The sequence below is a fragment of the Streptomyces sp. NPDC001663 genome (genome assembly GCF_042893105.1).
In the GTDB taxonomy this organism is placed as follows: Bacteria; Actinomycetota; Actinomycetes; order Streptomycetales; family Streptomycetaceae; genus Streptomyces.
The window spans coordinates 1-56922 of sequence record NZ_JBIAUR010000027.1 but is presented as its reverse complement, the minus strand read 5'-3'; the positions used below and the strand labels follow the sequence as shown (position 1 = coordinate 56922).

The 56922-nt window shown below is 69.8% G+C and carries 51 protein-coding genes and 2 pseudogenes (1 of these 53 only partly in view); 20 read left to right on the top strand and 33 right to left on the bottom strand.

The window, feature by feature from the left end:
- Positions 1–217: the final stretch of a SpoIIE family protein phosphatase gene (locus ACFY1L_RS51535; RefSeq protein ID WP_388842277.1), read on the top strand. The gene continues 1646 nt to the left of window position 1, outside the view; the window shows 217 of its 1863 coding nt (coding positions 1647–1863); the start codon falls outside the window, past its left edge; it ends in the stop codon at positions 215–217.
- Positions 218–296: 79 nt separating this feature from the next.
- On the opposite strand, the gene ACFY1L_RS51530 is transcribed toward ACFY1L_RS51535, so the two are convergent.
- The gene (locus ACFY1L_RS51530; protein ID WP_388842275.1) at positions 297–998 is read right to left on the bottom strand and encodes a hypothetical protein; all 702 of its coding nucleotides are present in this window, start codon (positions 996–998) and stop codon (positions 297–299) included.
- A 37-nt stretch (positions 999–1035) separates the two neighbouring features.
- Between ACFY1L_RS51530 and ACFY1L_RS51525 the strand changes: the two genes are divergently transcribed.
- Together ACFY1L_RS51525 and ACFY1L_RS51520 are read left to right on the top strand one after the other, a co-directional pair.
- Complete coding sequence (locus ACFY1L_RS51525; protein ID WP_388842273.1) at positions 1036–1554, top strand: CGNR zinc finger domain-containing protein; 519 nt, start codon at positions 1036–1038, stop codon at positions 1552–1554.
- 283 nt (positions 1555–1837) lie between these two features.
- A complete protein-coding gene (locus tag ACFY1L_RS51520) occupies positions 1838–2122 on the top strand; it encodes a hypothetical protein (RefSeq protein WP_388842271.1) in 285 nt (94 codons plus the stop codon).
- Positions 2123–2470: 348 nt separating this feature from the next.
- On the opposite strand, the gene ACFY1L_RS51515 is transcribed toward ACFY1L_RS51520, so the two are convergent.
- On the bottom strand, positions 2471–3547 hold the full coding sequence (locus tag ACFY1L_RS51515) for a PP2C family protein-serine/threonine phosphatase (protein WP_388842270.1): 1077 nt from the start codon (positions 3545–3547) through the stop codon (positions 2471–2473).
- Positions 3548–3889: 342 nt separating this feature from the next.
- Here ACFY1L_RS51515 and ACFY1L_RS51510 point away from each other — a divergent pair, with 342 nt between their 5' ends.
- Complete coding sequence (locus ACFY1L_RS51510; protein WP_388842268.1) at positions 3890–4651, top strand: polysaccharide deacetylase family protein; 762 nt, start codon at positions 3890–3892, stop codon at positions 4649–4651.
- Positions 4652–4910: 259 nt separating this feature from the next.
- On the opposite strand, the gene ACFY1L_RS51505 is transcribed toward ACFY1L_RS51510, so the two are convergent.
- Positions 4911–6560 carry a sigma-70 family RNA polymerase sigma factor gene (locus ACFY1L_RS51505; protein WP_388842266.1) on the bottom strand — a complete coding sequence of 550 codons (1650 nt, stop codon included), beginning with the start codon at positions 6558–6560 and terminating at the stop codon, positions 4911–4913.
- Between the two features lie 163 nt (positions 6561–6723).
- Entirely contained in the window at positions 6724–7581 is an 858-nt protein-coding gene (locus tag ACFY1L_RS51500) for a helix-turn-helix domain-containing protein (RefSeq protein WP_388842264.1), read from the bottom strand.
- A gap of 101 nt (positions 7582–7682) precedes the next feature.
- Here ACFY1L_RS51500 and ACFY1L_RS51495 point away from each other — a divergent pair, with 101 nt between their 5' ends.
- Positions 7683–8261 carry a YceI family protein gene (locus tag ACFY1L_RS51495; protein WP_388842262.1) on the top strand — a complete coding sequence of 193 codons (579 nt, stop codon included), beginning with the start codon at positions 7683–7685 and terminating at the stop codon, positions 8259–8261.
- A 57-nt stretch (positions 8262–8318) separates the two neighbouring features.
- Here the strand turns inward: ACFY1L_RS51495 and ACFY1L_RS51490 are convergent, their stop codons facing one another.
- Positions 8319–9806 (bottom strand): long-chain fatty acid--CoA ligase, encoded by a 1488-nt coding sequence (locus tag ACFY1L_RS51490; protein ID WP_388842260.1) that lies wholly within the window; start codon positions 9804–9806, stop codon positions 8319–8321.
- A 164-nt stretch (positions 9807–9970) separates the two neighbouring features.
- On the opposite strand from ACFY1L_RS51490, the gene ACFY1L_RS51485 reads away from it, so the two are divergent.
- The 4 genes from ACFY1L_RS51485 to ACFY1L_RS51470 all read left to right on the top strand — a co-directional run bounded on the left by ACFY1L_RS51485 (position 9971) and on the right by ACFY1L_RS51470 (position 15971).
- Positions 9971–11140 carry a PucR family transcriptional regulator gene (locus ACFY1L_RS51485; RefSeq protein WP_388842402.1) on the top strand — a complete coding sequence of 390 codons (1170 nt, stop codon included), beginning with the start codon at positions 9971–9973 and terminating at the stop codon, positions 11138–11140.
- Between the two features lie 438 nt (positions 11141–11578).
- On the top strand, positions 11579–12949 hold the full coding sequence (locus tag ACFY1L_RS51480; protein ID WP_388842258.1) for a lectin: 1371 nt from the start codon (positions 11579–11581) through the stop codon (positions 12947–12949).
- Positions 12950–12999: 50 nt separating this feature from the next.
- Positions 13000–15180, top strand: coding sequence for an RICIN domain-containing protein (locus ACFY1L_RS51475; RefSeq protein WP_388842256.1), 2181 nt, complete (start codon positions 13000–13002; stop codon positions 15178–15180).
- Positions 15181–15266: 86 nt separating this feature from the next.
- Entirely contained in the window at positions 15267–15971 is a 705-nt protein-coding gene (locus ACFY1L_RS51470) for an NPP1 family protein (RefSeq protein ID WP_388842400.1), read from the top strand.
- 202 nt (positions 15972–16173) lie between these two features.
- On the opposite strand, the gene ACFY1L_RS51465 is transcribed toward ACFY1L_RS51470, so the two are convergent.
- Both ACFY1L_RS51465 and ACFY1L_RS51460 read right to left on the bottom strand, forming a co-directional pair.
- Positions 16174–16941 carry an SDR family NAD(P)-dependent oxidoreductase gene (locus ACFY1L_RS51465; RefSeq protein WP_388842254.1) on the bottom strand — a complete coding sequence of 256 codons (768 nt, stop codon included), beginning with the start codon at positions 16939–16941 and terminating at the stop codon, positions 16174–16176.
- A 195-nt stretch (positions 16942–17136) separates the two neighbouring features.
- A complete protein-coding gene (locus ACFY1L_RS51460; protein WP_388842252.1) occupies positions 17137–18309 on the bottom strand; it encodes an epoxide hydrolase family protein in 1173 nt (390 codons plus the stop codon).
- A 103-nt stretch (positions 18310–18412) separates the two neighbouring features.
- Here ACFY1L_RS51460 and ACFY1L_RS51455 point away from each other — a divergent pair, with 103 nt between their 5' ends.
- Positions 18413–18988 carry a CGNR zinc finger domain-containing protein gene (locus ACFY1L_RS51455; RefSeq protein ID WP_388842250.1) on the top strand — a complete coding sequence of 192 codons (576 nt, stop codon included), beginning with the start codon at positions 18413–18415 and terminating at the stop codon, positions 18986–18988.
- 104 nt (positions 18989–19092) lie between these two features.
- On the opposite strand, the pseudogene ACFY1L_RS51450 reads toward ACFY1L_RS51455, so the two are convergent.
- The 3 genes and pseudogenes from ACFY1L_RS51450 to ACFY1L_RS51440 form a co-directional block, all read right to left on the bottom strand.
- Positions 19093–19278 (bottom strand): annotated as a pseudogene (locus ACFY1L_RS51450) (hypothetical protein); the annotation flags it as partial.
- Positions 19279–19709: 431 nt separating this feature from the next.
- A complete protein-coding gene (locus ACFY1L_RS51445; RefSeq protein WP_388842248.1) occupies positions 19710–21239 on the bottom strand; it encodes a GMC family oxidoreductase in 1530 nt (509 codons plus the stop codon).
- A 243-nt stretch (positions 21240–21482) separates the two neighbouring features.
- Complete coding sequence (locus tag ACFY1L_RS51440) at positions 21483–22745, bottom strand: MFS transporter (protein ID WP_388842246.1); 1263 nt, start codon at positions 22743–22745, stop codon at positions 21483–21485.
- A 127-nt stretch (positions 22746–22872) separates the two neighbouring features.
- Here ACFY1L_RS51440 and ACFY1L_RS51435 point away from each other — a divergent pair, with 127 nt between their 5' ends.
- The gene (locus ACFY1L_RS51435; protein ID WP_388842244.1) at positions 22873–23478 is read left to right on the top strand and encodes a CGNR zinc finger domain-containing protein; all 606 of its coding nucleotides are present in this window, start codon (positions 22873–22875) and stop codon (positions 23476–23478) included.
- A 7-nt stretch (positions 23479–23485) separates the two neighbouring features.
- On the opposite strand, the gene ACFY1L_RS51430 is transcribed toward ACFY1L_RS51435, so the two are convergent.
- The 6 genes from ACFY1L_RS51430 to ACFY1L_RS51405 form a co-directional block, all read right to left on the bottom strand.
- Entirely contained in the window at positions 23486–24475 is a 990-nt protein-coding gene (locus ACFY1L_RS51430) for a Gfo/Idh/MocA family protein (protein ID WP_388842242.1), read from the bottom strand.
- Positions 24465–24977, bottom strand: coding sequence for a flavin reductase family protein (locus ACFY1L_RS51425; RefSeq protein ID WP_388842240.1), 513 nt, complete (start codon positions 24975–24977; stop codon positions 24465–24467). The genes ACFY1L_RS51430 and ACFY1L_RS51425 overlap by 11 nt, the downstream gene beginning before the upstream one ends.
- Before the next feature lie 45 nt (positions 24978–25022).
- Complete coding sequence (locus tag ACFY1L_RS51420) at positions 25023–25931, bottom strand: UTP--glucose-1-phosphate uridylyltransferase (RefSeq protein ID WP_388842238.1); 909 nt, start codon at positions 25929–25931, stop codon at positions 25023–25025.
- Positions 25932–25982: 51 nt separating this feature from the next.
- Positions 25983–27332 carry a trehalose-6-phosphate synthase gene (locus ACFY1L_RS51415; protein ID WP_388842398.1) on the bottom strand — a complete coding sequence of 450 codons (1350 nt, stop codon included), beginning with the start codon at positions 27330–27332 and terminating at the stop codon, positions 25983–25985.
- A gap of 414 nt (positions 27333–27746) precedes the next feature.
- The gene (locus tag ACFY1L_RS51410; protein WP_388842236.1) at positions 27747–28472 is read right to left on the bottom strand and encodes a hypothetical protein; all 726 of its coding nucleotides are present in this window, start codon (positions 28470–28472) and stop codon (positions 27747–27749) included.
- An 828-nt stretch (positions 28473–29300) separates the two neighbouring features.
- Positions 29301–30071 carry an SDR family NAD(P)-dependent oxidoreductase gene (locus ACFY1L_RS51405; protein WP_388842235.1) on the bottom strand — a complete coding sequence of 257 codons (771 nt, stop codon included), beginning with the start codon at positions 30069–30071 and terminating at the stop codon, positions 29301–29303.
- A 448-nt stretch (positions 30072–30519) separates the two neighbouring features.
- Between ACFY1L_RS51405 and ACFY1L_RS51400 the strand changes: the two genes are divergently transcribed.
- The 5 genes from ACFY1L_RS51400 to ACFY1L_RS51380 all read left to right on the top strand — a co-directional run bounded on the left by ACFY1L_RS51400 (position 30520) and on the right by ACFY1L_RS51380 (position 35556).
- Entirely contained in the window at positions 30520–31281 is a 762-nt protein-coding gene (locus tag ACFY1L_RS51400) for a DeoR/GlpR family DNA-binding transcription regulator (RefSeq protein ID WP_388842233.1), read from the top strand.
- Between the two features lie 82 nt (positions 31282–31363).
- On the top strand, positions 31364–32722 hold the full coding sequence (locus ACFY1L_RS51395) for an ABC transporter substrate-binding protein (protein WP_388842229.1): 1359 nt from the start codon (positions 31364–31366) through the stop codon (positions 32720–32722).
- Positions 32723–32801: 79 nt separating this feature from the next.
- A complete protein-coding gene (locus ACFY1L_RS51390) occupies positions 32802–33761 on the top strand; it encodes a carbohydrate ABC transporter permease (RefSeq protein WP_388842227.1) in 960 nt (319 codons plus the stop codon).
- Positions 33758–34570 (top strand): carbohydrate ABC transporter permease, encoded by an 813-nt coding sequence (locus ACFY1L_RS51385; protein ID WP_388842225.1) that lies wholly within the window; start codon positions 33758–33760, stop codon positions 34568–34570. Before ACFY1L_RS51390 ends, ACFY1L_RS51385 begins: the two co-directional genes overlap by 4 nt.
- Complete coding sequence (locus ACFY1L_RS51380) at positions 34567–35556, top strand: zinc-dependent alcohol dehydrogenase family protein (RefSeq protein WP_388842223.1); 990 nt, start codon at positions 34567–34569, stop codon at positions 35554–35556. Before ACFY1L_RS51385 ends, ACFY1L_RS51380 begins: the two co-directional genes overlap by 4 nt.
- Before the next feature lie 52 nt (positions 35557–35608).
- Here the strand turns inward: ACFY1L_RS51380 and ACFY1L_RS51375 are convergent, their stop codons facing one another.
- The 7 genes and pseudogenes from ACFY1L_RS51375 to treS all read right to left on the bottom strand — a co-directional run bounded on the left by ACFY1L_RS51375 (position 35609) and on the right by treS (position 43096).
- Complete coding sequence (locus ACFY1L_RS51375; protein ID WP_388842221.1) at positions 35609–36526, bottom strand: NADP-dependent oxidoreductase; 918 nt, start codon at positions 36524–36526, stop codon at positions 35609–35611.
- A gap of 162 nt (positions 36527–36688) precedes the next feature.
- Positions 36689–36896 (bottom strand): annotated as a pseudogene (locus ACFY1L_RS51370) (LacI family transcriptional regulator); the annotation flags it as partial.
- A 32-nt stretch (positions 36897–36928) separates the two neighbouring features.
- Positions 36929–37333 (bottom strand): nuclear transport factor 2 family protein, encoded by a 405-nt coding sequence (locus tag ACFY1L_RS51365; protein WP_388842219.1) that lies wholly within the window; start codon positions 37331–37333, stop codon positions 36929–36931.
- Positions 37334–37387: 54 nt separating this feature from the next.
- On the bottom strand, positions 37388–37888 hold the full coding sequence (locus tag ACFY1L_RS51360; RefSeq protein ID WP_388842217.1) for a hypothetical protein: 501 nt from the start codon (positions 37886–37888) through the stop codon (positions 37388–37390).
- A gap of 126 nt (positions 37889–38014) precedes the next feature.
- A complete protein-coding gene (locus ACFY1L_RS51355; RefSeq protein WP_388842215.1) occupies positions 38015–38620 on the bottom strand; it encodes a TetR/AcrR family transcriptional regulator in 606 nt (201 codons plus the stop codon).
- Positions 38621–38647: 27 nt separating this feature from the next.
- Entirely contained in the window at positions 38648–40708 is a 2061-nt protein-coding gene (locus ACFY1L_RS51350; protein ID WP_388842213.1) for a discoidin domain-containing protein, read from the bottom strand.
- Between the two features lie 171 nt (positions 40709–40879).
- The gene (gene treS, locus ACFY1L_RS51345) at positions 40880–43096 is read right to left on the bottom strand and encodes a maltose alpha-D-glucosyltransferase (RefSeq protein WP_388842211.1); all 2217 of its coding nucleotides are present in this window, start codon (positions 43094–43096) and stop codon (positions 40880–40882) included.
- A 170-nt stretch (positions 43097–43266) separates the two neighbouring features.
- Between treS and ACFY1L_RS51340 the strand changes: the two genes are divergently transcribed.
- The 4 genes from ACFY1L_RS51340 to ACFY1L_RS51325 all read left to right on the top strand — a co-directional run bounded on the left by ACFY1L_RS51340 (position 43267) and on the right by ACFY1L_RS51325 (position 47686).
- On the top strand, positions 43267–43890 hold the full coding sequence (locus ACFY1L_RS51340) for a TetR/AcrR family transcriptional regulator (protein ID WP_388842209.1): 624 nt from the start codon (positions 43267–43269) through the stop codon (positions 43888–43890).
- Complete coding sequence (locus tag ACFY1L_RS51335) at positions 43887–45503, top strand: CocE/NonD family hydrolase (protein WP_388842207.1); 1617 nt, start codon at positions 43887–43889, stop codon at positions 45501–45503. The genes ACFY1L_RS51340 and ACFY1L_RS51335 overlap by 4 nt, the downstream gene beginning before the upstream one ends.
- Positions 45504–45548: 45 nt before the next feature.
- Positions 45549–46718 carry an acyl-CoA dehydrogenase family protein gene (locus ACFY1L_RS51330; RefSeq protein ID WP_388842205.1) on the top strand — a complete coding sequence of 390 codons (1170 nt, stop codon included), beginning with the start codon at positions 45549–45551 and terminating at the stop codon, positions 46716–46718.
- A gap of 248 nt (positions 46719–46966) precedes the next feature.
- Positions 46967–47686: a dienelactone hydrolase family protein gene (locus ACFY1L_RS51325; protein WP_388842203.1), complete on the top strand. Its 720-nt coding sequence runs from the start codon at positions 46967–46969 to the stop codon at positions 47684–47686.
- A 147-nt stretch (positions 47687–47833) separates the two neighbouring features.
- Here the strand turns inward: ACFY1L_RS51325 and msrA are convergent, their stop codons facing one another.
- The 10 genes from msrA to ACFY1L_RS51275 form a co-directional block, all read right to left on the bottom strand.
- Positions 47834–48346, bottom strand: coding sequence for a peptide-methionine (S)-S-oxide reductase MsrA (gene msrA / locus ACFY1L_RS51320; RefSeq protein WP_388842201.1), 513 nt, complete (start codon positions 48344–48346; stop codon positions 47834–47836).
- A 206-nt stretch (positions 48347–48552) separates the two neighbouring features.
- Positions 48553–49626 (bottom strand): hydrogenase expression/formation protein HypE, encoded by a 1074-nt coding sequence (gene hypE / locus ACFY1L_RS51315; RefSeq protein WP_388842199.1) that lies wholly within the window; start codon positions 49624–49626, stop codon positions 48553–48555.
- Complete coding sequence (gene hypD, locus ACFY1L_RS51310) at positions 49619–50746, bottom strand: hydrogenase formation protein HypD (protein ID WP_388842197.1); 1128 nt, start codon at positions 50744–50746, stop codon at positions 49619–49621. The genes hypE and hypD overlap by 8 nt, the downstream gene beginning before the upstream one ends.
- Positions 50746–51048 (bottom strand): HypC/HybG/HupF family hydrogenase formation chaperone, encoded by a 303-nt coding sequence (locus tag ACFY1L_RS51305; protein ID WP_388842195.1) that lies wholly within the window; start codon positions 51046–51048, stop codon positions 50746–50748. The genes hypD and ACFY1L_RS51305 overlap by 1 nt, the downstream gene beginning before the upstream one ends.
- 30 nt (positions 51049–51078) lie before the next feature.
- Positions 51079–53451 (bottom strand): carbamoyltransferase HypF, encoded by a 2373-nt coding sequence (gene hypF, locus ACFY1L_RS51300; RefSeq protein ID WP_388842193.1) that lies wholly within the window; start codon positions 53449–53451, stop codon positions 51079–51081.
- Positions 53448–54191, bottom strand: coding sequence for a hydrogenase nickel incorporation protein HypB (gene hypB, locus ACFY1L_RS51295; protein WP_388842191.1), 744 nt, complete (start codon positions 54189–54191; stop codon positions 53448–53450). The genes hypF and hypB overlap by 4 nt, the downstream gene beginning before the upstream one ends.
- Positions 54192–54194: 3 nt before the next feature.
- Positions 54195–54593, bottom strand: a complete 399-nt coding sequence (locus ACFY1L_RS51290) for a hydrogenase maturation nickel metallochaperone HypA (protein ID WP_388842189.1) — start codon at positions 54591–54593, stop codon at positions 54195–54197.
- Between the two features lie 142 nt (positions 54594–54735).
- Positions 54736–54840, bottom strand: coding sequence for a DUF6893 family small protein (locus ACFY1L_RS51285; protein ID WP_388842187.1), 105 nt, complete (start codon positions 54838–54840; stop codon positions 54736–54738).
- Between the two features lie 11 nt (positions 54841–54851).
- On the bottom strand, positions 54852–55376 hold the full coding sequence (locus ACFY1L_RS51280) for a hydrogenase maturation protease (RefSeq protein ID WP_388842185.1): 525 nt from the start codon (positions 55374–55376) through the stop codon (positions 54852–54854).
- Positions 55373–56791: a hypothetical protein gene (locus ACFY1L_RS51275; protein ID WP_388842183.1), complete on the bottom strand. Its 1419-nt coding sequence runs from the start codon at positions 56789–56791 to the stop codon at positions 55373–55375. The genes ACFY1L_RS51280 and ACFY1L_RS51275 overlap by 4 nt, the downstream gene beginning before the upstream one ends.
- Between the last annotated feature and the right edge of the window lie 131 nt (positions 56792–56922).

Sequence of the window (56922 nt, the reverse complement as noted above, 5' to 3'; positions counted from 1 at the left end):
CACCCTGCGCCTGCTCCGCACGGACGTACTGCGCTGCGAGGTCGGCGACGACTCGCCGCTGGTCCCGAGAATGCGTCACGCCCAACTGAGTGACGAGGGCGGCCGAGGCCTGTTCCTCGTCGACCAGCTGTCACAGCGCTGGGGCGCGACGAGGGTGAGCACGGGCAAGGTGGTGTGGTTCGAGCAGCCGCTGCCGGGCGACCAGCCCTCCGGCTGAAGGAACCAGGGCAGGGCACCAGCCTCTCTGACGTTCCGTCAAGTCGCCATCGGTGTCCGCCACTTCCTCACCGACGTCGTCAGAGGGCGCGTAGCAGCCAGGTCAGTTGAAGCTCACGGGCGGTCAGACCGGCTGCCTCACGGAGTTGGTCGGCTTCGGGGCCAGGGCGCAGTTCGCCGGCGAGAGTGAGGGCCGCGGCTGCCGTCTGCGGACGGGCGCCGAGGGATGCCCGCAGGTGGTAGGAGCGGCGCAGTTGGGCGATGCCCCGTTGCCGGTCCAGCTCCAGGAGGTGCGCGCCGATGTGGCGTACGGCGTATGACTCCAGCAGTACGTCACCTTGCTGCACGGCCTGCTCCAGGGCCTGCTCGTACGCCGGTTGCGCCGTGCCGGGATCACGGTCGATGTTGTCGGCGAGCACGCCCAGCCAGAAGGTGGCCCAGCCGGCGAGCCGTGCGTCAGTCGCGGCGGCTGTGAAGTCCTCGCGGGCGCGGGGCAGGTCTTCGGTGAGTGGGTCCAGGCCGAACAGCAGCCGTGTGTAACGGACTTGTGCATCGAGGTATCCGGCGAGCACCGGGTCGGACGGCACCAGCGCGCCGACCGCCTCCTCGGCCGCCGCGGCGCCGTCCAGCCGCCACCAGTAGCGGTCGACGAGGATCTCGGCCCGCTGGGCGAGCGCGTCCGCCGGCAGCAGGGCGAGCGCCTCGTCCCACCGGCCCGTGCGGTGCAGCATGCGCGCGACGGCGAGTCGGCCGTCCATCGTGTAGGTGGCATCAGCAGTCATACCGCCTACACTTCAGGCGGGAGAGGTAGGTGGTCAAGTGAATTACGGCGACTACATCGGGAATCTGGTCAAGCTCGCGGTCGAGAGCGCCAACGGTGACGAACCGAGCGAGCTGCGCCGGGAGATGTTCCGCCAGCACCGGATCGCCGAACCCGATGCCGAGCGACTCGCCACGCTCCTGCCCGGACTGCGGGACGCGGTGCAAGCCGCCGCCCAGGGCGGGCCGATCGACCCGATCAACGCGCTGCTGGAACAACACCCACCGCTGATCCGCGTCGACGACCACGACGGCGAGGGCACTCCGCATCTGCACTTCGCCCCCAACGGCGAGGACGCCGTGACCTGGCTCGGACGCAGCTGCGGCGCCGCCCTTGCGCACGTCGTGTGCGGCGACCCGGCCGTGACGATCGGCCGTTGCCACGCCGCCGCCTGCGGGCGCTTCTACGTCGACGACTCCCGCAACCGCACCCGCCGCTTCTGCTCCAACACCTGCGCCAGCCGGACGACCGTCGCCGCGTACCGCTCCCGCCGCAAGGCCGCGGGCGAAAGCGCATAAGCCTTGCGCCAGTTGCGTGCGGCGATCAGGCCAACACCCGTTCCGACGTCTGGACTTCGGTGGCCACGGCACGAGCCGTACCCACCCGCCGTTCGTCACATGATCAGCCCGGCAGGCCCGGCGATACAGCGGCGCGCGCCTCTGGGCGCTCCCGGTTCTAGATCACGAACCATGGCGCGTCGCCGTACAGTCCAGGACATTTCGCACTAATCTCCCGTGGCAGTAAGGAGTCGATCGATCACGGATCGCATCCACTTCACCTCTTCACTCCACCGGAGATGACATGCACAAGCTTCGCAAGGCTGCCGTCCTGGTCGCCGCCCTCGGGAGCGTCGGGTTCCTGACGGTCGGCGCCGCCCACGCCGACGGGCGTCAGGGCGGTGGGGGCGTCGACGTCCTGCAGAGCACCACCTGCCGGTCGCACGACCTCAACCTCGACGTCCTCGGCTCGGTCGGGCTGATCAACGGCCTGCTGGGCAACGGCCTCAACGGCGAGGGCAACTCGGGCGCGCAGGAGACCTCCCTCGGCTCGGACATGGGCTGCAACAACGGAGCGTTCAACAAGTAGGCCGAACGCCCCTCGGCGCCCCGGCCACAGGTCGGGGCGCCGAGGTGTTTCGTCTCGCCACCAACGCCCCGCTGGTACGGGCCGGCAGTTCCGCCAAGTCGGCGGCCCCGGTTGCCCCTTCGGCAGGCCGTCCTCGCTGTAGTCCGACTCGTCGGGGCGGTCACCCTGCGCCTCCTGTCGATTGGACGGCTTGCGAAGGAAGTACCGGATCAGCGCCCGTGGTTGCCTTGGAGACCACTCCGGCACCGCACCTGAAGCGGCTGACGCAGGAACGGGACCGGCTCACCGAGCACATCGCCGGTGTCGTCCGAACACCGCGGTCGAGTGACCGGCGCCGCGCCACCCTCGTCAGGACTTTCGTTCCGCGTGGCTGTGGTAGCGCAGCAGGAGCATCGCCGCATCGTCGTGGGGCGGCCCGCCGACGTGCCGTACGAGGTCCTCGCGCAGTGCCTCCAACGCACCGTGCGCGTCCGGGTCCTGGAGCAGATGCGCCCGGTCGGCCAGCGGGTAGAACGTGCCGTGTGCGTCGCGGGCCTCGGTCACGCCGTCGGTGTACAGCAGCAGTTGCTCGCCGGGCACGAAGTCCGCACGGTACGGCTTCGGGCTCTCACCGCGATGCGCGCCCAGGCCGAGCGGGAGCGCGAAGGAAGCCGGCTGGGGGAACTCGGCGTCGCCGCCGCGCCGGACGAGCATCGGGGCCGGATGGCCGTAGCTCAGGAGGACGGCCTCGTAGTCCGAGGCGATCTCGACCAGGATCGCGGTGACGAACTTCTCGTCGTCCAACTCGCGGGACACGCTGCGCTCCAGGCGCTCACCGAGATCGACCAGGTCCGGTTCCTCGTGCGCGGCCTCCCGGAACGCGCCGAGCACCACGGCGGCCGTCTCCACCGCGGCCAGTCCCTTGCCCTGCACATCGCCGACGATGATCCGCACGCCGTACGGCGAGGCGACCACCTCGTACAGGTCGCCGCCGATGCGTGCCTCCGCGACGGCCGAGGTGTACGACACCGCCGCCTGCAGCGGGCCCGCGGTGAGCGGCACCGGCCTCAGCAGCACCCGCTGCGCTACCTCCGCGATCGACCGCACACTCGCCAGCTCCGCCTCCCGGCGCGATCGCATCACGGCCGCGGCGATGCCCACGCCCGTGACGCCCACCACGGAGACCATCGCCGTGAAGCCCCGGCGCTCTTGGAACAGCCCGTCGTACAGGCCGAGCGCAACGCACAGCAGGAGCGCAGCGGCGCCGATCGCAGCGGTACGGCGCCAGCCGCCGACCAGTCCGGCGAAGGCCGGCCCGAGCGAGATCAACGGCAGGAATCCCAGGCCGGCTCCGACGACCACGTCCCCGACCGTCACCGTCGCCATCACCACCACCGGCATGCAGGACAGCACGGTGATGCTGGACGGCAGCTTCCTCACGGCCATGGCGTCCTCCCGCAGTGCAGCGACGCTCGAGAGGCACCATTCTCGATTCTCAGGCGCCCCTCTTCCGCCCCAGCCTAGGAAGTTGCCGCTGCAACGAGACGGCTTCCGCACGAGCCCTTTGTCCAATCCAGGCCAGGAACTGACCTTTTGTGGCCCTCATGGTGGCCGAATCGTGCACCCGTGCGAGGCCCGCCGCAGCCCCGAGCACCTCGCGCGGATGCTCATGCGTCTCCAAACCCCCGCGGAATTGTCCGTGATCGGTAACAGGCGGATCCCCCGACGCCCTTTCGCCGTCCTGAGAGGTGCACGGAAACCATCAGAATGACAAGGAACAGGGCAGACATGGCGCGGCATGGCGGGCGGGGATGGTACGGCCGGGTATTCGCGGCGGCGGTCGGGGTGACGGCGTTGGCAGCCGGTACTTCCGTGTGGACCGCGCAGGCCGGTGCCGTCGGCGGGCAGCACTCGGGTGCCGCGGCGCGTCCTGCCGCCCCGAAGCCGGTGTCGGCGAGCATCGTCCACGCCTCGGACAAGGGCGCCCGGGGTGTCAACATCACCATCGACGACGGCCCGGACCCAACCTGGACGCCGCAGGTACTGCAGCTGCTGAAGGAGAACGGCGTCAAGGCCACCTTCTGCATGGTGGGCACGCAGGCCCAGGCCCACCCGGACCTGGTCAAGGCGGTGGTGGCGGCCGGGCACCGGCTGTGCGACCACACGGTGTCCCACGACACCACCATGGACAAGAAGCCCAACTCCTACCAGTCGCAGGAGATCCTGAACGCCGAAGCCATGATCACGAAGGCCTCGGGGGGCGTCCGGCCGATGTACTACCGGGCCCCCGGCGGTGCCTTCACCCCCTACAGCCGGCACCTCGCCGCCTCCCACGGGATGCGTCCGCTGGGCTGGAACGTCGACTCCAAGGACTTCGAGCGCCCCGGCACCGAGGCCATCATCACCACCGTCAAGAACGAGCTGTCCAACGGCCCGACGATCCTCTTCCACGACGCCGGCGGAGACCGCTCCGAGACGGTGGCCGCCCTGCGCGAGATTCTGCCGTGGCTGAAGCAGCAGGGGTATTCGTTCGGCTTCCCGGTGCGGTGAGCGGCTGTTCCGAAGTGGCCGGGCTCTGGGGCGCGTTGAGGTGTCTTGCGGCGTGCGGGTAACTCATCGACCTGATGCGCCCGGGCGCGGGCCTGGCTGCCGAGCAGCGCATGCACGGCCACAGGCGTTCGGTACAGCACACACGTCGTGGCCCGCGGCGATCCCAACCTTGTGGCGTGCCTGATGGCGGAGCATCCCTACAGCCGCGGCCAGGCCCTGGACGCCGTGCGCTGCCTCGTAGCGGAGGTCGGGAACTCGGTCACTGCTTGGCGCCGAAGTCCTGTGTCCACCACGGGCCGCCCGAGCCCTTGTGGATGCCCACGCCGATGTCCTTGAAGGCGCAGTTGAGGATGTTGGCGCGGTGGCCGGGGCTGTTCATCCAGGAGTCCATCACCGCCTCCGGGGTCTGCTGCCCCTGGGCGATGTTCTCGCCGTACGTGGACCACTTGTAGCCCGCGGCGGTGATGCGCTGTCCGGGGTCGGCGCCGTCCGGGTTGACGTGGTCGAAGAAGTTGCGGGCGGCCATGTCGTCGGAGTGGGCCTGCGCTGCCTTTTCCAGTTGCGCGTCCTCGGTGAGCGGATCGCAACCGGCGCTCGCCCGCTCCTTGTTCACCAGCGCGACGACCTGCGCGACGGTGCCCGTCGGCGCCGACTGCGGCCTCGGGGTGATCGCCGAACTCGGAGTGGGCTGCGCGGACATCTGGATGGTCGGCGCGCTCTTCGTCTTGTCGGGTTGTGCGGTCTTGGAAGCGCTCGGCTTCTTCGACTTCGCGGGGGACGGCGAGGGCGATGCGGAAGCCGACGGTGAGTTGGTCTCTGCGGCGCTGGATTCCGAGAGATCCGCGACAGGGGCGCCGGCGGTCCGCTCGGCGGTCGCTCCCTCCACCCCGCCGCCCGTCCCTGGGTCCGTACCGAAGTACCAGAAGCCGCCACCGGCCACGCACGCCGCCACTACGGCCCCGCCGACGGCCCGGCGCCGTATGCGCCGGCGTCGACGGGCCTCGCTGCGGGAGGTCGCCCGACCGCGCGCGGCACGGTGCCCGGCCCGCGCGCCCGGTCCACCGCGGCCACCGGTGGCGCCGAGCCGGGACGTCGCCCCGGTCGCGGCCATCCCGCCGGTGGCGGAGAAGACTCTCTCGAGCAGCGCGGGCGCCGCCGCGATCAGCGCCAGGCCGGCCAGCAGTCCCTCCGCGGGCATCAGTCCGCTCCACAGGCCGGAGCAGCGCACGCAGCCACGGGCGTGCCGGGCTATTCGCTTGCGCCACAGCGCGGCGGGCCGGCCGTCCCAGACGCCCAGCATCCCCCGCAGTTCCTCGCACGGCGGCTGCGCGTCGAGCGCCCGCACCACGACGCGGGCCGCCTCCAACTGCGCCTTCATCCGCTGCACCCGGACCGCCGTGTGCTGGGTCGACAGCTCCAGGGCCGCGGCGACCTCCGTGCGCGTCAGCTCGCCTGCGCACTCGAGCCACCACAGCGACAGCAGTCCTCGATCGTCCGGCTCCAGCCAGCGTGTGGCGCGCGCGGTTTCCAGGCGCTGGCCCGACAACTGGAGCTGCACCAGGGTCAGGTCCACGAAGTCGGCGCCGGGGTCCGCGAGTTCCTCGGCCTCCTCCATGGCGCCCGGTGCCGACTGCCGCTCCTGCCAGTGCTTGCGGACCTCGTTCATCGCGATCGCCACGAGCCAGGAACGGAAACTCTCGGGCTCACGCAGGTTTCCCAGCGCGTCGAGGGCACGGAGCATGGTGTCCTGCACCACGTCGTCGACGTCGACCGAGCCGTTCAGGGCCCGCCCCACGACGTTGTAGACCAGCGGGAGGTACGCGCTGACCAGAGCGTCCTGGGCCTCGGGGTCGCCCCCTCGGGCGGCGGTCACCAGTGCCGCCGACTCCACCGTGCGCTGTCTGCTCATCAAAGCTTCCCTGTCCTCGACGCCGAACGATCCTGCCCGATGCATGGGAGATCGTTCCGGTAGTCTCGGATAACAGTTCTTCGGACAGGTGCTCCACGAGACGTTCACCACACGCATACGTGGTGAACCCGGCATGTCCTTCTGACCTGCGTGTCCGCGAAGGTCAGCCGCTCACCGCCCGCAGTGCTCCCGGCCTGCGGCCGTTGAGACGGTCGAGCGCGGTGGCCGTGGCCTCGTCGGCTGGGATGTGCACCACCAGGCGCCGGCCCTCGTCCGGGAAGGCGAGCGTCTCGTACGACAGGCGGAGGCGGCCCGCCTCGGGGTGGTCGACGAGGTCGGTCCCGGTCCGGCTGGGCGTGACCGGCACGGCGGCGAGCCGGTCGCTGAACGGCGCCCCGACCGCCGCCGTCAACTCCTCGGCCAGGGCGATCACATGAGGCTCGTGCAGCGAGGTCTCGTGGCGCAGATGGGCCACCTGCTCGTCGGCCAGCCTGTCCCATCCGGGGAAGACCGCGCGGGCCCGGGCGTCGGTGAACAGGTACCGCACCAGGTTGGGCGGGTCGCCGTCGAGCAGGCCGAGCGGGCCGGCGTACCGCTCGTAGCCCTGTGTGCAGGCCACGATGTCGCCCGTCCAGTTGAGCAGGACGGCAGGCGTGGGCTCCAGGCGGTCGAGGAGCGCCCGCAGGGTGGGGCGCACCGTACGCACCGGCGGTGCGACGACCGTCTGGCACAGCTCCTTGTCCGCACCGTGTTCCTTGACCAGCCGGTGCAGGAGGAGACGGTCCGGCGTTGACAGGTGGAGGGCGTCGCCGATCGCGGCGAGGACCTTGGGCGAGGGGTTGCGGTCGCGGCCCTGTTCGAGTCGGGTGAGGTACTCGACGCTGATGCCGGCGAGGGTCGCCAGCTCCGCCCGGCGCAGTCCCGGTGTCCGGCGGCGAAGGCCCGTGGGCAGGCCCACCTCGGCGGGGGTGACGGCTTCGCGGCGGGTGCGCAGGAAGGTACCCAACTCGTTGTGGTTCACCTTTCGAACCGTACAACGCGTCCCGTCGCGGAGGATGGCCCTGCCACTACCACCATTCGCCCGGCCTCCCTCTCTCGCCTCGGAGCTCGCACGATGAAGCCATGAGCAATGACAATTCCCCGAACACCGCCGTCACCTCCGTCGCCGCACTGCCCCTCTCCCCCGGCGACTGGGAACTCGACCCCCTGCACTCGGCGGTCAACTTCACCATCCGCCATCTCGGGATCGCCAAGGTGCGCGGCCGGTTCACCGAGTTCAAGACCGGGCTGTACGTCGGTGAGACCCTCGACGGCGTACAGGTAACCGCCGAGATCGCTCTCGCCTCCATCGACACCGGGAACTCCGACCGCGACGCGCACACCCGCTCGGCCGAGCTGCTCGACGTGGAGAAGCGGCCGACGATGACGTTCCGCTCGACGCAGGTGTCCGGTCAGGGCGAGGACTGGACGATGGCCGGGGACCTGACCATCGGGGACGTGACCCGCCCGGTCACGTTCGCCGTCGAGTTCGGCGGGGTGGTGGACCACCCGCTGGACCACAGGAAGCACGCCGGGTTCGAGGCGACGGGCGAGATCCGGCGCAGCGAGTTCGGGCTGGACTTCGGGGCCGGGCTCCTCGGCGATGTCGTCAAGATCCATCTGGACATGCAGTTCGTGGGGCCGGAGGGCGAGGGCGACTGATCGAGTGAGGAGGGGCGCCCCCGCGGAAGTTCTCTGCGGGGCGCCGCATTTCTCTTGTCACCCCGTCGGCGCGCTGATCTCCCTCTTGAGGATCTTGCCGCTGGGGCCGGTCGGCAGGGTGTCCACGAGCCACACCTCGCGCGGGTACTTGTACGCCGCCACCCGCTCCTTGACGAACTGCCGGAGCTCGTCGGGTGTGGTCTGCGCCTTCGGGCGCAGTACCACCGCGGCCGCGATCTCCTCGCCCAGGTGTGCGTCGGCCACGCCCACCACCGCGGCCAGCGCGACGGCCGGGTGCTCGTGGAGCACCTCCTCGATCTCGCGCGGGTAGACGTTGTAGCCGCCGCGGATGATCATGTCCTTCTTGCGGTCGACGATGTACAGGTAGCCGTCCTCGTCCTGGCGCGCGAGGTCGCCGCTGCGCAGCCAGCCGTCCGGGATGGCGGCCGCCGTCTCCTCCGGGCGGTTCCAGTACCCCTTCATCACGTTGGGCCCTCGGACGGCCAGTTCGCCGATCTCGCCGGGAGTCACGTCCTGGCCCTTGTCGTCGAGGAGCCGCACCTCCACGTCCTTGATCGGGGTGCCGATGGATCCGGCCTTGCGCGGCCGGTCGGGGTGGTTGAAGGTGACCACCGGACTCGTCTCGGACATGCCGAAGCCCTCCAGCACCACGCAGCCGAAGCGCCGCTCGAAGCCGTGCAGGATCTCCACCGGCAGCGAGGCTCCGCCGGAGACGCACATCCGCAGCGTGGACACGTCGGCCTCCGACGGATGCTGGAGCAGCGCCGCGTACATGGTCGGCACGCCCTCGAAGACCGTCGCCCGGTCGCGGGCGATGGCGTCCAGCACGGTCTGCGGGTCGAAGCGGGGGATCAGGATGAGCGAGGCACCGGCGCGGACGGTCACGCTCATCGTGCAGATCTGGCCGAAGATGTGGAACAGCGGCAGACAGCCCACGACCACGTCCTCCGCCGTCATCCGCTGCACATGGACCGCGTTGACCTCGGTGTTGTGCCGCAACCCGGTGTGCGTGAGCGTGGCGCCCTTGGGGCGGCCGGTGGTACCGGAGGTGTACAGCAGCACGGCCACGTCCTCGCCGCCCGGCTCGCTCACCTCCGCCAGCGGCTCGTGACCGGCCAGCAGGCTCGCGAAGGCGGCGGGCTCGACGGCCCTGTGCCGCACTCCGGCGGCGGCCGCGCCCTGCGCGCCCTCCCCCGGCGCCTGGTACCACTCGAAGAGCATGTGCGCGCCCGAGTCACGCAGGTGGTACTCGGTCTCCCGGGTCTTCAGCAGCGGGTTCATCGGTACGACGACCGCTCCGGCGCGCAGCACGCCGTAGTACAGGACGACGAACTCGGGAACGTTCGGCAGCATCAGAGCGACCCGGTCTCCCGGTCGTACGCCTTCGGCCCTCAGCAGTGCGGCGGCGCGGGCGCTGCGTTCATCGAGCTCCGCGTAACTGGTGACCTGGCCGCCCAGTCGCAGCGCGGGGCGTTCCGGCTGCCGCCGTGCCGTCTCCACCAGGAACTCCGCCAGATTGGCCATGACCGCCTCCACGAAAGTCGCCGTCGAAATCCGCTGTTCACGTTGACGACATCGTGCAGATGTCCGCGGCGACGGCCTATGTGCGGTGTGACACCGTCCACCCTCCCGGATTGTTCCCGGGAACAAAACAGGGGCGTTACGCTGCGGGAATGAACCTCTCGGGAGTGGTCTCGGCGCTTCATGCGAGGCTGCCGGAACTGGGCGAGCGGATGGCGCAGCGCATCCGCTCGGACGTCGACGCCTACAAGGACGAGGCGCTGATCCCCTTCGACTCGCTGCGCCGCTCGTGCACCGCCAACGCGGACCTGCTCCTGGAGCAGCTCGGCCGCGCGGGCGCGCAGGACCCGAGCCCGGCCCGGGAGACCGGCCGCCTCCGCGCCGAGCAGGGCGTGCCGCTGGCGGACACCCTGCACGCGTACCGGATCGGCTTCGAGCTCCTGTGGACGGACATCCTCGCCGAGGCACGCACCCATCCCGAGGTCACCGACGCCCAACTGGTGTCCCAGTCCGCGGAGATCTGGGCCCTGTTCGGCCGCTACGCGGAGGCGGTGGCGGCGGCCTACCGGGAGACGACCGCCGAGCTGACCTCGCGGCGTCAGGCACGCCGCTCGGCACTGGTGGAGGCGCTGTTCACCGGCGTCATCGCCGACCGCACGCTGTGGGAGGCCGCCCGCGAGCTGGGTCTGCCCGACCGCGGGCCCTACGTGGTCGCCGTGGCGGCGGCCGAAGCTCCCGGCGAGGAGCCACTGGCAGGGACGGAAACGGCGCTGCGTCAGGCCCAGGTCCACTTCGCCTGGCGGCTGCTGCCCGACCAGCAGATCGGTCTGGCCGCACTGCCCACGGCGACGGCGGAGAGTACCTGCCTGCGCATCCTGCGCCGCGCCGGCGCCCGCGTGGGCGTCAGCCCGTGCTTTCACTCGCTGCGCGACACCCCCCGGGCGCTGCGCTTCGCCCGTCTGGCTCTGGCCGGCCTCCGGGGCACCGGCCCCGGCGTCGCACGGTTCGACGACAACCCGCTGGCCATGGTCGTCGCCGCCGCTCCGGCCGAGGCGGCGCACCTCGTGGAGGTGGCCCTCCAGCCCCTGCTCGACCTCCCGGCCGCGGAGCGTTCCCGTCTCCTGGAGACCCTGGAGCACTGGTACGCCGCCGCCGGCTCCGCCGCGGACGCTGCGCAGAGCCTCTTCGTGCACCCCAACACCGTCCGCTACCGGCTGCGCCGGGTCGAGGAGCTGGCGGGCCGTTCCCTGTCCGATCCGCGAGCGGTGGCGGACATCGGCGCGGCGCTGCTGGCAGTCCGCCGGGCGGGCGCATCACTCGGTGACGTGGGTCAGTAACTCGGCTGGGAACGTCTGCTCGCGTCCGCACCCCGGTCGACCGGCTGCCGCGCGCCGTCACGGCAGCGCCATCGAAGAGGCGTCCGACGCCTGCCGGGCGTGGATCCGAGCCCTGTTCACCGACCTCGCTCGGAACGCCGGCGCCCCGGACCCCGAAGCACTCGCCGCACAGCTCCACCAGGGCAACCTCCTGCGGCCCAAGTACGCGCCCGCGCAGGCCCCTTGGCGCTGCACCTCGATCTCCAGATCAACAACACCCGGCCAAGGCAACGCAGGGTGTCCGCTCAACTCCCTTTCCTCAACTCTTACTTCACACCTTGACGTAAGTGGTCCGTACCTTTAGTTTCACCGGGCGACCCCACCCCCATGCATGCACTGGTCCGTTCGCGAGTTGAACGCGGCCCGGGTGCATTACCCCCCACGAAAGGCCGCCCCGCCATGGCCAGACCGAGACCTCTCCCTGCATCCGCCGTCCTGGCGGTCACCGCCCTCACCCTGTCGACCGGCCTGCTCACGGCCTCCCCCGCGCAGGCCGCCACCGGGACCATCACCGGCCTCGCCGGCAAGTGTCTCGACGTCGCCGGAGCCAACTCGGCCGACGGCACGGCCGTACAGCTCTACGACTGCAACGGCACCGCAGCCCAGCAGTGGACCGTCGGCAGCGACGGCACCATCCGCGCCCTCGGCAAGTGCCTTGACGTGACCGGCAATTCAACCGCCGACGGCGCCAAGGTCCAGTTGTGGAGCTGTAGCGGCGGTGCGAACCAGAAGTGGACGGTCACCGCCGCCCACGACATCGTCAACCCGCAGGCCAACAAGTGCCTGGACGTCACCGACAACTCCTCGGCCAACGGCGCCCGCGCGCAGATCTGGAGCTGCACCGGCGCGGCCAACCAGAAGTGGACCGCACCCGCGGCCGGCGACGGCACCACCCCGTCCGCGCCGATGGCCGTGGCGCCGTATCTCTACAACGGCTGGGGCAGCCCGCCCAGCCCGACCACGATCACCAACGCGACCGGCGTCAAGTGGTTCACCCTCGCCTTCGTCCTCAGCAACGGCTACTGCAATCCGCAGTGGGACGGCAGCCGGGCCCTTACCGGGGGTGTCGACCAGCAGACCGTCAACACCGTACGCACCAACGGCGGTGACATCATCCCGTCCTTCGGCGGCTACAGCGGCAACAAGCTGGAGAGCTCCTGCTCCAGCGCGGGCGAGCTGGCGGCGGCGTACCAGAAGGTGATCAACGCCTACGGGCTCAAGGCAATCGACATCGACCTCGAGGCCGACGCCTACAGCAACCCGACCGTGCAGCAGCGGACGGTGGACGCGCTGAAGACGGTGAAGGCCAACAACCCCGGCCTGAAGGTGTACATCACCATCGGCACCGGACAGAGCGGGCCCGACACCAGCCTCATCAACCGCGCCGCGTCCTCCGGTCTGACCGTGGACGCCTGGGCCATCATGCCGTTCGACTTCGGTGGGGCCGGCCAGAACATGGGCAACCTCACCACTCAGGCGGCCGAAGGCCTCAAGAACGCGCTGAAGAACGCCTACGGCTACAGCGACGACCAGGCCTACCGGGACATGGGCATCTCGTCCATGAACGGGATCACCGACCAGAACGAGACCGTCACGGTCAACGACTTCCGCACCATTCTTGCCTACGCCCAGCAGCACCACCTGGCGCGGCTGACGTTCTGGTCCGCCAACCGCGACCGCCCCTGCACCGGCGGCCCCGCCGACAGCTGCTCCGGAGTCGGCCAGTCCGACTGGGACTACACGCGCGTCTTCGCCGCCTACGCCGGCTGATCCCGGCCGCCTCACTGCTTCTCTCCCCCCGCTTCCGGCTAGGAGAACCCATGCCTTCCCTACCGCGCCGCGGCAGATCCGCCGCTGCCGTACTGGTGGCCATGACGGCCGCGTCCTTGCTCACCGGCGCCCCCGCGCGGGCCGCAACTTCCGCGCTGCCCACGGGCTTCGCCACCGTCATGAACGCCGCGAGCGGCAGATGCCTCGACGCCAAGGCGGCCGCCACCGCCAACGGCACCGTCGTGCAGCAGTACGGCTGCAACGGCACCACGGCCCAGCGGTGGAGCTTCACCGCCGCCGACGCCGGATACGTACGGATCAACAACGCCAACGACGCCAATCAGGTCGTGGACGTCGCCGATGTCTCCACCGCCGACAACGCGCAGGTCCACCTGTGGAGTTACGGCGGCGGAGCCAACCAGCAGTGGCTGCCCGTGGACGACGGCGGCGGCGCCTACCACTTCGTCAACCGCAACAGCGGCAAGTGCCTGGACGACCCCGGCGCATCCACCGCCGACAGCGTGCAGTTCGTGCAGTACACCTGCAACGGCACCGCCGCCCAGCGCTTCCAGGTGGTCCCCGTGACCCAGTCGGCCGCCAACCCCGACCTCGGTCCCAACGTGGTCGTCTTCGACTCCTCGATGTCCTCGTCGACGATCCAGAGCAGGCTGAACTCGATCTTCCAGCAGCAGGAGACCAACCAGTTCGGCTCGCAGCGCTACGCCGTGCTGTTCAAGCCCGGCGCCTACAGCGCGGACGTCAACGTCGGCTTCTACACCCAGGTGTTGGGCCTCGGGCTGTCCCCCGACGCGGTGACGATCAACGGTGCGGTACACGCCGAGGCCGACTGGTTCCAGGGCAACGCCACCCAGAACTTCTGGCGCGGCGCGGAGAACCTCTCGGTCAACCCGACCGGCGGCAGCGACCGTTGGGCGGTCTCACAGGCGGCGCCGTACCGCCGGATGCATCTGCGCGGCAACCTCGCCCTGGACGACGGCGGTTGGTCCAGCGGTGGTCTCATCGCCGACAGCAGGATCGACGGCCAGGTCAACTCCGGTTCGCAGCAACAGTGGTTGACCCGCAACTCCCAGCTCGGCAGCTGGACCGGCTCCAACTGGAACATGGTCTTCACCGGCAGCACGGGCGTCCCGGCCACCAGTTTCCCCAACCCGCCCTACACCACGGTCGCCCAGAGCCCGGTCTCCCGAGAGAAGCCGTTCCTGTACGTCGACGGATCCGGCGCCTACCAGGTGTTCGTGCCGTCCGTGCGCTCCAACTCCTCGGGCACCAGCTGGGCGAACGGCGCCTCGGGCAGCTCGCTCTCGCTGGACAGCTTCTACGTCGTGAAGCCGGGCGCCACCGCCGCCCAGATCAACTCGGCGCTCGCCGCGGGCAAGAACCTCCTGGTCACCCCAGGTGTCTACCACCTCGACCAGACCCTGCAGATCAATCGCGCCGACACGGTCGTCCTCGGCCTGGGCCTGGCCACCTTCGTCCCCGACAACGGCATCACCGCGATGAAGGTCGCCGACGTCGACGGCGTGAAGATCGCGGGCCTGCTGTTCGACGCCGGCACCACCAACTCGCCCTCCCTGCTGGAGGTCGGGCCGACCGGCTCCTCCGCCTCCCACGCGGGCGACCCGACCTCCCTGCACGACGTGTACTTCCGGGTCGGCGGCGCAGGCGTCGGCAAGGCGACCACCAGCCTCGTCGTCAACAGCGACAACGTCATCGGCGACCACATGTGGATCTGGCGCGCCGACCACGGCAGCGGCGTCGGCTGGACCAGCAACACCGCGGACACCGGACTGATCGTCAACGGCGACGACGTCACCATGTACGGCCTGTTCGTGGAGCACTTCCAGAAGTACCAGACCGTCTGGAACGGCAACGGCGGCCGCACGTACTTCTTCCAGAACGAGATGCCGTACGACCCACCGAACCAGTCCGCCTGGATGAACGGCTCCACCCAGGGCTACGCCGCCTACAAGGTCGCCGACTCGGTCACCAGTCACCAGGCCTACGGCCTCGGCAGCTACTGCTACTTCAACGTCAACCCCGGTGTCGTCGCCGCGCACGCCATCGAGGCGCCGAACACCCCGGGCATCCGCTTCACCAGCATGGTGACGGTCTCGCTCGGCGGCACGGGCACCATCAGCCACGTCGTCAACAACACCGGCGGCCCGTCCAACTCCGGCACCAATGTCGCCAACCTGACCAGCTACCCGTAGGAGTTGACGTGCGCAACCCACTGCTCGCGGCAAGAAGGCCCCGCAGGACGGCACTTGCCGCCGCTCTCGGCGCGCTGGCTCTCGTCATGGCCCTCCCTACCCAGGCGAGTGCCAACGTGCTGACGCTGCTGCCCCAGAACGCCGACGGCCTGGAGCAGACCTTCTCTCCTGCCTACGATTACGACGGCGACGGCTGCTACGCCACCGCGGCCATCGGCGCCGACGGCACCATCAACCCCGGTCTGGCACTCGGCGGCGACGTGAACGGCCACTGCCACGACTACGCCCAACTGGCCAACGCCAACACGTACTCACGCGAGAAGTGCAACAACGGCTGGTGCGCCGTGATGTACGCCAGCTACTTCGAGAAGGACCAGGCGACGCTCGGTCCGGCGGCCATCGGGCACCGGCACGACTGGGAGCACGTCGTGGTGTGGATCAGCAACAACCAGGTGCAGTACGTGTCGGTGTCCCAGCACAGCAGTTACCAGGTGGCGGCCGCCTCGGCCGTGCGCTTCGACGGCACCCACCCGAAGATCGTCTACCACAAGGACGGCGTCTCCACCCACGACTTCCGCTTCGCCAACACCAACGACGAGCCTGCTGAGAACGCCACCGGCGGCTGGTTCTACCCGCGCCTCGTCGGGTGGAACGGCTACCCCGCCGGGTATCGCGACAAGCTCCTGAGCGCCGACTTCGGCGCGGCCACCATCAAGATCAAGGACGGAGACTTCGAATACGGCCTCGCCCACTCCATGCCGTCGGGCATCCCGTTCGACCCGAACGCATGACGCCGTCTGCCTGATCGGGCCCGGCACCCCTGTCTCTGCATATCGGTGTGCCGGGCCTGCATCTGCTCGTGGGTCGCGTGCAGAGGGGCGGCGAAGGCCATGACGATGGCGTCCAGCATGAGCTGGGCTCGGCAGCACGATGTGGACAAGCCACCGGACTCGAGCAGCTTCGATACGTGAGATGTCCGCGGGGCGGATGCGGCTAGTAGACGGTGTATCCGCCGTCGGCCACGACGACCGAGCCCGTGATGAACGACGCCGCGTCACTGGCGAGGAACACGACGGCCGGCGCGATCTCCTCGGGCAGTGCGTAGCGTTGCTGCGGTGCGTCCTCGATCCAGTGGCGGCGCAGCTCCGGCCGGTCGACCGGTGCCATGTCCGTCTTGACGTAGCCGGGGGCGACCGCGTTGACGCGTATCCCGGCGGCGGCCCACTCGGCCGCGAGGGACTTCGTGAGGTGGTGCACGGCCGCCTTGGAGGCGTTGTACGCGTGCTGCCACTGGGGCCGGTTGACGATGAGACCCGACATGGAGCCGATGTTGACGATGGATCCGCCGCCGGATTCCTTCATGTGCCGTGCGGCCTCGAGGCTGCACTTCCACAGCGCACGGACGTTGAGGTCGAAGACCTGCGCCCACTCCTCGTCCGTGGTGTGCCAGGAGTCGTTGTGGAAGCAGGTACCGGCGTTGTTGACGAGGATGTCGAGGCCGCCGAGTACGTCGAGCGCCTCGCCGGTCATCCACCGTACGTCCGCGTCGTCGGTGATGTCGGCGGTGATCGGGTGCAGTTGAAGCCCGTGGCCGGCCGCCTGTTCCACGGCGAGCGCCGTGCGTTCGGCGTCGCGGCCCGCGATCGCCACGTCGGCGCCCGCCTCGGCGAGTGCCGTGGCGAAAGCCTGCCCCAGCCCGCGATTGCCTCCGGTGACCAGGGCCTTGCGACCGCTCAGCGAGAACTTGTCGAGAACTCCCATTCAGAGCACCACCATCGTCTTGAGGTTGCCTGGAAGGTTGTCGGCGTTGAGCGCCTTCTCCGTGTCCTCCAAGCTGAACCGGACGGTGACCATGCTGTCCAGGTCCACCCGGCGCGAAGCGACGAGCGGCGGTCGCCAGGAGCAGCAACCCACGGAAGCAGCACCACTACCAACCAGCAGCTCGCCGAGCCGCGTTCACCGATTGGCGGCCAGTACTGCCGCGAGGCCTTCTTGCAGGTCCTTGACGAAATACTCGGGAACCTCCAGCGACGGGAAATGTCCCCCGATTTCGGGCGACCCCCATCGGACGATCTGCCGGTACCGCTCCTGCGCCCAGGGGCGCGGACACTTCTCGACGTCGCGGGGATACATAGTGATTGCTGACGGAACGTCGACCCGAAGTTCGGGATCCAGCGAGTTGTGGCTTTCGTAGTAAATGCGGGCCGATGATGCGCCGGTCCGCGTCAGCCAATACAAGGTGACGTCGTCAAGAACCCTGTCTCTGGAAATCGTCTCGAACGGGCTGTCTTCGGTGTCCGACCACTCGGCGAACTTGTCGAGGATCCAGGCAAGAAGCCCGACCGGTGAGTCGACGAGCGAGTAGCCGATGGTCTGCGGTCGGGTCGCCTGCTGCTTCGCGTACGCCGCGCGGTGGCGCCAGAAATCGCGGGTTTCCTCGGCCCACCTGCGCTCGACCGCCGTCAGCCCGTCCGTTGTCAGCCCGGGCGGACCCTCCGCGAACGTTGTGTGGATGCCGAGAACGTGCGCCGGGAACCTGCCGCCGAGAACCGTGGTGATATTGCCTCCCCAGTCGCCCCCGTGGGCTGCGAACTTGCTGTAGCCGAGCCTTCCCATCAGCTCCACCCATGCGGCCGCGATCTTTTCGGTTCCCCACCCGGTGGTGGCCGGCTTGTCGCTGTAACCAAAGCCTGGCAGCGACGGGACCACGACGTGGAACGCCGGCGCGTCTGCATCTTTCGGATCTGCCAGCTCGTCCACTACGTCGATGAACCGGGCAATGCTGTCCGGCCAGCCGTGCGTCAAGAGCAGAGGAGTGGCGTCTGCGCGCGCGGATCGGCGGTGCAGGAAGTGGATTCCCAGATCATCAATGGTCGTGCGGAACTGGCCGATCCGGTCAAGGCGCGCTTCGAACGACCGCCAGTTGTACCCGGTGCGCCAGTAGTTCACGACATCGACGAGGTCGGCGAGAGGAACGCCCTGTTCCCACCGGCGAGGGTCGGGCGGGGCGCGATAGACCGTCTCAGTCTCCGGCAGTCGCGCCGCGGCCAGTCGCGCGCGCAGATCGTCGAGGTCAGCGTCAGTTGCGTGGGCTTCAAATGCTTGCACGTCGCTGGTTGGACGGGGCATGAGACCTCCTGGCCATCGCGGAATCGGCTACGACCTATTGCGAACCGTCTAAGGCGGTTCTAGCAGCTGTCCGAGCCACGCTGCAACCGGCTAAGGTGGTTCCATGCGTGCTGGCTTCCCCGACTTCCGCCTCGGTAACGTGCTGGCGACCAGCTTCACGGGGACTCTGTCGGAGCGTCATGGCGACGCTGTGGAGCGCATTCCCACGCCGCACCGACTCGTCGACTGGCTGGCAGTGAACGGCCTCGCCGTGGACTCCTGCACCACTGCCCAGCTCGACCTCGCCCGGGAACTGAGGGAGTCGATTCACGCCGCCGCGACAGCGGCCGCGCTCCAGGAAGCTCTCCCTGCGTCTGCTGTCCAAGTCATCAATGACTGCAGCGCTCAGGGCCGGGCCGCGGCGATCCTGACGCCCGAGGGTAAGCGGCGATGGCGGCTCAGCTCGGCTTCCTGCGTGGAAGATGCCCTCGGCGTGATCGCCGCCGACGCGATCAGCATCATCGCGGGCGAACGAGACGGAAAATTGGCCTTGTGTGCATCACCAACCTGCCAAGCCGCCTTCTTCGACACCAGCCAAAGTCGCACCCGCAAATGGTGTGACATGAACACGTGCGGGAATCGTCAGAAGAAAGCGCGCTTCAACGCCAATCAGCGCAAAAAACCCAGATCAGCGGAGTGATCGTTACCCTCGGAACATCCAAGTGGGCCCCACGCCCCTGACACATCTGTCGCGTTGGGTGCTCAATCAGTACGTCTACGTCGACTGATCGGCGACGTTCGCTTGCCAGTCCCTGCGAAATCGACCTGTTCCACGACGGCTGCGCTGCCGTCGAGGCGTTGCTTGGCCGTGCGTCGGCCAAGCGGGTCGTAGAGGTAGCGCCAGATGTCGGGTTTACGGGAAAGGCGGGTCTTCTGGCGCAGCACGGTTCGGCCGGCTGCGTCGCACTCGTAACGCAGGCCACCGGCGCGGAAGAAACCGCAGGTCAAAGCGCCTGATCCAGGAATTGTCCGTCACGCGGACCCGCCGCAGGTTCGAGTCCCAGGTGGGGCACCCAGAACATGGCTGGTCCGTGGCGGCGTCTTCCCGGCGCGGGAGACTCGACCTGCCTGGGAAGCCCCGACCAGCCGGGGGATTGCTGGTCGGGGCGGCTCATGGAGGCGGAGACACCGCTCGGTGTCCTGAGCTCACGGGTGGAGAGGCCCGAGGGACGGGCGGGTGACCTGTGGGTCGGCCTCTGGGGCCCGGCCGGGTTGGGGTGAGCCGGCCCGGGGTCAGCCGGGCGCGCCGAGGCGGTGCCCGCCGGCAGAGGTGGTCCCTTCCTGTTGGTTCGCTCCGCAGCTCAGAGGAGCGTCCCGGCCCTGAGCAGATCAGAGCCGGGACTGCGGGTGTTCTGGCCTGGTCAGCGCTGTTCCAGGAGCACGTCCGCGGCCCGTTCGGCCAGCATGGTCACAGGAGCATGCGTGTGGGCCCGTACGATGCTCGGCATCGTGGAGGCGTCCACCACACGCAGGCCCGTCAGGCCCCTGACCGCGAACGTCGGGTCGACGACGGAGTGGTCGTCCACACCCATCCGGCAGGTGCTCACGAGGTGGTGGATGCTGCCTCCCGTCGTACGGATGTAGGCCGTGATGTCGTCGATCTCCTCGGACAACGCTCCATCCGTGAGAGGCTTGCCCGTCCATTGCGCGAAGTCCGGCTGCTGCAGGACCTGTTGTGCCGCGCGTATGCCCGCCACCAGCGTCGCCAAGTCGTCTCCCGCCTCGTCGGACAGGTAGCCGGGGTCGATCAGGGGGGCGTCGTGCGGATCGGCGCTGCGCAGAGTGATCGCGCCACGGCTGCGCGGTCGCAGAAGGATCACACCCAGCGCCAGTCCATGCGCGGCAGGCCGCTGGTGCTCGCCCAGAGGTACCACAAGGTGGACCACTTCGATGTCCGGAGCATCGAGTTCGTCGCGCGTGCGCAGGAACAGCAGTGCCTCGGAGATGATCGAATCCAGGGTGCCATGGCGGTCCCGCAGGTACTGGGTGATCTGCTCGGACGAAGCGTTCGCACCGGGCGAGAAGAAGCCCTGCGCCTCGAAAGCGAGCGGGACGAGCAGATGGTCCGTCAGATCGCGGCCCACCGAGGGCAGGTCCTGTACGAGCGGGACACCGTGCCGGGACAGTTCCTCGGCTGGGCCCACGCCTGACAGCAGCAGCAGATGCGGGCTCCCCACGGCTCCGGCCGCGAGGATCACCTCGCGCTCTGCGCGGACGGTCTCGGTTCCCGACTCCGCTTCGATCTCGATCCCGACCGCGTGCGTGCCCTCGAACACCACGCGGCGCACGAGCGTGTCCGCCCGCACGGTGAGGTTCGGCCGTTCGCGGGCCGAAGTGAGGTAGGCGTCCGCCGAGCTGTGCCGCAGGCCGTCGCGGTGTGTCGCGCGAGCCAGGGCGTAGCCTTCCTGGACCTCGGCCGCCGGGGCGTGCCCCAGGTGCGCGCAGGCGTTGACGAATGCCGGGGTCACCGGCAGGGGATGGCGCAGGCCGGTCAGGCTGATCCGCTGCTCGGCCCGTTCGAAGTAGGGCTGGAGGTCGTCGTGGCTCCAGCCCTCCAGCCCCTTCTCGGCCCAGGCGTCGTAGTCCGCCCGATGCCCACGGGTCCACAACTGCGCGTTGATCACCGAGGAGCCGCCGACCGCCTTCCCGCGCGGGATCGGAATGGTGCGATCGGCAAGGCCGCGCTGCGGGACCGTCGCGAAGTTCCAGTCCAGGTCCGAGCCGAAGAGGCGCGGGAAGAGGATCGGCACCTGAACTTCGGGGCGGGTCTCCGGAGTCCCGGTACCAGCCTCGATCAGGAGCACCCGCGCTGTGCCGTCCGCGCTGAGCCGGTCGGCGAGCACGCATCCCGCCGAGCCGGCCCCGACGATCACGTAGTCCCACTGGCTCACTTCGCAACCGCCTCTCGGGCATGGGCGCCCGCGCCCGTGGTCGTGGTCACACCCCAGGTCGTGCTCTTCCGGCAGAGGTTCTCGGCCATGGCAACTCCTTACCGTGTGCATTGACGTTTCGATGTGCGGCGGCAGATGCGACAGCGGCCGTACGCCGCCGTGCGTCCGCGGTGGCATGGGACAGAAACCGGGCCGTTCCGGCCGTCGCGGTCGGCCCGGTGAGCGGTGCAGGAAGGGCGTGCTTCAGCGTCCGGCGGGCACGCCGTCCTTCCCGGCGGGCGCCGGCACTCGTGCGTCTGCGTCGGCGGTGACCTCCCGGCTTCGCAGGACGTGACGGAGCAGGGCCAGACCGGCCAGGAGTACGACCAGGCCGCACACGCCGTTCCAGCCGAAGGCGGAATAGGCGCGGACACCGAGCCATGAACCGGCGCTGCCGCCCAGGAAGGCGCAGGTCATGTACGCGGTGTTGAGCCGGGCTCGGGCCTCCGGTCGCAAGGCGAAGATGCGGGCCTGGTTGGCGACCTGACCGGACTGCATGGCCACGTCGAGCAGCAGCATCCCCGCGCCCAGGCCCACCAGCCCGACGGCGCCGCCCAGGCGACCGGTGAGCAGCAGCGCCCCCGCCGCGATGGCGCCGAGCATGCACACCAGGTTCACGGCGTCGGGGCCGCGCCGATCGGTGCGCCGGCCGGCGATGGGCGTGGCGAACATGCTGGCCGCGCCGACCAGGGCGAGCACGCCCACGGCCGGGGTTCCCAGGTCGTAGTGCGGGCCGGTGATGAACAGGGCGAGTGCGGTCCAGGCGGCGCTGAACGCGGCGAACACGAGGATCTGGTACTGGCAGGAGCGGCGCAGCAGCGGTTCGGTGCGCAGCAGGTGCAGGGAGGCCGCCAGGAGCGCCGGGTAGCGCTGGTCGGTGCTGGGCGTCGTGTGCGGGAGGGCGGTGGCCAGCGCGAGGGTGAGGATCAGCACCATGGCTGCGGCGACGAGGTAGGGGGCGCGCCAGCCCAGCCATTCGCCCAGGGTGCCGGAGAAGGTGCGGGCCAGCAGGATCCCGCCGATCAGGCCGGAGAGCAGGGTTCCGGTGACTGCGCCGCGGCGCTCCGGGTCGGTCAGGCCGGCCGCCATGGGGATGAGGATCTGCGGCACGACCGTGGTCAGGCCGACCAGGGCGCTGGCGACGGCGAGGACCGTCAGGGAGGTGGCCGTCCCGGCGAGCACGAGCCCCGCGCAGGTCACCAGCAGCAGGGTGGTGACCAGTCCGCGGTGGCGGAGCCGGTCGCCGAGGGGGACCAGCAGGAAGATGCCCGCGGCGTAGCCGAGCTGGGCGCAGGTGACAACCACGGCCGCGGAGGAGGGGCGCACATGCAGGTCGTCGGCGATCAGCGGGCTGATCGCCTGGGGGAAGTAGATGTTGGCCACCGCGATGCCGCAGGCGACGGAGAGGAGCAGGATCAGGGGCCGGCTCAACGCCGGCGGCGCAGCGGAGGAAACGCCTGGAGCCACGACACACACCTCGAGCAGGAGAGGAAGGAAGGGACGAAAGAGGGAGGTGACGACTCGCCACCAGGAACCGGTTTAACCGGTTCCTTCAACGTACCAGTTAAACCGGTTCCGCAGTAGGCTGTTTCGCATGGCTGTCTCCCCCGCACCACCGGTCTCCCGCTTCCGCAGTGGCTCCGGACGGCTCTGCCTGGACTTCATGCGCACCCTGCGGCTGCGCGGCCTGGACGGTGCCACCGAGGAGCTGGACACCCCCGAGGCCCTGTCCGCCTGGGTCGTCCAGCTGGGCCCGTATCCCGACGGCACCGTCGTGCCGGTCCCGTCTCAGGCCGTGCTGCACCGGGCGCGGGAGGTACGGGAGGCCGTGCATGCGCTCCTGACCGCGGCCCGCGGCGACAGCGGCCCCGCCGGATGCCCCGCGGACGACCGCGCGCGGCTGAACCGGGCGGCCGACGCGGCGCCGCCGGTGCCGGTGCTCGACGCACACGGCGCGCTGACCTACACCGCGGCCGACCCGGTCGGCGCGGTTCTCGCCGACATCGCCCGCGATGCGCTGACCCTGGCGACATCCCCCGTACTGGAGCGGGTCCGCGCCTGCGCCGGGCCGGCCTGCGCCGCCTGGTTCCTCGACACGTCCCGCCCGGGCAACCGGCGCTGGTGCTCCATGGACACCTGCGGGAACCAGGCCAAGAAGACCACGTGGCGGACCAAGCACGCGTCGGAGACGAGTTCCTGAACCATCGTCATACGGCAGCCTCGGCGACCGCTTCCAGCACGCGTGCGCATGCCACCGCGTCGGCCACCCCTGCGCCTTCCTGGTCCTCTTGGGCCCGGTCGGCCAGAAAGGCGGTCGTCGCATCACCCGCAGCCGGTGGCCGATGAGCCTCCGTCAGCACTCCGTCCTCCCGCGCCGGCGTCAGCTCACCGCCGTGCACCTGGAGCGTTCCCCGCGTCCCCTCAAGACGCAGACGGATGCCGCCGGGGCGTGACGACCACCCCGCATGCAGGGCCACGGGCGTCGAGCCCCACTCCAGGAGCGCCGTGCCCCCGGCATCCCCCGGTCCGCCCGCCGGGAGGGGGCGGAGCGAGGCGGCGCGCACCGTCAGGCGGGCCTCTGGGCACAGCCAGCGCAGCAGGTCGACGAGATGGATCCCCAGATCCGCGAAGGCACCTCGGCCGCCCCAGGACGGACTGAGCATCCATGGCGCGCCGTTGTCGGAGAAGAGTCCGTCCAGGAGGCCCGGATGGGTGAACCAGGCGTCTCCCGCGACGAGTTGGCCCAGACGCCCGTCCGCCAGGAGCTCCCGGGCCCGGCACAGCGACGGAGCACGACGCAGGAACATCGCCAACGTCACCCGGGCACCGGCCGCGGTGAGGGTGTGCGCGAGTTCGGCCGTCTCCGCGGCGGTGGCGGCGAGGGGCTTTTCCACCAGGACCGGTGTGCCCGTCCGCGTTACGGCCCCGAGCAGTTCAGCGTGTTCGGCGGTGGCGGAGCACACCAGGGCAAGCTGCGCGTGTGCCGGTGCGGATGCCACATCGGCGGCCTCCGGCACACCACGGAGTCCGGCGTGCCGAAGGCAGGTTTCGGGCCTGAGCCGGCCGGGATGCACGGCGCACACCTCCGCGCGCCCGGCGAGCGCGCGGAGGTGGTCGGGCAGGTGGGGATGCGCCGTCCCAAGGATCGCGATCCTCGGCCGCGGTGCTCCCTCACCCGGCCCGGCTTCAGCGGGCACGGGCCACTTCGGGCGCGGAGCCGGCCGGGCTGACGAAGCCGCGGTCGACGTACACCAGCGCGTCCCGGTCGACGGGTGTGACGCAGTGCAGCACTTGGCCGATGAGCATGCTGTGGTCACCGCCGTCCACCACGTCGTGCATGCGGCACACGAGCCGGGCCACCGCCTCGGGAATGCCGGGCAGCCCCCGTTCGAGCGGGACCGTGTCGCCGGAGGCGAACCGGTCGACGCCCGACGTCGCAAAGCGCCGGGCGATGTCGGACTGGTCATGGGCCAGTACGTTGACCATGAACTGGTCGGCGGCGACGAAGGCGGCGTGCGTACTGGCCTTCTTGTCCAGGCTGACCGTCACCAGGGGTGGGGTCAGGGACAGGGAGACGAAGGAACTCGCGGTGAATCCCCAGCGGCGGCCGGTCTCGTCGACGGTGGTGGTGACGACCACGGGCCCCGGGACACGGGCCATGGCGCGGGTGAAGTCGAGCTCTCGGGTGCCGGCGGGCATGGGTTACGGCGCCTCCTCGAACGAAGTCTGGGACAAACGGGTTGGTTACGCGGCCAGGTCGCGGGCGACGAAGGTCTGCAGCCAGGTGCGGAACTCCGGGCCGACGTCCTCGCGTCGGCAGGCGAGCCGGACGGTGGCGCGCAGGTACTCGCCGCGGTAGCAGGTGTCGTAGCGGTGGCCCGTGAAGACCACCGCGTGGACCGGGCCGCCGATCTCGGGGTCACGCGCCATGGTGCGCAGGGCGTCGGTGAGTTGGATCTCGCCGCCGCGCCCGGGTTCGGTCTTGGCGAGGACCTCGAATACGGCCGGGTCGAGGACGTAGCGTCCTATGACGGCGAGAGCGCTGGGGGCCTCGCCGGCCTCGGGTTTCTCGACCAGGTCGGTCACTCGCACGAGGCCGTCCCGCCCGGCGGACTCAACCGCCGCACAGCCATACCGGTTGATGTGCTCGGCACCGACGTCCATCAGGGCGATCACACTGCCGCCGAGTTCCTCCCGTACGGCGGTCATGGACGACAGGAGCGGATCGGCGGGGTCGATCAGGTTGTCACCGAGCAGTACGGCGAAGGGTTCGGCGCCGACGTGCGGGGCCGCGCACAGCACCGCGTGTCCCAGCCCCCGCGGGTCGCCCTGGCGGACGTAGTGGACGGTGGCGAGGTCGGTCGAGGCGCGGACCAGGTCGAGCCGGGCGGTGTCGCCCTTGCCTGTGAGGACCGCCTCCAGTTCGGCATTGCGGTCGAAGTGGTCCTCAAGGGCGCGCTTTCCACGGCCGGTGACCATGAGGACGTCATCCAGGCCGGCGGCGACCGCTTCTTCGACGACGTACTGGATTGCGGGCTTGTCGACGATCGGCAGCATCTCCTTCGGTGTTGCCTTCGTCGCGGGCAAGAAGCGTGTGCCCAGTCCGGCGGCCGGGATGACGGCCTTGCGGACACGCGGGGGCGGAGCGGTCATGGTGTCTGCGTCCTTGTCGTCGAGGCGTCGTGGTCCGTCGTGGTCGAGGTGTCAGGCGACGCTCGCGCGCGGTGGCGCTTCGTCGGCGTCCGCGTCCGCGGGCAGCAGTCCGGGGCCGGAACCTGCCAGCGCCGTGAGGAACGAACGGGCCCAGTGGTGGACGTCCCGTTCACGCACGTGACGGCGCAGCTCCCGCATGCGGAGCCTGCGCTCCGCCTCGCCCAGGTGCAGGGCGGTGGTCATGACATCCTGGAGTTCGGCGAGATGATGCGGGTTCACCAGGAGCGCCTGGGTGAGTTCGTGGGCCGCGCCGGCGAACTCACTGAGCACCAGCGAGCCGTCCAGGTCGGGGCGGGCGGAGACGAACTCCTTCGCGACCAGGTTCATACCGTCACGCAGCGGCGTCACGAGCATGACATCGGCGGCCCGGTAGAACGCGGCGAGTTCGGTGCGGTCGACGGTGGTGTGCAGGTAGTGGACCGGCACCTGGCCGACCTGCCCGAACGTCCCGTTGATACGCCCTACCTGGGCCTCGATCCGCGTACGCTGCCGCCGGTAGTGCTCGACGCCCTCCCGGCTGGGCGTGGCGATCTGCACCAGGACGGTGTCCCGCGCGCTGACCCGGCCGTCGGCCAGGAGTCCCTCGAAGGCCCGCAGTCGTTGGTCGATGCCCTTGGTGTAGTCGAGCCGGTCGACGCCCAGCATGATCCTTCTACCGTCGCCCGGTTGACGGCGGATCCGCCGGGCCTGCTCCTGAACGGCTTCGCTGCGAGCCAGTTCCTCCAGGCCGGCAGCGTCGATCGAGATCGGGAACGCGCCGACGCGGACCTCCCGGCCCGGCAGCCGCACCGCTCCCAGCACGGACGTACCGTGCGGGCGGCTCACACTCTCACCGCCGCTCAGGCGGCGCACCGACCGCAGGAAGTTCTGTGCACCACCCGGCAGTTGGAAGCCGACCAGGTCCGCGCCGAGCAGCCCCTCCACGATCTCCGTGCGCCAGGGAAGCTGGAGAAAGAGCTCGGGGGGCGGAAAGGGGATGTGCAGGAAGAAGCCGATCCGCAGGTCGGGACGCAGGGCGCGCAGCAGCGCCGGGACCAGCATCAGCTGGTAGTCCTGGATCCAGACGGTGGCTCCCGGACCGGCGATGGCCGCCGCGTGCTCCGCGAACCGCTGGTTGACCCGGTGGTAGCTGCGCCACCACATCCGGTCGAAGTCGGGCGGCGCCACCACGTCGTGGAACAGCGGCCACAGTGCGGCATTCGAGAATCCCTCGTAGTAGTCCCTGTGCTCGTCGGCGTCGAGGGGCACGGGGTGCAGGCGCAGGTCCTGGTCGGGGAAGGCGGCAGGGGTGCTCTCGGTGGTGCCGGCCCACCCCACCCAGGCGCCCCGCCGGGCGCGCAGGATGGGCTCCAGAGCACTGACCAGCCCTCCGGGGCTGCGCCGCCAGCGCGGGGAGTCCGTGTGCCCCTCGCCACCAGGTGAACCGGGAGACGATTGGCGACGACGACGAACTCGGCGTCCGGCTGCGCGGGGTGGCGGATCCTGGGTGTGTCCACGTCCTGTTCCCTTCTCCAGGGGCCGAACCCGGCGGACGCGGCGGGGACAGGGCGCCCACCGGGTTCGGCAGCGTGTGCGGGGGAGGTGCTGAGCGCTCCGGGGGCTGCGCTGCCCGGCGGCGGAGCCGCATGTCGATACGGCCGACTCCGCCGCGGGGCGGTGATGTGCCGTCGGTCGTCTGCGGCATCGTCGTGGCTGGTCGCTCCCCCGCTCTCGGCTTCGCTAGAGCGAGGGGGACCCTGACTTATCCGAAACCGTTCAGGCGGCGCGGAAGTCGACGATCGTCTTGAGATCGGTCGTACTGCGGTAGTTCTTGAAGATCTCGACGAGGCCGTCGTAGTCGTCGAAGCTGTGCACGGTGGACAGCAGGCGCTTGCCGTCGACGATGCCCGACACCAGCATCTGCATGGCCGCCTGGATCACGTTCGCGGAGTGGTGCATCGGGAACGCGGTGACGTCGAACGGGGAAGCGGTGATGTTGATGCCCTTGGCGAGCATCAGCCAGGTGTCGAACTTCTGCATCTCCTGCGAGGCCCCGTACAGCACATAGCGGCCCTTGGGCTTCAGCCGGCGCATCGCCACCCGCCGGGGATCCTTCTCCTCGTCGTCGACCTTGACGGTGGGCAGGGCGTCGAAGACGTAGTCGAAGGTGTTCTCCGCGACCTCGGCGATGAGCTCCTCCGGCAGGTACGCCCGCTCGGAGAAGTGCTCCTCGGCGTGCCGGTTGCGCACCGGGTTCGCGTCCACGGACACCACCTGGTTCGGGGCGAGCAGGCGCTTGATGACGCTGCCGGCGATGATGCCGATCGGGCCGGTGCCCATGATGAGGACCCTGTCGCCGATCTTCGGAGGGTTGGCCAGGATCGAGCGCAGCGCGCCGGTGGTGGGTTCGATGAAGGACGCCTGCAGGTCGTCGAGGGCCTCGGGGACCTTGACGGCGGCGGCCCGCAGGTCGTCGGAGAAGTTCCGGTCGGCCCAGAACACGTCCTCCTTGACCTACCGGGAAGTCAGCGTACTTGTGCGGCGTTTGGGGTGTGGTCTTGCCCGCCTCGCGGCCACCGCGGCCCACAAGTAGCGAAGCCATCGCCCGGGTGCTGAATACTCGTTTGGCGGCTGCCACGGCGAACGCCGCGGCAGCCGCCTCGGGGATGCTGCCGAGTCCACCAGATGGCCATCCTGGAGGAGACCAGGAATGGACGGATCGCGGCCAGGGTTCAAGTCATGCCCCCCAAACGTGAGCGACCGGCTCTTGATGGGCGACAACGCAGCAGCGAGACCGCATTGTCGGCACCCCGGTCTTCCAGCATGTCAACCGAACTCATCGAAGACATCAGCAGGTCAGCGCCGCGCGCACGACCAGCCATGTTTTGTGGCTCCTGCTAAGGACTCGAACCTGCGGCCAGGCACGACCACGGGACCGCCATGACGTCCGGGCCAAAGGGCCGTGCGGGCGACGACGGGGCCGTTCGCCCCGTCCAAGCCCCAGGGCGCGATCACCCGAAACGCTCGGCTCACGCGGGCATACGCGCCGCTCCTCCGAACTGACTCTCCGTTTGGCTACGTCCAGCCGCGATCCACCCATCGCGCAGAGGACGAGGCCTCGTGGTGATCTAGCGGGCCGATGAGCTCTCCCCGGGTGAGGTGCTGAGGGCCGTGCAGCAGAGCCTCAGGCCGTGGCTGGGCAGGACCGTCACACGCGAATAGGACTGGCCTGACAACGCGCATGGTGCGGGAGTCGAAGGTTCGGGTGAGCGGCTCTTTCGCTGTCCGGAGACTGTTGGCCGTGGTTCGCCTGAGCCCCGGTTGCCCATCTCACCGGGAGGCCATGGCCCTCAGTGCCAGGGATGACATCGATGCGGGCAGGATGCGGAGCGCGCGGACCAGTGTGGCAGTGGTCCAGGGGAAGTGGGAGTTGGCCGGTTCCCTTTCCAGGGCGCGTATTACATACCGAGCTGCGCGTTCCTGGCTGATCTGGAAGGGCTTGGGCAGTCCATCCGCGCCGACCCGGTCGGTCGCCACGAAGCCGGGGTGGATCGTGGTGAACCGTATGCCTTGCGGAGCCAGTTCGACGCGGGCGGCGTCGATCAGGGTGCGCGCTGCTGCCTTCGCCGCCGAGTAGGGGCCTTGCCGTGGGATCCCCATCAGCCCAGCGAGCGAGTTGGTGTGGGCGATAAGGCCGCCGTGGGGCTGCCGCTTCATCTGTTTGATCAAGGGGATCAGGTAGTTGACCACGACGTCGTAGTTCAGCGCCATGATCCGTGAAACGTCATCCGTGCTGACGTCGTCCATGGACATGTCCGGGCCCTGGCCGGCGTTCAGCAGTGCGATGTCGACGGATCCGAACGCCGTGACGGCGGACGCCACCACATCGGCGGCCGCCCGCGCATCCAGGGCATCGGCTGTGATGTCCAAGCAGGTGCCGCCGGCGGCCCGGACGGCCTCGGCCACGCCGGCCAGTTCGGGAGCCCGCCGCGCCACCACCACGAGTCGGTTGCCGCCCGGGGCCAGTTGGCGGGCCACCTCGGCTCCGATACCGGACGAGGCGCCGACGATCAGAACCGTCCTGCCGGTGATCTTGCCCATCTCTTCGCTTCCTCCCCGCGCGGACCAGGATCAGCTCAACCGCCTGCAGACGGCGATCGCCGGGCCAAAGGGGGCGTGACTTCTGCAGATCGCATCGAGTGGTTTTACGGCGGCCACAGTAGCCACTGTCATCGGCGCGATCTCCGCCGGATTTCCGCGTCGGCTCCGCTCCGGTGTCCTGATCCATCCGGCAAACGGGCAACAAGCGGACACAATTCAGTCGGCTAACAGGCACCGGCTTGCCCCTCCCGGGGCCCTCCACCGCATCAACCAGGGCCCCTCGCTCCGAAAAACGGGCATATTCGGTCACGAACTGCGCTACGACGAGCCTGGTCAGTAACGGCAATCCGCTTGTACAAATTTGGCCACCAGAGCCCGAACGGGCCGGGCTCCGGAATGCCGCCCATTCGGGCACAAATTTGCGGAGCCGTGAAACGGAGGTGTCGCCGTGGACGCCGAGGAACGAAGACGCGGAATCCTGGATACGGCACGCCGTGACGGATCCGTGGACGTCGGAGAGCTCGCCATCGAACTCGAGGTCTCCAAGGAGACCGTGCGGCGCGATCTGAACCTGCTGGAGAGCCACGGGCTGGTCCGGCGCACGCACGGCGGTGCCCATCCCGTGGAGAGCGCGGGCTTCGAGACCACGCTCGCCGTCCGCACCACCCTGCACGTCCCCGAGAAGTCCAGGATCGCGGCCGCCGCGGCCGAACTCCTCGGCGACGCCGAGACCGTCTACATCGACGAGGGCTACACCCCGCAGCTCATCGCCGCCGCACTCCCCCGCGACCGTCCACTGACCGTGGTCACCTCCTCGCTGTCCACCGCGGGCGCCCTGGCATCTGCCGAGAACATCAACGTGCTGCTGCTCGGCGGCCGGGTGCGCGGCGGGACGCTGGCCACCGTCGACCACTGGGCCACCCGCATGCTGGCCGACTTCGCCATCGACCTGGCGTACGTCGGCGCGAACGGCATCTCCCGCGAGTACGGACTCACCACCCCCGACCCCACCGTCGGCGCACTCAAGGCCGAGGTCATGCGAGTCGCCAAACGCCGGGTGTTCTCCGGCGTCCACACGAAATTCGGTGCCGTGAGCTTCTGCCGCTTCGCGCAGGTCACGGACTTCGAGGCCATCGTCACCGACACGGGACTGCACAGTTCCGAGGCCCGCCGCTACGCACTGCTGGGTCCCCAGGTCATCCAGGCCTGAGCCGCAGTCCTCCCCCCATACACCCCATCCCGCAAGGCCGGGGCCTGGTTCCCCATGCCCTCGAACACCCCTGGAGTCAGTCATGCGTACACGGAGAATGGTCCACGTCCTCGCCACGGCCACGGCCGCGGGCTCGCTGCTCGTCGCCTGCAGCGGGGCGGGTGGTTCATCGAGCTCCGGTGGCGGTGGCAAGAGCATCAACGTGCTGATGGTCGGCAACCCGCAGATGGAGGACATCGCGAAGCTGACCAAGAGCACCTTCACCAAGGACACCGGCATCAAGGTGAACTTCACCGTGCTGCCGGAGAACGAGCTGCGCGACAAGGTCACCCAGGACATCGCCACCCAGGCCGGCCAGTACGACGTCGCCACCATCGGCGCCTACGAGGTACCGATCTGGACCAAGAACGGCTGGCTGCACGAACTGGGCTCCTACGCCGACAAGGACACCGGCTTCGACAAGGCCGACCTGCTCAAGCCGATCGTCACCTCCCTCTCCGGCTCCGACGGCAAGCTCTACGCCCTGCCGTTCTACGGCGAGTCCTCGATGCTCATGTACAACAAGGACGTCATGAAGGCGAAGGGCGTCACGGTGCCCGAGCACCCGACCTGGCAGCAGATCGCCGACATCGCCGCCAAGGTCGACGGCGCCGAGCCCGGCATGCGGGGCATCTGCCTGCGCGGACTTGCCGGTTGGGGCGAACTCGGCGCACCGCTGACCACCGTGGTCAACACCTTCGGCGGCACCTGGTTCACCAAGGACTGGAAGGCCCAGGTCAACAGCCCCGCCTTCAAGAAGGCCACCAACTTCTACGTCGACCTGGTCAAGCAGCACGGCGAGGCGGGAGCAGCCCAGTCCGGCTTCACCGAGTGCCTCAACGCCCTGAGCCAGAAGAAGGTCGCCATGTGGTACGACGCGACCAGCGCGGCCGGTTCGCTGGAGGACCCGAACTCCAGCAAGATCGCCGGTCACGTCGGGTACGCGTACGCGCCGACCGTCGAGACCAAGAGCAGTGGCTGGCTGTGGAGTTGGGCCTGGGCCATGCCCAAGACCACGAAGAACGCGGACGCCGCCTCGAAGTTCATGCTGTGGGCCTCCAGCAAGAAGTACGAGCAGCTGGTCGGCGAGAAGCTGGGCTGGGCGCGCGTCCCGTCGGGCAAGCGGGCCAGCACATACGCCATCCCGCAGTACCAGAAGGCCGCCGGGTCCTTCGGTGACATCACCCTGAAGTCGATCGAGGGCGCCGACCCGGCCAACCCGGGCGTCCAGCCCCGGCCGACCGTGGGCGTGCAGTACGTGGCCATCCCCGAGTTCCAGGACCTGGGCACCAAGGTCACCCAGGAGATCTCCGCCGCCATCGCCGGCAAGACCAGCGCGGACAAGGCACTCAACGACGGCCAGAAGCTCGCCGAGGACGTCGCCAAGAACTACCAGAAGTGACCTTCATTGCCTGGCCGGCGTGCGCGCCGGCCGGGCACCGCTTCCCCCACCCCGGCCGTCACCGGCAGAGGAACCATCCATGACCACGCTCACCGCACCGCCCAAGACCGCACCACCACCCAGCCGCCCGCGCACCTCCACCGGCGCCGGCAACTGGAAGCGGCGCGTACCACTGCTGCCGGCGCTGATCTTCACGATCATCGTCACCCAACTGCCCTTCGTGGCAACGCTCGTCATCTCCACCCTGCAGTGGAACATCCTCAAGCCCGGCGAGAAGCACTTCGTCGGCCTGTCCAACTTCAAGTTCGTCTTCACCGACGAACGGCTGCGCACCGCCGTCCTCAACACCGTCGTCCTCACCGCATCCGTCGTGATCGTCAGTGTGGTCCTCGGCCTCGGCCTGGCGATGCTGCTGGACCGCAAGTTCGTTGGCCGCGGCCTGGCTCGCACCCTGCTCATCGCCCCGTTCCTGGTCATGCCGGTCGCCGCCGCCCTGCTGTGGAAGCACGCCATCTACAACCCCGACTACGGCCTGCTCAACGGCACCCTCAACGCCGTATACCGCCTCTTCGGCGCCGCCAACGGCCCCACCATCGACTGGGTGTCCTCGTACCCGATGCCCGCCGTCGTGATCTCACTGGTGTGGCAGTGGACGCCGTTCATGATGCTGATCCTGCTGGCCGGCCTGCAGGCCCAGCCAGGCGACGTCCTGGAGGCCGCGAAGATGGACGGGGCATCGGCGATGGCGACCTTCCGCCACATCACGCTGCCGCACCTGCGCCAGTACATCGAACTCGGCGTCCTGCTCGGCACCATCTACGTCGTGCAGACCTTCGACGCCGTCTACACCATCACCCAGGGCGGCCCCGGCTCCCAGACCACCAACCTGCCCTACGAGATCTACCTGACCATGTTCCGCAAATACGAATACGGCCAGGCGGCCGCCGCCGGGGTCGTCGTCGTCCTCGGCTCCATCGTGATCGCCACCTTCGCACTGCGCACCATCGCGTCCCTCTTCCGCGAGGAGGTCTCCCGATGACCGCGCGCCTGACCCCCCTGTGGACCTTCGTCGCCTGGCTGGCCACACTCGCCTTCTTCGCGCCGGTGGCCTGGATGGTGCTCACCTCCTTCCACCAGGAGGCCGACGCCGCCACCAACCCGCCGTCCCTCTTCGCACCCGTCACCTTCGACCAGTACAAGCTGCTGTTCAGCCGGGACATCACCCCCTACCTGCTCAACTCGACGATGGCGAGCGTCATTTCGACGGTCCTCGTACTCGCCCTGGCGGTGCCGGCGGCCTACGCGCTGTCCATCAAGCCGGTCAAGAAGTGGACCGACGTGATGTTCTTCTTCCTGTCCACCAAGTTCCTGCCGGCCATCGCCGCCCTGCTGCCGGTCTACCTGATCGTCAAGGACGCCGGGATGCTGGACAACGTCTGGACGCTCATCGTCCTCTACACCGCCATGAACCTCCCGATCGCGGTATGGATGATGCGCTCCTTCCTCGCCGAGGTCCCCAAGGAAATCCTCGAGGCCGCCGAGGTCGACGGCGCCAACCTGCTCACCGTCCTGTGGCGAGTGGTCGCCCCGGTCGCCATGCCCGGACTCGCCGCCACCTCGCTGATCTGCTTCATCTTCAGCTGGAACGAGTTCATGTTCGCCGTCAACCTCACCGCGACCAACGCCTCCACCGCACCGGTCTTCCTGGTCGGCTTCATCACCAACGAGGGCCTCTTCCTCGCCCGGCTCTGCGCCGCCGCCACCCTCGTCTCCCTGCCGGTGCTCATCGCCGGCTTCGCCGCCCAGGACAAACTCGTCCGCGGCCTGTCCCTAGGAGCAGTCAAGTGAAAGCCGCCGTCATCGAAGCCCCCGGCAAGGTCACGGTCACCACGGTGCCCGACCCCACTCCCGGGCCACGCGAGGTCGTGGTCGACGTGGCGGCCTGCGGGCTGTGCGGGACCGATCTGCACATCCTCCAGGGCGAGTTCGCCCCGACCCTGCCGGTCGTGCCGGGCCACGAATTCGCCGGCGAGGTCGTCGGCCTCGGCAGCGAGGTCACCGAACTCGCCCTCGGCGACCGGGTTGCCGTGGACCCCTCGCTGTACTGCAACGAGTGCCGCTACTGCCGCGCCGGCCGCAACAACCTCTGCGACCGCTGGCAGGCGATCGGCGTGACCCGGGCCGGCGGCGCCGCCGAGTACGCCGTGGCGCCCGTCGCCAACTGCGTACGGCTGCCCGAGCATGTGGACGTCCAGGACGCGGCCCTGATCGAGCCGCTGTCCTGCGCCGTGCGCGGCTACGACGTGCTCAACAGCAGGCTCGGCTCGCATGTGCTGATCTACGGCAGCGGAACGATGGGCCTGATGATGCTTGAGCTGGCCAAGCGCACGGGGGCCGCCTCGGTGGACGTCGTCGACATCAATCCGGAACGGCTGGCGACGGCCGAGAAGCTGGGCTGTACCCAAGCAGGCCTCTCCGCCGACGAGTTGGGACGACCGGCCGGCTGGGACGTGGTGGTCGACGCGACCGGCAACGCCGCCGCCATCCAGGACGGGCTCGAACGGGTCGCCAAGGCCGGCACCTTCCTGCAGTTCGGGGTCTCCGACTACGCGACTACGGCCACCATCTCGCCGTACCGGATCTACAACCAGGAGATCACCATCACCGGCTCCATGGCGGTGCTGCACAGCTACGAGCGGGCGGCGGAACTGTTCGCCACCGGAGTGCTCGATCCGCAGATCTTCATCAGCCACCGGCTGCCGCTGGCCCAATACCCGCAGGCACTGGAACAGTTCGCCGCCGGCCAGGGGCGCAAGATCGTCGTGCTGCCCTGACCCCGTGCCCTCCGGCCCGCGCCTGCCCAGCCAGGCGCGGGCTCGCCCGGAGCTAGGGCCGGAGCACGATCTTGCCGTGGGTGTGCCCCTGTTCCAGCTCGCGGAAGGCGTCCTGCACCCGCTCGAGCGGGTAGGCGCGGGCGATCGGCACTTCCAACTCTCCGCGCGCGGCAAGCCGGGCCAGCTCGCCGAGCACGACCGCGCATGCCGCCGCGCCTTCTCCGTAGGTTCGCGCGCCGACCCTGGCCGCGGCCTGCCAGTCGCGAATCGTGTTGATCCGCTCGGGCCGCACGCCCAACTCCACTGCCAGGTCCACGTAGCCGTCGCCGAACGTGTCGATGAACGCGTCGACACTTCCGCCGGAGGCCTGCCGGATCCGTTCGGCCACGTCCTGCCCGTACTCGACCGGGACGACACCGCGCTCCTTCAACCAGGCGTGGTTCCGCTCGCTCGCCAGCCCGATCACCGTGGCCCCGCGCCGCCGCGCGAGCTGCACGGCCAGAGACCCGACGCCGCCCGCCGCACCGGACACCACGACCGTGTCGCCCGGCCCGGGGTCCACGGCGAACACGGTGGCGTACGCGGTCGTACCGGCCACGTACAACGACCCGGCCACGTCCCAGGACAGCCCCTCCGGGCGCGAGACCACGTTGACGTCGTCGACCACGACGAACTCCGCCTGGCTCGCCCTGTTGTGCGTGAAGCCCAGGACCTCGTCGCCCACCGCGAAGCCGCGCACCTGCGGACCGACCCCCACCACAACACCGGCCAGATCGCTGCCCTGCCCGGTGGGAAACGTCGCCGGCCAGCGGTCGTGCCGCGCACCCTTGCGGATCATCACCTCGCCGGGCTGGATCCCGGCCGCGTGGACCTCTACCAGCACCTGCCCGGCGCCGGGCACCGGCCGCTCCACCTCCTCCACCCGCAGCACATCGATCCCGCCGTACTCGTGGAACCGCACCGCCTTCATCGCGTGATCACCGCTCTTCCCCGTTCGGATACCTTGGACGGTCACGCCCAGGATGGCGACACATCGACCGCGCCATCGCAGTCAACGGCTCAGGAACGGAGCTGTCTTCCCAGGATCAACGATCCGATGACGCTCTTTACGAGGCATCGTTCGTGGACCGAGGTCAACGATCACGCCGAGGGCGGTACTGGGGTACGTGAGGCGCATATCGCTGCGCAAGCCCATCTCGCGCTCCTCCTCGCCGCGGAAGGAGCCACGGCTGATGGTGGTGAACACGTTGCCGGCCCGGTTGCCGAGCCACTGTCCGAGCAGAAGGGCTGCGATGACGCCGACCGCGGTTGTCGATGCCGACATACGCCAGGCGCGCGCTGTGGAGGACAAGCTGGGCGAGCCGCCGGGCGATCAGTTGTCGAAGCAGGCTTTGGCGACGGCGTAGCTGTCTTCATAGAGGTGGTAGCGGGTGATCCGCCCGTCCCTGACTGTGGTGTGCAGGGCGAACGCGGTGTCGATTTCCCGCCCCGTCTTCTTGACCTCGGAGACCATGCGCCCGATGAGCACCACATCGTCGCCCTCGGCGATGACTTGGCGCAGGTCGAACTCCTTGGCCTGCACATGGGTCCCCAGCAGCTCGAAGAACGTCCGCATGCCTTCCACCGAGTCGACCTCCGGTACCCACGGAATGCCCGGCGGGTGCGGGATTGAGAACGACACCGAGTCGGCGAACAGCGCCGCCGCCTCCGCACTCTTCCCCTCGGCGAGCAATGGGAACAAGCGTTGCACAGTCCGCGTCGGTGACTCTGCTGCCATGTGCGTCGACCTTACAGGCCGAGTTCAGTGGCGTTTCGGACGCTGGTAGGCAGGTCAGGCGCAAACCAGTGAGGCATGGATCCGACTGACAGCACGCAGGACCTGGTCCCGGTTCTTCGCTCTCTTGATCCAGGCCGGAAGGCGGGCCACCAACGTCATCTTCTGTCCGGTGTCGTACCAGGGTGCTCGCTCCCGCAGCGATGCCTGGACGAAACGACGGATCAGGTCGAGGTGTTCGAGGTTGTACGCCCACAACCACCCGTGCCGGGTCTCAACCTGGAGCCACAAAGGCATACCGAAGTACGGATCCGTCGCGGGTTGAGCTGTGCCGGCAGGGAGCGCGACAAGACGGCCGTCCCACACTCGTGACAGTCCACAGCCACGACAGACCAGACGTCGCGGCCTGAACAGAATCCAGCCCCCGGGGTCGGAGTCTTCGGGCGCCGGAACGACACGGGCGGCCTTCTCGCAACCTGGGCACCGCACAATGATCAAGCTGATGAAGTCGTACTCGGCGCTGCGCGGATCCCGGAACCGCCCAGAGAACAAGGCCATGCGGTGAGTATGCAACTACCCCGCAGAACAGCGCATCCGGATTCGCCCGCTCACGCTCCGGCCGCCTTTCCTGCGGTGAACGGATCGAATGACGCTGCCAGGGGACGTCTGACACCCTGTCCGCTGTCACCCCTCGACGTCATCCTGGACCAGCCCGGCGATATGGGCGGTCACCGTGTCGAGGATGTCGGTCCAGGCGGACTCGTCGCCGAGTACGAGGTAGTTGAGGGTCAGCCCGTCGGTCATGGCGGCCAGATAGCGGGCCAACACGGCGACGGGCACCCGGAGTTGGAGGCCCATGCTGTCGCGCAGACCGCCGATCAGTTCGGCGTATGCCTCGCCGTACAACTCGTACTGCCGCCGGGCCAGGTGCTCGAACCCCGGCTCGCGCAGGGCGTACTGCGTCAGTTCGTACGTCAGCATGTGTTCGTCGGGGTGGGCGCGGACATGGTCCCAGTAGGCCTGGAAACCCGCCCGGACGGTTTCCACGAGCGTGGCCCGGGGCCGTAGGGCCTGCTTGACCACGGTCACGGAGTGGTCGGTGAGGGTGGTGATGACCGACTCGACGAGGGCCTGCTTGGAGTCGAAGCAGTAGTGGAAGACGCTCAGGGACACACCCGCCTCGGCGGCGATGGACCGGGTCGTCGTCTTGGCGACGCCGTCCCGGGCCATCGCCCTGATCGCCGCTTCCGTCAGCTGTCTGCGCCGCTCCGCCGACGGCATGCGTGCCATGTGTGTCCTTGGCTGTCGTGACCTCGATCAGGCGCTGTGGACGCCCACTTCATAGAGCGAGTATCCCCAGTCGGTACCGCGGTCGAGGCCGTGGACGCGAACATAGCGGGCCGGTGTGCCGGTGAACTTGGCCGTGTCCAGGCCGCCGTCGCCGGAGGTGGTCGACCAGACGGTCTGCCAGTTCGTGCCGTCGGTGGAGAGTTCGATGCGGTACGACTTCCCGTACGCCCGCTCCCAGTCCAGCGTGACCCGGCCGACCCGGTTGGTGGCGCCCAGGTCGACCTGCCACCACTGGTCGTCGCTCCAGTCGCTGGCCCACCGGGTGCCGCCGTCGCCGTCGACCGCCCGCCCCGGCTGGTAGCTGGTGAAGGGGTTGGACTCGGACGAACTGGCCGTCGCCGTCCGCCCCTTGGCGAGGTTGACCGACGCCTGGTGCTGCTCGGTCGCACCCCAGGTGTCGAGGTAGGACTCGGCGCCACGGAAGAGGTCGTTGACCACGTCCTGGCCGCCGACCAGCCGGATGTCCTCGATCCAGTCCGGGATCATCCCGACATGGGCGCCGCCGTCGGTATTGAAGTCGAAGGTGCGCTCACCGGTCGTCAGCTTGTCGATGACCGAGCCGCCGTCGACGCTCTTGAAGGGGTACGTCACCTTGTTCGCGGCGTCCGCGCCGCGCGGGGCGGGATGGTCGCCGACACCGTTGAAGTCGGTGCCGAAGCCGTAGCCCACGTTGTACTTGTCACGCAGCGCGTCCGTGCGCTTCGCCTCCGCGGCGAACGCCTCCGAGCCGTGCATGTACTGGGCGACGAAGCCGCCGAGGGAGTAGACCCGCTCGGTCCAGTTCAGGTCCATCCAGCTGTGCGAGGAGATGACGCCGGGGTAGGACGCGGCCTCGAAGATGTCGAGCGCCCGGCCGACCGCTTTGACGCTCATGTGGTCGATCTCCAGCATCATCTTGCGCTGCATCATGCCGCGCACCGCGTACTCGCCGAGGTCGGTGAGCCCGCGCTTGTTGCACTGGGCATCACTGTCGTACGAGGGGACGTCCACGCCCGCCGGCAGGTCCTCCTCCGCGGCGGAGGACGCGGTGCCTATGGGGTTGTCGTGCTGTGGGCCGGTGCACTTCTCGGTCTGCCAGAAGGTGCCGGTCGACAGGAACTGCCCGACGTTGATGGCCGTTCCGAGGGCGCCGGAGTCGAAGCGGACGCCGCACAGCGCGTTGTCGAACTTGTGGCACAGGAACATGGAGCGCACGCCCAGCGCGTACAACTCGTCGAGTCCCTTGTCGATGTCGGCCTTGCTGCACTGCGGGATGTCCAGGATCTGCTTGCAGCCGAACGGCTCGGACGTCTCGACGCCCAGGATGACGGCGAGCTTGCCTTGCTTGATGACCTCACGGGCCTGCGCGCTGTCGGTGACGATCCGGAACCAGCCCTTGCCGGTGCCGCCGTACATCTTGTCGATGTAGGCCTGGAGGTCGTACGTCAGCTTTGCCTGCAGCCGGATCGACGTCATCTCGTCGCAGCTGCGGTCCTTGAAGGGGTAGACGGAGCAGATCACGCCGTTGGTGACGAGGTCGTTGACGAGCACCCGCTGCCCGCCGCGCCAGGCCCGCTCGACCCAGGCGTAGTAGTTCGCCTGATGGGTCATCGAGTCGTACGCCGGCCAGTCCTTGAAGGTGGGCCAGCCGACCGGGTCGTGCCTGCCGTCGCCGCCGTGGGTGATGTAGTCGAAGATCGCGAGTGTGCCGTCCGGGTAGTGCTCGGGACAGTCCTTGAGGGCGTCGGCGACCCCCGCCTCGGAGAACACCTTGCCGCAGATCAGCCGTCCGCCGAAGGCCTCGTTCGAGAACAGGTGGTTGTGCGCGTCGACGAACCCGCGAACCTCGCCCGCGGAGTTGGTGCCGGTGAACGGCTCGCCGGTGACGTCGATCTGTGAGTCCGGGGTGGGGCGTGCGGTGGGGATCCACCAGTCGGCGGCGGCGGCCGAACTCGGTGCGGGGCCAAGGGTCATGGCCAGCACCAGGAAGAGCAGCGACAGCACGGTGACGTTCTTGCGTCTGCGGTACCAGCGTCGGGTCAGCGTCACGGCCCACGTCCCTCGGTCGGCGGGGATGGCGGGCTTGACCGACCCATGGGGTTGTCATGGCCCGCACAATGCATGGGAGAGGATCGCTGGGGGCGCCGTTCGAGTCAAGAGTCCGGGACGCTTGACCTGATAAGTGTTGAGGGTGCTGCCCGGCATCTCAACGGGGTCTCCTCACTGAAAGAGCACGCAGAAGCCGTCGTGGCCGGGCAGTTCCACGTACAGGGCGTGCATGTCGTCCACCACGCCGACCTCTCTGCCGGTCAGCGCGTCGTAGGCCCTCGCGCCCGGCTGGAAGTGCTCCGAGGCCACGGCGCCCGAGACGGGCGCGGAGCCGAAGTTGAGTACGGTCGCCTGCGTCTGCCCGCTCTCACCGATGCGGTGGACCATGACGAGCAGCGCGGGGTGCGGCACTGCGGGGATGTCGAGTTGGTCGGCCGTGGCGATCCCGGTTTCCTCGCGCACCTTGAGCAGGTGCTTCAGGCTGGATGCGAAGGAGTTGGGATCCGCGAGCTGGACCGGGAGGCTGCCGTACAGGCTGTGGCCCTTCGGCATGCCTGAGCCGGATGCGGCCGCCTCGGGCTGGTAGTCCATCAGGTCGTATGCGGCCCGGTGGATCCAGCGGGTGTCGCCGGTGGCCAGCAGATGTCCGACGCGTTCGCGCGGCAACGTCACCAGACCGCACAGATCCCACCCGGAGAGCGAGAACACGCCGGGTTGCAGGGCGTTGAACATGGCCAGGAGCAGATGCGCCCGCTTGATCTCCCGTACGTCCTGGGCGGTGAGGTTGTCGAGCGTGGTGTGTCCGAGAGCGGCGGCGATGACGGACGCCGTGGTCGAGGCGATGCCGTTGGTGGTGAAGATGGCGTTGTAGGGCGCGTCGGGCCCGGTCAGCGTCTGCACGAGTTCGGAGCGGATGTGCTCGGCGAGCTGGCCGCCGGTGACCTCGACGCCGTGGTAGGTGAAGGGTTCGTCCTTGTGCAGCGTGGCGAAGTGGACCAGCTCGTAGGTGAGTTCGTCGTGGTTCTGCAGGGCGTGCACGAGGCTGACGGCCGCCACTCCGCTCTCCAGGGCGATGTTGAGGGTCAGCCTCAGGAACTCGGTGTCCGCGGTGGCCAGCGCGTGGTGGTAGGCGGGCCGGTTGACGAAGTCGTACGACAGGTCCGCACCGGCCTCGGAGGTGATTCTGATGTCGTCGACGGTCAGGTTCAGCTCCTGGAAGGTGAAGCCGCCCATCTTGCGCACCATGCTGGCGATGAGCTGGTTGGCGGCCTCCGACAGCGGGTGTCCCTCCGACCAGGCCGGCAGGCCCTCGGCGCTCTTCTCCACGCCGAGGAATCCGTTGGCGTCCAGCCGCAGCGCGCCCGAACCGAGGTCCCCGAGGGAGTGCAGAGCGTCACCGATGACGAGCCGCATGCCGGCGAAGGTGGGGTCGAGCCAGTTGATGGACGGCTGGCCCTCCTTGAAGTAGTGCAGGTAGACCCAGCGGCGGGTGACGCCGTCCGGCCCGACGACCTCGCGCGTCGCACTCCAGTTGGTGTCCTTGACGCCGGGGTCGTGGAAGATCACCCGCTGCAGCCGGCCGATGATGTACCCGGCCTTCGCCAGCGCCTCTTCGGCTTCGGTGTCGAGGTTGGCCGAGTCGCGGCCCGGCGGCACCTCGGGCAGCAGGTGCCAGTCCTCCGGTGCGATCTGGACCATGTGGTAGATGCCGGGATAGTCGTCGACGTTCATCTCGGCGAGACGGAAGTCGGGCCCCTTGCCGGTGTGGCCGGGCACGATGTCGTCGATGATCGTGCCGTCGTGGTCGGCGGCCACCTGGCACATGCGCCGGAAGTCGTCCTCCGTGCCGAAGGCCTGGTCGATGGCGGTGCTGATGCGGTCGAAGTGGCCGTCGACGCTCGGGGTGGGGTCCCACCCCCAGATGCCGCCGGCCCGTTTGACCGGCCCGGTGTGTACGGCTCGTATGCCGATGTCGGAGAAGACGCGCCACAGATCGGGGTCCGCCAGGGTGCCGAGAAAGCTCTGACCGGGGCGGGTGACGAAGGAAATGGGATACGCCGTGAACCACACCGGGGCCGTACTGACGGCGGCCTTGGGGTCGGGGCGTGCGAAGGGGTTCTGCCACATGCTGCCCTGTCCGGTGAGCTGGACGGAGAGATCGCGGGCGTCCTGCAGCATCGAGTGGTGCCGTAGCCATGCCACGTAGTCGGGGTTGGTGCCGTCCGGTTCTCCACCTCGCTCCTGCTGCGACGGCTGCCCCTGCGGCCTCAGTCGTGCGCGCGGGCGCAGAGCTCGGGGCCGCGCCGGATAGAACTGTTCGGAATAGGTGATCTCTGTCGGTCCGTGCTCGGTCTGCTGCTGGTCAGCCGCCGCCTGCTCGTCGGTCATGGGTGGGCGCCTCCCTGGTGCTTCGGGGCATGTGAGTCGGCTGCCCCGGAAGTGGCCCCTGAATGCAAGACGGTTCCGCGTTCACCCATGCCTCTGCCCAGGAATCCACCTGGCAGAGCACTGGAAACGAAACACTTGCTTCTTTAGTAACAGCTGCGCATTATCTCGTTGTGGACCTCAACGTTCCCGAGCCGGCGCGGGATCGCCGGGTACGCCGCTCACGTGCCGCCCTGATGCAGGCCGCGGTCACTCTGGTCACCGAGCGCGGCACGGCAGCGGTCGCGCTGTCCGACATCGCCGAGGCGGCGGATGTGAGCAGGCGGGTGGTGTACCAGCACTTCGGTGACCGGGACACGCTGCTGTTGGAGGCCGGGCTAGATCTCGCCCGGCGGGAGTTGCTGCCGCGCCTCGCGGACGGCTTCGAGAAGATGACCGCACGGGAGCAGACCCTCGCGGTGTGCCGGCACTTCGCCGAGCACCGGACGTTCTACCGGGCCCTGCTGACCGGATCCTGCGCATTCGCGCTGGACCGCGGGCTGATCAGCCTGCTGCTCCCGGTCAACCGGCAGAGCATGCAGCGGCTGTACGGTGACCGGCTCGCCCCGGACACCATCGACGACCTCGCCGCCTTCCTCGCAGGCGGCGGATCCGCATTCGTCACGACCTGGGTGGTCGAGGGCGCCGATCCCCTCGATCCCGAAGCATTCGCCGACCGGTTGCTGCGCGTGACGTCCGTCCTGATGACCGACGCCGCGCCGATCACCGGTGATTCCGACCTGGAGGGTCGCGAGTGAACCTGGTCAGCCATCTCATCCAGCGTCAGCTGAAGCTGTCCCCACCGGTGACCCGGGACGTGGTGGTCCAGCGGGATCTGCGGGTGCCGATGCCCGACGGGGCCGAACTGCTCGCGGACCGGTGGGCGCCGCGGACCGGCGGCGAGGGCCTGCCGACCGCGCTGATCCGCTCTCCCTACGGGCGGCGCGGTCCCATCGGCACGCTCATGGCCCGGCCGCTCGCGGAGCGCGGCTTCCAAGTGCTGTTCCAGAGCGTGCGCGGCACCTTCGGCTCCGGCGGGGTCTTCGATCCGATGCGGCAGGAACGGTCGGACGGTCTGGCGACCCTTGACTGGCTGGTTGAGCAGCCGTGGTACGGAAACGCGGTCGTGCTGTTCGGCATGAGCTATCTGGGGCATGTGCAGTGGGCGGTCGCCGACCAACTCCCGCCCCAGGTCAAGGCGTTGATACCGGTGGTGACCGAGTCGGCGCTGACGCTGGAGTTCCTGCGCGCCGACGGCCTGTCGCTGGAGACGCCGTTCGCCTGGGGCGTGCTGGTCGGGACGCAGGACCGCCCGCTGCCCATGGCTCTCCTGCGGCAGCCGATCCAGGCGAGGAAGACGGCCCGAGCGCTGCGGACCCTTCCGCTCGACGGGGCCGACGTGGCCGCGTTCGGTGCGCGCTCCGCGTACATCCAGGACATCCTCACCCACGACTCCGGCGCCTCCCGCTGGGCGGGCCTCGACCACCGCGACCGGGTGTCCCGGGTGACCGTACCGGTCAGCTCGATCGCCGGCTGGTACGACATCTTCCTGCCCGGCCAGCTGCGCGACTTCCGGGCCCTGCAGGACGCGGACCGCCCTGCCCGGCTGACCGTCGGGCCCTGGACCCACACGCGGATGGACAACACGGCGTTCGACGAGGCCGTCGGGTTCGGGCTCGCGCTCGCCCGCGGCGAGCAGCCGCCCGAGCGTCCGCCGGTCCGGCTCTACGTCATGGGTGAGGAGGCCTGGCGCGACTTCGAGTCCTGGCCACCCGCCGGCTACCCCGCCCGGCGCTTCCATCTCCAGCCCGGCGGCGGACTGGCGGAGGTCCTGCCGGCCGACTCCGAGCCCGACCGGTACCGCTACGACCCCGCCGACCCCACCCCGGCTTCCGGTGGCGTGCGCATGGTCAAGGACTGCGGTCGCGTCGACAACACCGCGCTGGAGTCCCGCCCGGACGTCCTCACCTACACCACGTCCGCCCTCGACCAGGATGTCGAGGTCATCGGCGAGGTCGCCGCCGAGATCTGGTTCCGCTCCAGCCTGCCGCACGCCGACGTCTTCGTCCGCCTCTGCGACGTCGACCCCGCCGGGCGCTCCTGGAACGTCTGCGACGGCCTGCTGAGGCTGACCGCCGCGGACGAGGAACAGTGTGCCTCGGTCCAACTCTGGCCCACGGCCCACCGCTTCAAGCGCGGACACCGCATCCGCGTCCAGGTCTCCAGCGGCGCCTTCCCCCGCTACGCCCGCAACCCCGGCACCGGTGAACCACACGCCACCGCCACCACTCTCCTGGCCGCCGACCAGGCCGTCCACCACGACCCGGCACACCCGTCCGCGATCGTCCTCCCGGCCCGGACGCACCGCTGAGCCGCGCCGCGGCTCCCTCCACATACAGACCGACGAGAGGCCCCCATGACCCGCCCGCCGTCCGCAGCCACGTCGACGCAGGAACGTCTCAGGGAAGCGGCGGACCGTATCCGCCTGCAGGCGCAGGCCGCCGCCGCGGACAATGAGCGCGCCCGCCGACTGACGCCGGAACTGGTCGAGGCGTTGAGGGAGTCCGGGCTGCTGCGCAGCGGCGCGCCTGAAAGTCTCGGCGCCGCGCAGGCCGCACCCGCCGTATCGCTGGAATGCGCCGAGACGATCGCCCGCGGTGACGCCTCCACCGGCTGGTGCGTGTCGATCGCTCTCACCACCAGCCTGCTCGCGGCCTATCTGCCACCGGAAGCCGCCGCCGAGCTCCTGGGCGACCCGCACTCGATACCGGCGGGCGTGTGGGCGCCGCGGGCCAAGGCCCGCCCGGTCGACGGGGGTGTGAGCGTCTCCGGCCGCTGGTCGTTCGGCAGCGGGGTTTCCCACGCGGACGTCTTCTTCGGCGGCTGTCTCCTCGACGACGGCCGGACCGACGACAACGGCGGCCCGACGATGCGCGTCGTCGGGATCCCGACCGCACAGCTGCGCATTCTCGACACCTGGCACACCTCCGGCCTGCGGGGGACGGGCAGTCAGGACGTCGTCGCCGAGGAGGTGTTCGTCCCCGCGCACCGGATCTTGTCGCTGTCCGACAGCCCCCTGATCGACGCCCCGCTGTACCGCTTCCCGGTCTTCGGGTACTTCGCGCTCGCCGTCGCCGCGGCCGCGCTGGGCAACGCGCGAGGAGCCATCGACGACCTGACCGACCTGGCGGTGAACAAGGTCGCCATCGGCTCGCGGCGCACACTGGCCCAGAAGTCGGCGACGCAATCCGCCGTGGCACGGGCAGAGGCAGCCCTGCGTGCCGCGCGCACCTTCTTCTACGCCGCCGTGGACGACGCCTGGTGCACGGCGCTCGACGGCGCCGTCACCCTCGAGCAGCGCACCGCTCTGCGCCTGGCGGCGACGCACGCGGCGCACACCTCCGCGGAGGTCGTCCGGACGATGTACGACCTCGGTGGCGCGTCGGCGCTCTACGACGACTCGCCGCTGCAGCGCCGCTTCCGGGACGCGAGCGCCGTCACCGCCCACATCCAGGTCAGCCCGGCCACGTGGGAGACGACCGGTCGCATCCTGCTCGGCGTGCCGACGGACGTCGATCGCCTGTAACCGGCCCGGACGTCGGCGAACAGGTCAGCCACTCCCCGGTGGTGCACACGTGGATGAGCGCCGCGGCCTCCGCGAAAACCCGTTGGCGGACCGCGGCGACCACTGCTAGCTTTCCGGAGGCCGTGCGAGAGAACGAGGAGGTGGTACCCGTGAACACACTACTGACATGGGTGCTCCCCTCTGGGGTCACGGTCGGGCGATAGGTCGTCCGGGAGCGCCGTTCACGAGCGCTCCCGAAAGGCACGACCATGCACTTCACTTCCGAACGACGCCTCGACGGCGTCCTCGAGCGCGAATTCACCCTCGGCGAGATCCCCGGCACCCTGTGGACGCCTGGATCCGCCGCACCGGCCCCGCTGATCCTGATGGCCCACAACAACGGCCTGCCCAAGGCGCAACCCCGGCTGGTGGCCCGCGGCCGGCACACCGCGGCGCACGGCTACGCGGTGGCCACCATCGACGCCGCCGGGTGCGGTGACCGGCCCCGTTCCGCCGCCGACGAGCAGGCCCGCGCCGAGCTCCGCCGGGCGATGCAGGCCGGCGAGCCGGTCGACGAGATCTTCGAGTCCCTCGTCGGCCCACTGGTCGAAAACGCGGTCCCGGAATGGCAGACCGTTCTGGACGCCCTCCTACCGCTGCCCGAGATCGGCGGCCCGGTCGGGTACTCGGGGTGGATGGCCCTCGGCATCCGGCTGGCGGTGGTCGATCCGCGCATCGTCGCCGCCGGTTTCTTCGCCGGAGGTTTCGTGCCCCGCGCCCAGCGCGAAGAGGCCCGGCAGGTCACCATTCCGCTGCTGATGCTGCTGCAGTGGGACGACGAAGGGAACCCCCGGCAGCGCGCCCTGGACCTCTTCGACGCCTTCGGCACCAAGGAAAAGACGCTGCACGCCAATATGGGCGGACACACCGGCACCCCGTGGTTCGAGGGGGAGGACGCGAACCGGTTCTACGGTCGGCACCTGAAGTGAGGCCGGGCCGCCAGGCCGGCAGCAGACGGTAGGCGGCCACCAGAACGGAACCGGCCCCCGCCCTGCGGACGGCCCGGCGATCAAACTCGCCCCGCCCGGCCGCGCAGGCGGACCGGGCGGGGCGAGTGTCGGGACTTCGTTGTTGTTTCAGCCCTCGGCGCGGGCGGGCAGCCGCCACCCCGGGCGCGGGAAGTGGCAGGTGTAGCCGTCGGGGTAACGCTCCAGGTAGTCCTGGTGCTCGGGCTCGGCCTCCCAGAACGGGCCGACCGGCTCGACCTCGGTGACGACCTTGCCCGGCCACAGTCCGGATGCGTCGACATCCGCGATGGTGTCCTCGGCGATCCGCTTCTGCTCGTCGTCCACGTAGTAGATCGCCGAGCGGTAGCTCAGGCCGATGTCGTTGCCCTGGCGGTTCTTGGTGCTCGGGTCGTGGATCTGGAAGAAGAGCTCCAAGATCGTGCGGTAGTCGGTCTGCTGGGGGTCGAAGAGGATCTCAATGGCCTCCGCGTGCGTGCCGTGATTGCGGTACGTCGCGTTCGGCACGTCACCCCCGGTGTATCCGACGCGGGTCGCCGTGACGCCCGGAAGCCGGCGGATCAGATCCTGCATTCCCCAGAAGCATCCGCCTGCCAGCACGGCCCTCTGTGTCTGCACTGCCACGTCGGCTCCTCCCATATCAACTGTCTCGGTCACCGAAGGTGCTCGCCCGCCCATGGCAGGCATCCCAGCCTTCGTGAATGCATCAGCGCCTGAAGCGCCTGAACAATTCCATCCGGCTGCTCACCTGTCGTCCAGTGGCTCGAGTCGCCGCCTTCCAAAACCCTCGATCGCGACGAACTCGAGCCGAGCGACGAGCTATGCCCCTGTCAGCAGATCCGCGGCAGTTGCTCACCGATCGGCAGATCGACCACGCGCGTTCCGCCCAGGCCGGTACGGGCCACCACCATGCCGGGGTGAGCCTCGACGGCCTCACCGATGATCACGGAGTCCGCGCCGAGCGGATGGGCTCGCATCGCTTCAAGGACGGCGTCGGCGTGCTCGCGGGGGACGAAAGCCACCAGCTTGCCCTCGTTGGCGATGTACATGGGGTCCAGTCCGAGAATGGCGCACGCGTTGGCCACGGCCGGCGGGACCGGGACGTCGCGTTCCCGGATGACGACACCCGTGCCGGCGGCCTGCGCGATCTCGTTGAGCGCGGCCGCCAGGCCCCCTCGAGTGGGATCGCGCAGTACGTGCAGATCCGGCGTGACGGCGAGCATGACGTCGACCAGGCCGCCCAGCGCCGCGCAGTCGCTCTTGATCTCCACTCCGAATTCCAGGCCCTCGCGCACGCTCATCACCGCCACCCCGTGGACACCGATGGCGCCGCTGACGATCACGACGTCGCCGGGGACGACCCGCTGAGGACGCAGATCGACGCCCGCCGGGACGAGACCGATGCCCGCCGTGTTGATGAAGATCCCGTCGCCGTGGCCGGCCTCCACCACCTTGGTGTCGCCGGTGGCCACCTCCACGCCGGCGGTGCGCGCGGCAGCGCCCAGCGCCTCGGACACCCGCCTGACCATGTCCAGCTCGACGCCCTCCTCCAGGATGAAGCCGCAGGAGAGGTAGGCGGCACGGGCGCCGCTCATGGCCAGGTCGTTGACGGTGCCGTTGACCGCCAGGTCGCCGATGCTGCCGCCGGGGAAGAACAGCGGCCGCACCACGTAGGAGTCGGTGGAGAACGCCAGCCGGGCGCCGCCCAGGGAGAGGACGGCGGCATCACCGAGCTGGGCGAGCACCTCGCCCCCGAAGGCGGGCGCGAAGATCTGCTGGACAAGCTCGGCGGACAGGACTCCACCGCCGCCGTGGCCCATGACGACCCGGGGCCGGTCGCGCAGGGGCGCCGGACAGGTCCACGCCTCGACGTCCAGGGCGGGGAGATCAGTGGTGTCAGACAACGGGGGTCGCCTCCCGGACCGTGGTGGTGGGCATGTCCAGACGCCGGTAGAGGTAGTACGCCGCGCAGGCGCCCTCGCTGGAGACCATGGTGGCTCCCAAGGGCGTACGGGGGGTGCACAGGGTGCCGAAGGCCTCGCACTCGTGCGGCTTGAGCAGCCCCTGCAGGACCTCTCCGCTGCGGCACTCGGCGGGCTCGGCGGTCCGGATTCCGCCGACCTGGAATCGGTGCTCGGCGTCGTGGTCGCGGTACTTCGGCGACAGCCGCCAGCCGCTGTCGGGGATCACCCCGATGCCACGCCAGGCGCGGTCGGTGACCTCGAAGACGTCCTCCAGCATGGCCCGGGCGGCCCGGTTGCCCTCCGGCCGGACGGCACGGGCGTAGGCGTTGTCGACGGTGTGCTCACCGCGTTCCAGCTGACGGACGGCCCGGCGCACGCCCTCGAGGATGTCCAGTGGCTCGAAGCCCGTCACGACGATCGGAACGCGGAAACGCTCGGCCAGTTCGGGGTACTCCCCCACGCCCATCACGCTGCAGACGTGCCCGGCCGCGAGGAAGCCCTGCACCCGGCAGCTCGGCGAGGACATGATCGCCTCGATGGCGGGCGGTACGCGGACGTGGGACACCAGCATGCTGAAGTTCGGGATGCCCAGCTTCCGGGCCTGATGAACCGTCATGGCGTTGGGGGGCGCCGTGGTCTCGAAGCCGATGCCGAAGAACACCACCTCGCGGTCCGGGTTCTGCTGCGCGATCCGCAGTGCGTCGAGGGGTGAGTAGACGACGCGTACGTCGCCGCCCTCCCCACGGACCTGGAACAGGTCCCGTCCGGTGCCCGGCACGCGCAGCATGTCGCCGAAGGAGCAGAAGATCACCTCCGGCCGGGAGGCGATCTCCAGCGCCTTGTCGATGACCTCCAGCGGCGTCACGCACACCGGGCAGCCGGGACCATGGATCAACTCGACCTGATCCGGCAGGAGTTGGTCGATGCCGTGCCGGATGATGCTGTGCGTCTGCCCTCCGCACACCTCCATCAGGGCCCACGGCCTGGTCACCGTGGCGTGGATGTCGTCGAGGAGTCGGCGGGCCAGCTCCGGGTCCTGGAACTCGTCGATGTACTTCACTACTTGCGCACCTCTTCCACCGGGTCCACGCCCGCATCCGCCGCCGCTGTTTCCCAGGCGTCGCCGAACTCCTCCTGCAACATGCCGAGTTCGGCGAAGAGTTCGAGGGTCTGCCGTGCTGACTCCTCGTCCAGCCGTTGCAGGGCGAACCCGACGTGGACGATGGCGTACTCGCCGACCTCAAGATCGGGCAGGTACTCCAGGCACACCTCCTTGACCACGCCGCCGAAGTCGACGGTGGCCATCCGGGTGCCGTCCCGTTCCTCGATGTCGAGCACTTTGCCGGGTACCGCCAGGCACATGAACCTCTCCTCGCTGTGGTGTCGCGTTGCTCAGTCGGTAGGAGTGGCCCGGGCGGCCACCATCAGCTGGCCCAGCGCCAGACCGCCGTCGTTGGGCGGCACCAGGTGGTGCCGCAGGACCGTGAAGCCGTCCTCGCGCAGGGTGGCGGCACAGGCCGAGGAGAGCAGCGTGTTGGCGAACACGCCCCCCGTCAGGGCGACCGTGTCCAGCCCGTGCCGTTCTCGCACCCGCGCGCACATCCGGTGCACCAGGCCGGTCACGCCCCGGTGGAAGCGAGCCGCGACCAGGGCCGGCTCGACGCCCGCACGCAGGTCGCCGACGATCGCGGCCAGTACGGGCGCCGGATCGGCCCGTACGACACCGCGCCCGTTGTCCTTCGAGGCGTGCAGGGCGAAGGCATACGCCGTGGTGTCCTCGGCGGGTGCGCGCAGCGCCGTGCCCTCCAGCTCGACGGCGGCCTGTGCCTCGTATCCGGCGCGGTGGCACACCCCGGCGAGGGAGGACACGGCGTCGAAGAGCCGGCCCATGCTGGAGGTGGGGACACAGTGCAGGCCGCGCTCCAACTGCCGTTCCAGGACGCGGAGTTCGTCGGACGGGCAGGCGGTCGTACAGGCGAGGTCGTCCGCCCAGCCGATCCCGGCCGCCCGCAGATGGGCCAGCGCCATGCGGTACGGCCGGCGCACCGCGGCGTCGCCGCCGGGCAGCGGGACGTACGCGAGATGCCCGAACCGGGTGAATCCGTCGTAGTCGGCGAGCAGGAACTCCCCGCCCCAGATGGCGCCGTCGTCGCCGTGGCCCGTGCCGTCGAAGGCGACGCCGATCACCGGCCGGGTGCCGTCCAGCCCGTGCTCGGCCATCGCGGCGGCGACGTGCGCGTGATGGTGCTGGACGCGCACGACGGGGCGCTGCGCCGCGTTCCGGTCGGCCCATCGCACGGAGCGGTAGCCGGGATGCCGGTCGGCCACCAGGGTCTCGGGCCGCACCCCGGTGATGGATTCCAGCTGTCTCGTGGCGTGCTCGAAGGCTCTCTGCGTGCCGACGTCGTCCATGTCGCCGATATGCGCCGACAGCCAGGCTTGGCGGCCCGCCCCCAGGCAGAAGGCGTTCTTCAGGTCTCCGCCGACGGCGAGCGCCGGTCGCACGGGCAGCGGGAGGGCCAGCGGCAAGGGGGCGTAGCCGCGCGAGCGGCGGATCACCAGCGGTTCTTCGTCGCAGACGCGGACCACGGAGTCGTCGCACGGGACGTGGATCGGCCGGTCGTGGGTGAGCCAGGCGTCGGCCAGGTGTGCGAGCCGCTCCAGCGCCTCGGTGTCGTCGGTGACGATCGGTTCACCGGAGAGGTTGCCGCTGGTCATGACGAGCAGCCGGGGGCCGTCCGGGTCGCCGGGCAGGCCGAGCAGCAGATGGTGCAGGGGCGTGTACGGCAGCATCACGCCGAGGTCCGGGCTGCCGGGCGCGACGGCCTCGGCGGGCCGGAGATCCCCGACCGCGTGCCGTCGCCTCATCAGGACCACCGGCCTGGCCCGGCCTTCGAGCAGGCTCCGTTCCGCGGGACTCAGCCGCACGAGGTGCTGGACGTCGTCCGCGGTCCTGGCCATGACGGCGAACGGCTTGTCCCCACGTGCCTTGCGGCGCCGCAGGAGGTCGACCGCCGCATGGTTCGTGGCGTCGCAGGCCAGGTGGTAGCCGCCCAGGCCTTTCACGGCGAGGATCGCACCCCGCATCAGCAGGGCGCGGGCCTCGGTGACCGGGTCCGCCCCGTCGACATCCCCGAGCCCCGGTTCCTGGGCGACGACCAGCCGCAGCCGTGGCCCGCAGGCCGGGCAGGCGACGGGCTGCGCGTGGAAACGGCGGTCGGCCGGATCCGCGAACTCCCGGGCGCAGTCGGGGCACATCGCGAAGCCGACCATGGTGGTGTTGGCCCGGTCGTACGGCACGCCGGTGACAATCGTGAAGCGTGGGCCGCAGTGGGTGCAGTTGACGAACGGGTGGCGGTGGCGCCGGTCCGCCGGGTCGGCCAGCTCGGCGAGGCAGTCCGCGCAGGTGGCCGAGTCCGGGGAGACCAGGGTGCGGGCCGGTCCGCCGGTGCGGGAGGTGAGGATGGTGAACGCGCTGCCCCCGGCGGGCGGCACGTCCCGGTGGTGGACGGAGTCCACGCGGGCCAGCGGGGGTGCCTGCGCGGCGATTCGGTCGCAGAACCGGGCCACGGCCGAGGCGGTGCCCTCGACCTCCGCCACGACGCCCTCCGGAGTGTTGCTCACGTGTCCCACCAGGGCGAGCTCGGTGGCCAGGCCGTACAGGTAGGGCCGGAAGCCCACGCCCTGCACCACTCCCCGCACGATGACCCGGCGGCGTCGCAAAGTGTCCTCGGCGACGGCGGCCGGGGCCTGCGGACCGCTCACGAGTGGGTGTGGGCCATCGTGCCGGTGGCCTCGGTGTGCGCGTGGGTGTGCGGCTGCCGGGCCATGACCGGCGCGTGGACGGGTGCGCCGTCCGCGGCGGCCAGCGCCCGGTCGAGCAGCTCGCCGACTCCCTGTCCGCGGCGTGCCGAGGTCAGGACCACCTCGACTCCGGGGTTGACCTGCTCCACATTGGCGCGGAACGCGGCCTCGTCGAACTCGACGGCCTGGGCGATGTCGGTCTTGGTGACCACGACCAGGTGGGCGAGGCCGAAGGCGGTGGGGTACTTCAGCGGTTTGTCCTCGCCTTCCGTCACGGAGGCGAGGGTGACCCTCAGGGTCTCCCCCAGGTCGTAGGAGGCCGGACAGACCAGGTTGCCGACGTTCTCCACGAACAGCAGCCGGGTGGCGTCGGGCAGCCAGCCGTCCAGGTGCCCGGCGAGCATCCCGGCTTCCAGATGGCACAGTCCGTCGGTGAGTACCTGTTTGACCGGGACCCCCGAACGTGCCAGGCGCGCCGCGTCGTTCTCGGTGGCGAGATCGGCGCTCAGCGCCGCGACGGGAACGGCCCGCTGCCGCGCCCGCAGCAGTTCGCGCTCGAGGAGCGCGGTCTTGCCGCTGCCCGGACTGGACAGCAGGTTGACGACCGCGGTGCCTCGAGCGGCGAGGCAGGCGCGCAGTTCGTGGGCGCTCGCGTCGTTCTTCGCGAGTACGGCCTGCCGCAGGTCGACGACACGACACATGGTTCAGCGCTCCTCGGAGATCGGTTCGCGGGTGGGCGGGTGCGCGGGGCCGGCGTCCTCCCAGTGCACGTCGACGATCTGCAGTTCCCGGCCCGCCAGCAGGTCGGTGTGCGTTCCGTCGCACGCGGGGCAGATCAGCCCGGGCGGCATGCCGACGGCCCATTCGTGTGCGCAGGACGTGCAACGGGCCCGCCCCGGCACCGCTTCGGTGAGCAGTTCGGCGCCTTCCAGCAGGGTTCCGGCACAGGCCAGTTCGAAGCAGAAGGCGAGCGAGTCGGGTACGACGCCGGCGAGTTCGCCCACCTGGAGCCGCACCGATCGCACCGCCGTGACGCCTCCGGCCCGGGTGGCGGCCTCTGCCACCTGGTCTACGACGGCCAGCGCGACGGACATCTCGTGCATGAGCCTCCGTCCTTCCGCAGCCTGCCTCCCGCCGGGCTTCATTACAGGCGCGCCCTCCCAGGTCGCACGCCCCGGCACGCCGTCACCGGCCGGCAGGTACGCCGTTCGCCGCAACCGCGCGGCGCACCGGCGGCGCCACGATTCACATCCGGCGGATCCGCAGGTAGCGCCTGAGGTCGGGAAGCACCTCGGCGAAGACGGCGACCAGGGCGGCGAGGGCCGCTCCGCCGATGACGATCTTCTTCATCCCGTCTCTCCTCATGTCGAGGCCTCAGTGGTCGAGGCCTGTGCCACGGACGGTTGGCCGTTCCGCAGCAGCTCTTCGATCAGCCGGACGGCCTGCGGTACGGCGTCGGCCACCGGCTCGCTGAGACCGATGCCCTCGTCCACCGAGGCCGGTTCGCAGCCGACGACCAGGACGCGGTGTGGCGGCTCTGCGCCGGTGCCGGCGCAGAGGGTGCCCAGCAGCGCCAGGACGGCGTCGGGGGTCATCCGGTGGCCGTCCAGCGCGGGCGCGGCGGGGACAGGGCTTCCGCCGCCGACGTCATGTTCGATCACGTACAGCGTGCCGGGGGCTTCGCCGCGCGCGGTGGCGTCCACGAGGACGAGGGTGTCGTAGCCGTCCAGGAGCTGGTAGGCGAGGTGCACCCCGCGCACCCCGATGTCCACGACCTCGATGGGTGCGGGCAGTTCGCGCTCGGCGAGCCGGCGGGCGGTCTCCACTCCGAAGCCGTCGTCGCCGAGGAAGATGTTGCCGATGCCGGCGACGAGGGTCCGGCTCATGACGGGTCCTCGAGGGGTACGACTTCGTCCGGCTGGAAGTACAGATAGCGCCCCTGCTCGCGGCGGATGTCCGCGCCCGGGTCGCCCTCGACGGTCACCGCGAGGTGCACCGTGCCGTCGACGTCGTGCAGCACCGCCTCGACGGTCGCGGTGCGCCCCTGGAGGAACAGGTCCTGGGCGTCCGTGTGGCGCAGGCCCGGGCGCAGTTCGACCCGGCTGCCCCTGCCCACGGGCCGGCCGTCCACGATCACGCGGTCCTGCTCGGGGTCGAAGCCGGCGTCGCTCGCCGGGTCCCACCAAGGGGTGTCGGGGCGCTGCACGCCGTACTCGTCGGGGAAGCCTCCGCCGCCGTCACCGGTGATCTCCCGCAGACCGCGCACCGCCCCGTGCAGCCGCTCCAGCACCTCCGGCGGCATCGAGTCGGCGAGGTCGATCACTGCGGCCGCCCGCTCGTCGGTGCCCCGTGCCTCGCGTTTCTCCTCGTCGGTGAGGGCGGCGGTGCGCAGGGCGAGGATCTCGTCGATCTCGGTGGCGTCGTAGAGGGCGCCGGGGCTCTCCGGCGCGATGGCCGGGTGGTCCTCCAGGATGATCGGTGAGGACAGCACGAGGTCCGTGCGGCCGGGTTCGCCGGCGAGTACGGGCCAGGTGTGCAGGTTGCGGCAGGCGGCGACCGCGCCCTTGGCCCACTCGGGGGGATCGGTCATCGACAGGAAGGATCCGGCGCTGAGGGCCATGAGGAGATGGGTGGCCACCAGGGAGTGCGCCAGCGCCGCGTCCCGGTCCGCGGCGCGGCCCTCGGGGGGCGTCCAGTCGCTGGTGTTTTCTACGACGGCGGTCAGCCGCAACACCCGGTAGGGGCCGTCGAGTTCACGGGCGGACAGCCGGAGCGTGCCGTTGCTCTCCTCCCACCGCCGGACGAGCCGGCCGACGGGATGGCCGGCGGCGTCCAGGACCGGTTCGATGTCCTCGCCGGCGGGGAGCCGGAAGGGGTGGGTGACGCCTTCACCGAGCAACTCGTCGACCGGTACGACGACTTCGACGCGTTCCTCTGCGCCCTCGTCCCAGGGGACCAGCACCCGGTCGTCCAGGCGGAGTTCGGCGACCGTCTCGAAGCCGCCGTCGGGGCAGGCCCGCTGCACCGTGCGGCGCCGGGCGCGCAGGAAGCGCACCTCGACCGAGAGGGTCGCTCCCTTCCTCGGTTCCATCAGGCATTCGGTGTGCTGGAAGTCGTGCTCCTCGCACTCGGTGCCCCAGCCGGGCGGCACGAGCACCCCGAACTGCCAGCGCAGTCGGTTCTTGGCCGCCGAGGCACGGTAGGGGTAGAGCACATAGCCCTCGAAGAGAACGGCGTCGGCCACCTGCCGGGCGAGGGCGAAGCGCTCCTCGGTCTCGGGGGCGAACGCGGTCACGGTCACGGAGCGGTCCTTCCGGTGGTGGCGGTGAGGGCGCTAAGAGGTCCTAACAAAGGCGTCGGACGTGTCTGTAGGTGATGAGGCAGGTGGCGAGGCCGAGGAAGGCTTCGTGGATGTCGTCCCGTCGTTCCCAC

Bases quoted from the DNA above. Each gene is read 5' to 3' on its own strand.
- ACFY1L_RS51460 (WP_388842252.1), bottom strand. From the start codon at position 18,309: ATGCCCCGTCCAACCAGCGACGTGCAAGCATTTGAAGCCCACGCAACT.
- ACFY1L_RS51395 (WP_388842229.1), top strand. From the start codon at position 31,364: ATGCGTACACGGAGAATGGTCCACGTCCTCGCCACGGCCACGGCCGCG.
- ACFY1L_RS51420 (WP_388842238.1), bottom strand. From the start codon at position 25,931: ATGACCGCTCCGCCCCCGCGTGTCCGCAAGGCCGTCATCCCGGCCGCC.
- ACFY1L_RS51435 (WP_388842244.1), top strand. From the start codon at position 22,873: ATGGCTGTCTCCCCCGCACCACCGGTCTCCCGCTTCCGCAGTGGCTCC.
- ACFY1L_RS51305 (WP_388842195.1), bottom strand. From the start codon at position 51,048: ATGTGCCTGGCGGTACCCGGCAAAGTGCTCGACATCGAGGAACGGGAC.
- ACFY1L_RS51515 (WP_388842270.1), bottom strand. From the start codon at position 3,547: ATGGCCGTGAGGAAGCTGCCGTCCAGCATCACCGTGCTGTCCTGCATG.
- ACFY1L_RS51425 (WP_388842240.1), bottom strand. From the start codon at position 24,977: ATGCCCGCCGGCACCCGAGAGCTCGACTTCACCCGCGCCATGGCCCGT.
- ACFY1L_RS51390 (WP_388842227.1), top strand. From the start codon at position 32,802: ATGACCACGCTCACCGCACCGCCCAAGACCGCACCACCACCCAGCCGC.
- ACFY1L_RS51290 (WP_388842189.1), bottom strand. From the start codon at position 54,593: ATGCACGAGATGTCCGTCGCGCTGGCCGTCGTAGACCAGGTGGCAGAG.
- ACFY1L_RS51330 (WP_388842205.1), top strand. From the start codon at position 45,549: ATGACCCGCCCGCCGTCCGCAGCCACGTCGACGCAGGAACGTCTCAGG.
- ACFY1L_RS51285 (WP_388842187.1), bottom strand. From the start codon at position 54,840: ATGAAGAAGATCGTCATCGGCGGAGCGGCCCTCGCCGCCCTGGTCGCC.
- ACFY1L_RS51490 (WP_388842260.1), bottom strand. From the start codon at position 9,806: ATGGCCAATCTGGCGGAGTTCCTGGTGGAGACGGCACGGCGGCAGCCG.
- hypB (WP_388842191.1), bottom strand. From the start codon at position 54,191: ATGTGTCGTGTCGTCGACCTGCGGCAGGCCGTACTCGCGAAGAACGAC.
- ACFY1L_RS51495 (WP_388842262.1), top strand. From the start codon at position 7,683: ATGAGCAATGACAATTCCCCGAACACCGCCGTCACCTCCGTCGCCGCA.
- ACFY1L_RS51520 (WP_388842271.1), top strand. From the start codon at position 1,838: ATGCACAAGCTTCGCAAGGCTGCCGTCCTGGTCGCCGCCCTCGGGAGC.
- ACFY1L_RS51405 (WP_388842235.1), bottom strand. From the start codon at position 30,071: ATGGGCAAGATCACCGGCAGGACGGTTCTGATCGTCGGCGCCTCGTCC.
- ACFY1L_RS51465 (WP_388842254.1), bottom strand. From the start codon at position 16,941: ATGGGAGTTCTCGACAAGTTCTCGCTGAGCGGTCGCAAGGCCCTGGTC.
- ACFY1L_RS51280 (WP_388842185.1), bottom strand. From the start codon at position 55,376: ATGAGCCGGACCCTCGTCGCCGGCATCGGCAACATCTTCCTCGGCGAC.
- ACFY1L_RS51355 (WP_388842215.1), bottom strand. From the start codon at position 38,620: ATGGCACGCATGCCGTCGGCGGAGCGGCGCAGACAGCTGACGGAAGCG.
- ACFY1L_RS51375 (WP_388842221.1), bottom strand. From the start codon at position 36,526: ATGAAGGCGGTGCGGTTCCACGAGTACGGCGGGATCGATGTGCTGCGG.
- ACFY1L_RS51360 (WP_388842217.1), bottom strand. From the start codon at position 37,888: ATGGCCTTGTTCTCTGGGCGGTTCCGGGATCCGCGCAGCGCCGAGTAC.
- ACFY1L_RS51475 (WP_388842256.1), top strand. From the start codon at position 13,000: ATGCCTTCCCTACCGCGCCGCGGCAGATCCGCCGCTGCCGTACTGGTG.
- ACFY1L_RS51365 (WP_388842219.1), bottom strand. From the start codon at position 37,333: ATGGCAGCAGAGTCACCGACGCGGACTGTGCAACGCTTGTTCCCATTG.
- ACFY1L_RS51510 (WP_388842268.1), top strand. From the start codon at position 3,890: ATGGCGCGGCATGGCGGGCGGGGATGGTACGGCCGGGTATTCGCGGCG.
- ACFY1L_RS51385 (WP_388842225.1), top strand. From the start codon at position 33,758: ATGACCGCGCGCCTGACCCCCCTGTGGACCTTCGTCGCCTGGCTGGCC.
- ACFY1L_RS51455 (WP_388842250.1), top strand. From the start codon at position 18,413: ATGCGTGCTGGCTTCCCCGACTTCCGCCTCGGTAACGTGCTGGCGACC.
- ACFY1L_RS51470 (WP_388842400.1), top strand. From the start codon at position 15,267: ATGGCCCTCCCTACCCAGGCGAGTGCCAACGTGCTGACGCTGCTGCCC.
- ACFY1L_RS51325 (WP_388842203.1), top strand. From the start codon at position 46,967: ATGCACTTCACTTCCGAACGACGCCTCGACGGCGTCCTCGAGCGCGAA.
- ACFY1L_RS51530 (WP_388842275.1), bottom strand. From the start codon at position 998: ATGACTGCTGATGCCACCTACACGATGGACGGCCGACTCGCCGTCGCG.
- treS (WP_388842211.1), bottom strand. From the start codon at position 43,096: ATGACCGACGAGCAGGCGGCGGCTGACCAGCAGCAGACCGAGCACGGA.
- ACFY1L_RS51480 (WP_388842258.1), top strand. From the start codon at position 11,579: ATGGCCAGACCGAGACCTCTCCCTGCATCCGCCGTCCTGGCGGTCACC.
- ACFY1L_RS51505 (WP_388842266.1), bottom strand. From the start codon at position 6,560: ATGAGCAGACAGCGCACGGTGGAGTCGGCGGCACTGGTGACCGCCGCC.